Below are 57,671 nucleotides of genomic sequence, written 5' to 3'. Positions count from 1 at the left end.
TCGTCGGCCGGGTCGGGCCGTTCCGGGGCGGCGTCGGGCACCGCGGACGCCAACCGGGTCTGCTGGTCGGCCGGGACCAGGATCAGGTACCCGATCATCGGCGGCCTGCCGGGCAGGGTGGGAAGGGCGTTCGGGGGAGCGGGCAGCCAGGTGGTCCCCGGCGGCAGCAGGGCCGTGACGTCCTGGCCCAGGAGCCCTGCCCCGGAGGCCTGCGGCAGGGGCCACTCCTCGTCCCGGTCGACGGCACGCAGTCGGTGGCGTGCCGGTGCCGCGGCGGGCGCGGGGCCGGGAGAGGCGGCGACGGAGGAGAAAGAACGGGTGTTCGCCATGTGAGGTCAGCTCTTTCGCGCGAGAGGTCGTCGGTTGTGTCGACGGCCGCGAGTTCTTGGTCGCGGAGCGGTCGAGGGACGTACGTCGTGCGCGCTGGCCGAAGGCCGGGGGTGTACGGCTTTAAAGGGCCCGCGCGTTCATCGCGCGACAACACACCCGGTCGAAGTCGTGGTGCTGACGGGAGGGCCAGAAGGGCTCGAGGTCATGACGACCCGTCGCGGTGTACTTCCGGAAGCCTGCCATGCCTCCATTGAAGCAGACACCGGACCGGGACAGGAGGGTCCTCTCACTGGTCGGACGCGGACATGGCTCGAAGACGCCGCCGTACGGTCCGCCGCGGGACCGGGCGGTCCGGCCGGGGCCGTCGCCGGGTGACCGCCGGGCCCGGCACGCGCGAGGGGGCGTCCACCGTGACGGTGGACGCCCCCTCGGGGAGAAGCGGTGGATCAGACCTGGCCGGCCTTCTCCAGGGCGGAGCAGCAGGTGTCGACGATCAGCCGCGTCACGACGTACGGGTCGACGTTGGCGTTGGGGCGGCGGTCCTCGATGTAGCCCTTGCCGTCCTTCTCGACCTGCCACGGGATGCGCACCGAGGCGCCGCGGTTGGAGACGCCGTACGAGTACTCGTTCCACGGGGCGGTCTCGTGCAGACCGGTCAGGCGGTCGTCGATGCCGGCGCCGTAGTTCTTGACGTGGTCCATCGGCTTGGAGCCCTCGCCGAGCGACTCGCACGCGGTGATGATCGCGTCGTAGCCCTCGCGCATCGCCTTCGTGGAGAAGTTGGTGTGCGCGCCGGCGCCGTTCCAGTCGCCCTTCACCGGCTTCGGGTCCAGCGTCGCGGAGACGCCGAAGTCCTCGGCGGTGCGGTAGAGCAGCCAACGGGCCACCCACAGCTGGTCGGAGACCTCCAGCGGCGAGAGCGGGCCGACCTGGAACTCCCACTGGCCGGGCATGACCTCGGCGTTGATGCCGGAGATGCCGAGTCCCGCCTTGAGGCAGTTCTCGAGGTGCGCCTCGACGACGTCACGGCCGAAGATCTCGTCCGAGCCGACACCGCAGTAGTAGCCGCCCTGCGCGGCGGGGAAGCCCCCCTCGGGGAAGCCCAGCGGGCGGGCGCCCTTGAAGAAGGTGTACTCCTGCTCGATGCCGAAGATCGACTCCTGGGCGGCGAACTTCCCGGCCACCTCGCTGAGCGCGGCACGCGTGTTGGACTCGTGCGGCGTCATGTCGATGTTGAGGACCTCGCACATGACGAGGACGTCGTCGCCCCCGCGGATCGGGTCCGGGTAGACGGCGACCGGCTTGAGCACGCGGTCGGAGGCGTGGCCCTCGGCCTGGTTCGTGGAGGACCCGTCGAAGCCCCAGATCGGCAGCTCCGAACCCTTGGCGTCGTCGGTCAGGATCTTCGTCTTCGAACGGAGCTTGGCCGTCGGCTCGGTGCCGTCGATCCAGATGTACTCAGCCTTGAAGGTCACGGGACACATCCTTCGGGGTGGGTCTCTACGCGCAATGCGGGTGCTGCGGCGCTGCGGCACTGGGGCGCCGCGGATGCCCGGCAGCCTGCCAACAGGCGATTTCCCGATCATTGCCCGAATGTGAACCCCGTGTTACCTGGTACCCCTGTGTCGCGACTCACTCGCCGTGAGCGTTCGCGCGCCCCGCGCCCGCGTCCCGGACGCCGGATTCCGCCCGGCCGTCGCACCGGCTCCGGACCCTCGTATGCGATGGGTTTCGGGGCCTGCCGGCCGGAGGGAGTGGGCGGGTCCTCGGCGGCCGGGGCCGGGTACGCCGTCTGTTCCTCCTCGGCCGGCGTCCCCTTCCGCACGGCCGAGACGGCGTTCCCCGCCCCGGCGGCCCGCCGTGCCGGCGGTGGTCCCGGTGGACGGGCCGACCGGCTTCCTGTCCGGTCGGCCCGCCGGTCCTTCGGCACCCGGGGGAGTGCGCGCGGTCAGCCCACCTTCTCGATGAGGGCCCTGCGGATCAGGAACTTGCCGGGCTCGCGGACCTGCTCGAACGCCGCGTTGTTCAGGAGCGCGCAGCTTCCGGAGACCGAGGTGACCTCGACCGTGGTGGACTTGTTGTTGTCCAGGTTGGTGACCTTCAGCTTCGTGCCGGCGGGGAACTGGTTGCTGGACGCGGCCGGGGCGCCCGCCTCGCCCGAGAGGGTCACCGTGGAGCCGTTGCAGACCTGCTGACCGGTGGCGGCGCCACCACCGCCCGCACCCGCGGCGGGGGCGGACGCGCTCTGGGAGGGCTGCTGGGCGGGCGGCGCCTGGGAGGCCTGCGAACCCGCGCCCGCGCCGGCTCCCGCGCCCGCGCCCGCGCCGGCACCCGCTCCGACGTTCGCGTTCGACTCGCCGACCTGGCAGCCGGAGGCCTCCTGCTGCACCTTGATCTGCGCGATCACGGCCTCGCGGTTGGCGATCCGGGCCTGCGACTGGGCGTCCGGGTTGGTCCGCTGTCCCTCGATGAACGTCTCGTTGTTGCCCAGCGCGGTGGCGAGCCCGTCGCAGACCACGGAGGACTTCGCCGTGGCGGGCGCCGCGTTCGAAGTGGCTGCCAGGGCGAAGGCCCCGCCGCCGGCCACGGCCGCCGCGCTCACCAGCAGCGCGATCTTCTTCTTCGTGCCGAGAGTTCTCCTGCGTGACATGTACCGGCTCCTGTCCCCGGCCGCCCCTGTCAGCGGCCGTACACCGGTATGTACGAGATACCGAACGGAGTTGCTCAGTTGTTCGCACGAGTCACCCGAGTAACGTGAATCACACTGCTGGGAAAGGGAGTTCGGCCCCCGCCGTCACGGTTCTCGTGCGATGCGATGCGATGCGAAGCGACGCGCCTGCGACTGCGGCCCCGGGTGCGACCGCAACTGCGACCGCGCGTGCGGCCGGGCGGTCGGGGCGGCGTCGCGTCCCTACCTCCCCAGGGCGTCCCGTACGGCCTCCTCGGTGCGCGCGACGACGGCGGTCCCGTCCTGCGCGGTGATGATGGGGCGCTGGATGAGTCGCGGGTGGCCGGCCAGCGCCGCGATCCACCGGTCGCGCGAGGCCGCGCTCCTGGCCCAGTCCGCGAGACCCAACTCGGCGGCCTCGGGCTCCTGGGTGCGGGTGATGTCCCAGGGCTCCAGGCCGAGCCGCTCCAGCACCTCCCGGATCTCGGCCTCGCCGGGCACGTCCTCCAGGTAGCGGCGGACGGTGTACTCGGCACCCGCCCCGTCGAGCAGGTCGATGGCGCTGCGGCACTTCGAACAGGCCGGATTGATCCAGATCTCCATGCCGCCACGGTACGCGAGACATCGTGCCGCACACCCGTCACGGAGGGACTCAAAGGCCCCCTGGCCAGGGGCGATTGTCAGTGGGCGACGGTAGAATAGAAGCAGTGTTCGAGGGTGCCGCCGGAGCCGCCGGACGGTTTCCCGACCGCGACAGGAGGATGCCTGTGCCCGCTGCCGCACTCAGTCCGCTGCCCACCCAGTCCACCTCCAAGAGGGCCGTCCAGCTCGACCTGCCGTACCAGCCGGTCGAGAAGAGCCCGCTGCCCGCGGGGCGTCCCCGCGAGTGGTACATCACGCACAACCGCCGCCTCAAGGCGATGCGGCTCGCCATCGCGCTCCTCGACTCCGGCGTCCACGTGCCCAACCAGGCGCGCAACGAGAAGATCCGCAGCACGGCCCGGCTCGTCGGGATCCACCCGCCGTCGGACACCACGTGCCACATGGTCCGGGCCCTGATGAGGTACTCCCGCTGAACCAGGCGGCCGGGTGCCGCCCGCCCCGGTGGGCGGGCGGCCACGGCCGTCCGGCCCGTACGGGCCGACTGCGGACGGGATCTGACGGACCATCACGTCATGGGGCCGCCAACTCCCTTTCCAGCGGCGTACGGAAGCGGGGCGTGACCCTGGTCGCGCCCACCCAGTCGCGCAGCCGGGACGCCTCCGCCCCGATCGCCTCACGTGCCTCGCGGCCCGCACCCGCGGTGTCCAGCAGGCGCCAGGCGATGTCACCGTCCGGACGCTGGGCCCACCCGCCGACGATCCGGCCGTCCCACCACACGGTCGGACCGATGTTCCCGCTGCGGTCGAAGAGCGCCGGCCGCAGCTCCTCGGGGCAGTACCAGTCCCGCTGCCGCCACCCCATGGCCGTCGGATCGAGGGCGGGCAGCAGCGCCGCCCAGGGCGCGGCCGGCCCGACGGGCTCCGCCGCGCCGGGGAGGACGTACGCCGTCCCCTCGTCCACCGACACGGGCACGGCTCCCACCGCTTTCAGCGCGGCCCGTACGTCGCTCACCTTCCACCCGGTCCACCACTTCAGGTCGGCCTCCGTGGCCGGACCGCAGGCGGCCAGCCACCCGCCCGTCAGCTCCGCCTGCGCCTCGGCGACCGGCCGCTCGGCGGCGGGGGGCGCCGGCGCCCACCGGAACTGCGTCGACGTCCACGACCCCAGAGGACGGCCGCGCACCACCCGCCCCTCGGCCCCGAGCACCCGCAGCAGCCGTGAGGAGACGGTGTGCGTCCCCTCGTAGCTCTTCCCCGCCGCGTACACGAACTGCTCCTTCAACCTGGGCTCGTCGCGGGCCAGTTCGGCCGCGGTCGCCTCGCCGCGCAGGGCCAGCGCGGCGAGCGCCGACGCCTCCACCTCGGCGAGCCAACGGGCGTCGGGAGCCCCTGCCCCGGCCATGTCCTTGATCAGCGAGGCCCGTTCGCGCGCGGCGACGGCGACCCCGGTGGACGCGTGCACGACCGGGACGAGCGCGGTCGGGAACACGAACACGGTGTGCCGCATACCGTGCATCCGCACCAGCGACCGGTCCTCGTAGAGGGCGCGTTCCAGCCGCGCCACGGTCTCCGAGGCGTCCGAGAGCCGTGCCCCCACGGCGAGGAAGACGCTCGCGGGGTCCGAGCCGTGCAGCGCCACCAGGGAGTCCGCGACCTCCTCGGGGGTGCGCGCCCGCGAGGGTCCGGCCAGCCGCTGCCCGACGCCGAGCCGTGTCCGCCGCTCGGCCGCTCCGATGTACCGCTGGCTCCCGCTCACGTCCGCATCCCCTGTCCCGCCGGTCCGGTGCGCCCATTCTGCGCGCTCCGGCGCGGATCGCGTCGACGGTTCGACGCACCGCCCCGCCGCCCCTCGGTGTGCGCGGTGCCCCGGTCCGGCCGGAGCGGGGCCGGGACCGGCGCTCCGACCGGGACCGCCGTTCGGAGGGGTCGCCGCCGACCGGGACCGTCGCCGACCAGGGGCGTCGCCGACCGGGACCGTCGCCAGCAGGATCGTTGCCGGACGGGGGCGCCGACCGTGCGGCGGGGGTCCGCGGTACCCCGGCGCGGCTTGCAGTCGCGGTGCCATGGGATCGCGGTGATCCTGGCAGTGGAGCGTGGTCGGCGTCGCACGGGCGTCGTGCGTCGTTCACCTCGCTGTACAGGAAGGTGGCGGCCATGGCGACGATGCCGAACGAGACACGCAGAGGGAGCGGGGAGCCGGGCGGCGGCGAGAGACTCAGCGGCGCGTCCGTGTTCGCCGGGTCCGTGATGATGCTCAGCGGTCCGCTCAGCATCCTCATGGGCGCATCCGGTATCGCACGGGACAACCTGTTCGCCGCGTCCCAGTACGCCTACCGGTTCGATCTGACTGCCTGGGGCTGGATCCACATCGCGGTGGGACTGGCACTCGTCGTCGCCGGCATGGGCGTGGTGACGAACCGGAGCTGGGGTCGAGGGGTCGGCGCGGTGGCGGCGGGGGTCAGCCTGATCACCCAGTTCATGTTCGTCCCGTACTACCCGCTGTGGGCCATCCCCGTGATGACACTCGACCTCCTGATCATCTTCGCGCTCACGAGGGCCCACGGCGGAACCGACGGCGGTTGGTGACACCCCCGGCCCGGCGTCCTCCCCGGCTCCGGTCCCGCGCACGCCACCGCGGACCGGCGCCCGGACGCGGAAAAGGCCGTCGGCCGTGCCCTCCCGAGGGGGAGGAGCACGGCCGACGGCCCACACGCGGCCCGGGCGGGCGGAAACCCGCTCCGGTCCGGGTCGATGTCGGACGGTGATGTCCGACGGTGATGTCACACGTCGTAGTAGAGCTCGAACTCGTGCGGGTGCGGACGCAGCTGGAGCGGCGCGATCTCGTTCGTGCGCTTGTAGTCGATCCACGTCTCGATCAGGTCGGACGTGAAGACGTCGCCCGCGAGCAGGAACTCGTGGTCGGCCTCCAGGCGGTCGAGGACGGCCGGGAGCGAGGTCGGGACCTGCGCGACACCGGCGTGCTCCTCGGGAGCCAGCTCGTAGAGGTCCTTGTCGATCGGCTCGGCCGGCTCGATCTTGTTCTTGACGCCGTCCAGGCCGGCCATCAGCAGGGCGGAGAACGCCAGGTACGGGTTGCCGGAGGAGTCGGGCGCGCGGAACTCGACGCGCTTGGCCTTCGGGTTCGAGCCCGTGATCGGGATACGCATGGCCGCGGAGCGGTTGCGCTGCGAGTACACCAGGTTGACCGGGGCCTCGAAGCCGGGCACCAGGCGGTGGTACGAGTTCACCGTCGGGTTGGTGAACGCGAGCAGCGACGGGGCGTGCTTGAGGATGCCGCCGATGTAGTAGCGGGCCATGTCCGACAGGCCCGCGTATCCGGCCTCGTCGTAGAACAGCGGGGAGCCGCCGCTCCACAGCGACTGGTGGACGTGCATGCCCGAGCCGTTGTCGCCGAAGATCGGCTTCGGCATGAAGGTCGCGGTCTTGCCGTTGCGCCAGGCGACGTTCTTCACGATGTACTTGAAGAGCTGGAGGTCGTCGGCCGCGGCGAGCAGCGTGTTGAACTTGTAGTTGATCTCGGCCTGGCCGGCGGTGCCCACCTCGTGGTGCTGGCGCTCGACCTGGAGGCCGGACTTGGCCAGCTCCAGGGAGATCTCGGCACGGAGGTCGGCGAAGTGGTCGACCGGCGGGGTCGGGAAGTAGCCGCCCTTGTAGCGGACCTTGTAACCGCGGTTGTCCTCGACGGCACCGGTGTTCCAGGCGCCCGCCTCGGAGTCGATGTGGTAGAAGGACTCGTTCTCGGCGGTCTTGAAGCGCACGCTGTCGAAAACGTAGAACTCGGCCTCGGGACCGAAGTACGCGGTGTCGGCGATACCGGTCGACGCGAGGTAGGCCTCGGCCTTCTTGGCCACGTTGCGCGGGTCGCGGGAGTACTGCTCGCCCGTGATCGGGTCGTGGATGAAGAAGTTGATGTTGACCGTCTTGTCGCGGCGGAAGGGGTCGACGCGCGCGGTGGACAGGTCGGCGCGGAGCGCCATGTCGGACTCGTGGATGGCCTGGAAGCCGCGGATGGAGGAGCCGTCGAACGCGAGCTCCTCCGCCGGGTCGAAGGCCTCGGCCGGGATCGTGAAGTGCTGCATCACGCCCGGCAGGTCGCAGAAGCGGACGTCGACGAACTTGACGTCCTCGTCCGCGATGTACTTCTTGGCCTCGTCGGCGTTCTGGAACATCCAGCTCCTCCTACTCCCGACCATGTCCGACCGGGGTGGTAGTTCGTTCGTGCGGCCAGTGCGGTGGCACACGCTGACCCCGACCATAGGGACGGGTGATTTCTCTCGCGTGACCCATTTGTTTCGCCCAAGTTAACCGGACGGGGTCCGTTGTACCCCACCTGTCCGCATGCCAAAACGGGCGCAGTACCGTGTGTGGGTGGACAACAGGGATGCAATCGGATCGTGGCTCTCCGGCCCCCGCGCGGCCGCCGAGGAAGCCGGTGCCGACTTCGGATACCGGGGCGAGCAGCTGGGTCTGCCCGAGTCGGGCCCGGGGTCGATCGCACGTCCCGGCCGCCGGCTCGGCGCCCTGGCCGTCGACTGGGGCCTGTGCCTCTTGATCGCATACGGCCTGATCACCGACGGCTACGGGCAGGCGACCGGGAACTGGGCGCTGCTCGTCTTCTTCGCGATGGGCGTGCTGACCGTGGGTACGCTCGGCTTCACTCCGGGCAAGCGGTTGTTCGGGCTGAGGGTCGTCGCCCTGGACAGCGGCACGGTCAACCCGCTGCGCGTCCTGCTGCGTACGGCCCTGCTGTGCCTCGGCCTGCCCGCCCTGATCTGGGACCGCGACGGACGGGGCCTGCACGACCGGCTGGCCCGCACGGTCGAGGTCAGGCTCTGACGGACCCGTACACCGCCGGGTCCTGACTCACGGTCCTGACTCCGGTGGAGTCGGGCCGCCCGGCACGGCGGTACGGCCGGGGCGGCCGGTACGGAGGCCGACAGGCGCGGCGCGACGCCGACGCGTCGGGGACGGCGGGTACCGCCGCGCCGAGGACGACGGAGGCCGACAGGTGATGACAGGTGACGACAGGTACGGCGAAGGGGCGGGAACCGACCGGTTCCCGCCCCTTCGCCGTGTACGGCCCCCCGCACGTACGGGTGCCCCGGAACCGTGGTTCCGGGGCACCCGTAGCAGTTCTCGTCCCGTCGCGGGCTAGCGCATCTTGCCGCCGCGGGGCATCCGCATGCCCTTCGGCATCGGGCCCTTGGGGAGCGGCATGTTCGACATCAGGTCGCCCAGCGCGCGCAGTCGGTCGTTGGTCGCCGTGACCTGCGGGCCGGACAGCACCCGCGGGAGCTTGAGCATCGTCGTGCGGAGCTTCTTCAGCTCCACCTGGCCCTCGCCCGTGCCGACCATGACGTCGTGCACCGGCACGTCCGCCACGATGCGGGCCATCTTCTTCTTCTCGGCGGCCAGCAGGCTCTTCACCCGGTTCGGGTTGCCCTCGGCCACCAGGACGATGCCGGCCTTGCCGACGGCCCGGTGGACCACGTCCTGGCTGCGGTTCATCGCCACGGCCGGAGTGGTCGTCCAGCCGCGCCCGATGTTGTCGAGCACCGCCGCGGCAGCGCCCGGCTGGCCCTCCATCTGCCCGAAGGCGGCACGCTCGGCCCGTCGCCCGAAGACGATCGCCGACGCGAGGAAGGCGAGCAGGAGGCCGAGAATGCCGAGATAGACAGGGTGGCCGATCCAGAAGCCGATCGCGAGGAAGACACCAAGGGTGACGATTCCGACAGCCGCGAGCACAAGACCGATCATCGAGTCGGCCTTGCGGGTCATCTTGTAAGTCAGAGCGATCTGCTTGAGTCGCCCGGGGTTCGCAGCGTCCGCTGCGGGTTCCTTCCTCGCCATGTCGTGAAGTCTACGTGGCGTGGGAAGTGCCGACGACGGCGGTGCCCGGTCGATCTTGGCCGGAGGTCCCGGCGCGGGTGGCCGTTTCAGCGCCGGGCGACGAGGGACTGCTCCAGGACCTGCTGCGCCTCGACCCTGTCCTTGGCGCGGCGGCGGTCCTCCAGGACGGACGTCCAGGCGTTGCGGCGGGCGGTGCGCTGGCCGCTGCTCATGAGCAGCGACTCGACGGCACGGAGTGCATCGGTGAACGACGGAATCGCGGTGGCGCGTACGGGCGCGGCCTGCATGGTGGAGGTTCCCCCTCGGGACGTTGGCGCTGGACGGGGTGCGACGTGGCGTAGGACCAGGGTCACTGAATGGTGTTACCAGGGCGTGACCGACCGGTCAAACGCGAATGAAACCTCGGTGCGGGGGCGGAGAACCGGAACGCGGCCCCGGCGCCGCCCCGAACTGGGGGGACTGCCGGGGCCGCGTGTTATCGGCCAGTACCTGCGGGTAGTCGCTTGTGCGCGGATTCACACGATTGCCGTGGCACCGCGTGCCACCGGCGGACCGGGTCCCGTGCACGGGTGGCCCTGCCGCCGATGGGTTCAGACGGCCTGCGAGGCGACGTACGCGCCGCGCTTCTCGACGGCCATCTGGTAGAGGCGGCCGGCGCGGTACGAGGAGCGGACCAGCGGACCGGACATGACACCGGAGAAGCCGATCTGGTCGGCCTCGTCCTTCAGCTCGACGAACTCGTGCGGCTTCACCCAGCGCTCCACCGGGTGGTGGCGCACGGAGGGGCGCAGGTACTGCGTGATCGTGACCAGTTCGCAGCCCGCGTCGTGCAGCTGGCGCAGCGCCTCACTGACCTCCTCGCGGGTCTCGCCCATGCCGAGGATGAGGTTCGACTTCGTGACCAGACCGTAGTCCCGGGCCTCGGTGATGACCTTCAGCGAGCGCTCGTAGCGGAAGCCGGGGCGGATCCGCTTGAAGATCCGGGGGACGGTCTCGACGTTGTGCGCGAAGACCTCCGGGCGCGAGGAGAAGACCTCGGCGAGCTGGGCCGGCTCGGCGTTGAAGTCCGGGGCGAGGAGCTCGACCTTGGTGCGGCCCGCCTCGCGCTGCGCCGTCTGCGCGTGGATCTGGCGGACCGTCTCCGCGTAGAGCCAGGCACCGCCGTCCGCCAGGTCGTCGCGCGCGACGCCGGTGATGGTGGCGTAGTTGAGGTCCATCGTGACCACGGACTCGCCCACGCGGCGCGGCTCGTCCCGGTCGAGGGCCTCGGGCTTGCCCGTGTCGATCTGGCAGAAGTCGCAACGCCTCGTGCACTGGTCGCCACCGATGAGGAACGTGGCCTCGCGGTCCTCCCAGCACTCGTAGATGTTGGGACAGCCGGCTTCCTGGCAGACGGTGTGCAGGCCCTCGCTCTTCACGAGGTTCTGCATCTTCGTGTACTCGGGGCCCATTTTCGCCCGGGTCTTGATCCACTCGGGCTTGCGCTCGATGGGGGTCTGGGCGTTCCGGACCTCCAGGCGCAGCATCTTGCGTCCGTCGGGTGCGACTGCGGACACATCGGCTCCCTGTAGCTTCGATTCTTCGGCGTACACCAGGGTACGCCCGTGCGGTTCTCGGCCCCCGCGGTGGGCAACCTTCGGGACGAGGGGTCCATTCCCGGGGGTGCCGGGCTCCGGGATCTCCGGCGCGGGGCGGTCTGCTTCGGTGGGACGGTCGGGCCGACGGCCCGAGCGGTACGGGGCGGGTGGCGCGGCCCGGACGGGGACGTGCCCCGCGGCGGCTACGCCGGGGTCCCCGCCACCTCCCGCGGCTTCAGGTCGGCGTCCTGCAGGACGTCACGCAGATGCCGTTCGGCCACGGGCAGCACCTCCGCGATCGTGAGGTCGCGGCCCAGCTCGTGGGCGAGCGAGGTGACGCCGGCGTCGCGGATGCCGCAGGGGATGATCTTGTCGAAGCTGGATGTGTCGGGATTCACGTTGAGCGCGAAGCCGTGCATCGTGACGCCCTTGGCGACCCGGACGCCCATCGCGCAGATCTTGCGGTCCTCGCGGCGCTGGCCGGCGTTGGAGGGCGCGTACTCGGGTCCGTCGAGCCGCGGGTCGAACTCGTCGTCCGTGAGGCGCGGGTCGAAGTCCAGGGACAGCCCGCCGAGGGCGGTCCGCCGCTCCACCGGGTCGCCGAGGACCCAGACCCCGGCCCGGCCCTCCACCCGGCTGGTCGCCACCCCGAACTCGGCGCAGACCCGGATCATTGCCTCCTCCAGGCGGCGGAGGTGGGCGACGACGTCCACGGGGCGCGGGAGCTTCTGGATCGGGTAGCCGACGAGCTGACCCGGACCGTGCCAGGTGATCTTGCCGCCCCGGTCCACGTCGACGACCGGGGTGCCGTCCAGGGGCCGTTCGTTGTCGGCCGTGCGCCGGCCCGCCGTGTAGACCGGCGGATGCTCCAGGAGCAGACAGGTGTCGGGCACCTCGTCCTGGAAGCGGGCCGCGTGCACGCGGCGCTGCTCGTCCCAGGCCGCCTGGTACTCGACGGCGTCCGCACCGAAACCCATGCGGACGAACCGCAGATCACTCACGGCAAGCGCCTCCCTAGAAGCTCGTAAGGCTCGTAACGGCCCCACGCCACTGTACGTCCGGCCGGTGACCGTCAGCCCTGGAGGTAATCCTCACACGATCGGATGAATACCCCCGGAAGTGTGTGATCAGGTGCTTACGGACCGCTACATTCGCGCCGTTCACGAGGCTTCAAGGGCTGCTCCCGTACGGCGGCCGACCTCGCCACGGCCTGCCCGGACAGGCCCCCAGCCCGGAAGGCAGGAGTCCGCACCGCAGATGACGGAACGACCCGCGCAGCGCACCCCCAACCGTCAACTCGCCGCACTCATCGCAGAAGCGGGGTTCTCCAACGCGGGGCTCGCGCGTCGAGTGGACCAGCTCGGCCTCGAACACGGACTCGATCTCAGATACGACAAGACATCGGTGACCCGGTGGCTGCGCGGCCAGCAGCCCCGGGGCACCACGCCCGCGCTGATCGCCGAGGTCTTCACGCGGCGCCTCGGCCGCCGGCTCACCGCCCAGGACCTCGGCCTCGACGCCTGCGCGCCCGTCTACGCGGGCCTGGAGTTCGCCGCCACGCCCGAGGAGGCCGTCGACATCGTCGGCGGGCTGTGGCGCAAGGACTCGGGCAGCCACGCCGAGCTGCGCAAGATCGCGTTCACCCCGGCCGGCCTGGTGGTGCCCAGCCGGGACTGGCTCATCGGGCGCGCCGACGACCGGGTGGCCCGCGCCGAGCCCGGGCCCGTACGGGTGCCCGTCCAGGGCAGACCGGCCGTGCCCCGGCAGCGGACGCAGGCCGAGCGCGGCACCGGCCAGCGGGTCAGCGCGGGCGACATCGCGGCGCTGCGCTCGGTCGGCGAGCTGTTCCGGGCCCTCGACAACGCCTACGGAGGGGGCCACGCACGGCAGGCCCTGGTGCGCTACCTGGAGCACGAGCTGGAGCCCATGCTCCGCGGCACGTACGGCGAGCAGGCCGGGCGCCGGCTGTTCGCGGCGGCGGCCGACCTGACCCGGCTGGCCGGCTGGACCTCGTACGACATCGCCGCGCACGGGCTGGCCCAGCGCTACTTCGTCCAGGCGCTGCGGCTGTCGCAGGCGGCGGGCGACCGGGCCTACGGCTCGTACGTCCTCGTGACCATGAGCCGGCAGGCGGTCTACCTGGGGCACGGCCGGGAGGCGGTGCAACTGGCCCGGGTCGCCCAGCAGGGCGTGGGCTCCTCCGCGCCGCCGGTCGTCCAGGCGCTGCTGTACGCGGTCGAGGCGCGGGGCCACGGCGTGCTGGGCGAGGTACGGGCCGCCACGGCCTCCCTGGTGCGGGCCGAACGCGCCCTGGAGACGGCACGGCCGGGCGACGAGGTGCCGTACTGGGCGAGGTTCTTCGACGACGCGCAGCTCGCCGACGAGTTCGGGCACTGCCACCGCGACCTCCAGCAGTTCCGCGCCGCCGCGCAGCACGCCGAGCGCTCCCTCCAGCTCCGCGCCCCCGGGTACGCCCGCAGCCGGCTGTTCTGCCGCGTCGTGCTGGCCTCCGCGCGGCTCGGTCTCGGCGAACTGGACCAGGCCTGCCAGCTCGGCGCCGAAGCGGCGACCCAGGCGGCGGAGATGCGCTCGGTCCGGGCCGTGGAGTACGTACGCGACTTCGAGCGGCGGCTTGAGCCCTACCGGGACGCGGCGCCGGTGCGCGGGTACCGGGACAAGGTGGCGGCGCTCGGCTGAGGGCGGCCGGGGAGGGCGGGCACCGCGACCCCGGTGGCCGGTGGTCGGTGCTCGGTGGCCGGTGGCCGGTGGTCGGCCGGCGAAGCGGCGGCGGACGGCGGGTGACCGCGGCCCGCGCTCGCGGTCGGTGCCCGTGCCGGACGCGCGGGTGCGGGTCCGGCACACCGGGGCCCGCCCTCGCACCGAGGGTGCCGTGGCTGCCCCTGCCGCGGGCGGCGCGGCGCCGTGCGTCCGGCCGGGTGGTGCGGCCGGCTTTCGGGAAGGGGCGGAGGTCCTGCCCCGCGACGGGACCTCCACCCCTGGTCCACGGGGCGGCCGGGGCGGCTACGCGGCCGTCGGGGCCCGTAACGGAGTGGCCGCGGACACCGACCCGGCCCCCAGGTCGCGCAGCAGGGCCGCCGCCGCCCGGTGTCCCGAGTGCAGGGCGCCCTGGACCGTGCCGGTGTCCCGGTGGTCGCCGCAGACGTACAGGCCGGCCAGCAGCCGTACCGGGCGGCGCACGTCGTGCGGCGGAGGCATCGCCGGGACGGCCTGCGGCGTGTGGTGCGCCGCCAGCAGCTCCCAGCGGTGCGTGGAGGTGCCGTAGAGCGCCGCCAGATGGGCGCGGACGGTCCGGTCCGCGTCGGCGGGCGGCGGCCCGAGGACCGTGGACGAGATCAGCGCCCGGCCCGCGGGAGCGCGGGTCGGGTCGACCCGGCTGACGACCGCGGTGTGGGCCACCGGACCGCGGCGGTCCGCGTCCAGCAGCAGCGCGGCCTCCCGCAGGGGGGCCTCGTCGGAGGTGTGGTGGAAGACCGTCACGGGGTGGAAGCGCGGCACCCGGAGCCCGGGCAGGAGTTCGGCCGCGGCACTCGCACCGGTCGCCACCAGGACGGAACGGCACCGGAACTCCCCGTGCTCGGCCGTCGTCACGGACGTCGTGGACACGGACGTCACGCGCACCCCGGTACGGACCGCGCCGGCCGGCAGCGCCCCGGCGAGCAGTTCGGGCAGGGCGTCGGCGCCGCCCTCCGGGACGCACAGGCGGCCGGAGGCGAAGGCGCGCAGGGCGAGGTCCGCGACCCGGCTGGACGTCGTCAGGTCCGGGTCGCAGAGCAGCGCCGCCAGCAGGGGGCGGAGGAAGCCCTCGACCGTGCGTGCAGGCATCCCGCGTGCCGCCAGCGCCTGCCCCGCCGGCCGCTCGGGCCGCGCGAGCAGCCGCTCCACGGGAACGGCCGCCGTCCGTCCGAGGGCCGCGGCGAGGCGCGCCTGGTCGAGTGCGCCGCCCAGCGGCGGGAACGCCCGGGACACGGCGGGCGCCGCCGCCTGCGGTGCCTGCCGGGCGCGCCGAGGGGGGCTCACGAGGGCGCGCGCCGCGTCGAGTGCGCCCCTTGCGCCCCCCGCGCTCGCGGGCTCGCCCGCACGGTGCATCCGGCCGTCGGCGTGGACGAGGACACCCGGGGCGAAGGTGCGCAGCACCAGGCCGTCCAGGCCCGGGGTCATCCGCAGTTCGGGATACGACGTGGAGAGGAACCGGCCGACGTGGTCGAGGCGGAAGCCGTCGACCTTCTCGGTCGTCGCACGGCCCCCCACGCACGGGGCGGCCTCCAGGACCACGGTCGACACTCCTGCGCTGTTCAGCCGTTGGGCAGCCGAGAGTCCCGAGACCCCGGCCCCCACGATGACGACGTCCGCCTGATACGCGGGCTCAAGCACGTGCCCCTCCTCGAGGTCGCGCGGCTGCTGGGGGCGTCATGCCCCCAACGGGCTTCCGGAATACCCGAGTTCGGGATGAGGGTAGGCCCGGGGAGGGTCCGCGGAAGTCGCGCATGGGCAGGGCACGGTCGCACGCCGGTCGCATGCGCTCCCGCCGCCGGTCGGGGACTGTGCCCGTGTCAACTGCCCCTGCCCGCAAGGCCGGTCCGTGCACCGGTCCGCGCGCCGCCCGCCTGCGGCGCCGCCGGGCACGGCTCGGGGCGCCACCCCCGGGGAGGCGGGGCGGCGCCCGCGCGGGCCGACCGGGGAGCGGGGGAGAGCGGGAGGGGGTGGGAGTCCGGAGAGCGGGAGGGGAGCGGGAGGGGGAGCGGCGCCTACGCGAGTGCTGCCCGGATCGCCTCGTCGATGCCCGGGAAGGCGAACGTGAAGCCCGAGTCCAACAGCCTTGTGGGCACCACCCGTTGACTGCCCAGCACCTCCTGGGCCAGCTCGCCGAGCGCCGCCTTCAGGACCGGCGCGGGCACCGCGAACACGGTGGGCCGGTGCAGCACGCGCCCCATCGCGGCGGTGACCTCCCGGTTGGTGCGCGGTTCCGGAGCCGTCAGGTTGAAGGGCCCCGACAGCGACTCGGAGTCGAGCAGGTGCCGCAGCGCCGCCACGTGGTCGTGCAGCGCGATGTGGCTCCAGAACTGCCTGCCGTCCCCCAACTGCCCGCCGAGCCCTGCCCGGAAGAGCGGGAAGAGCCGCCCCCAGGCACCGCCCCGCGCGGCCACGACCAGGCCGGTGCGCGCGAGCACCGTGCGGATGCCCGCCTCCTCGGCCGCCGCCGTGGCCTCCTCCCACTCCACGCACACCGAGGGCAGGAAGCCGTCCCCCGGAGGGGCGTCCTCGTCCACCGCCCGCGCGCCGGTGTCCCCGTAGAAGCCGATCGCGCTCCCGTTCAGGAAGACCCGCGGCGGCCGGTCCAGCGAGGCGGCGGCCTCCGCGAGCGCGGCCGTGCCCAGCACCCGGCTGTCCCGGATCGCGCGCTTGTGGGCGTCCGTCCACCTGCGGTCGCCGATCCCGGCCCCCGCGAGGTTCACCACCGCGTCGCAGCCGACCAGGCCCGCCGCGTCGACGTGCTGCCGTGCCGGGTCCCACTCGACCTCGTCCTTCGCCCGGGGCGCGCGCCGCACCAGTCGCACCACCTCGTGCCCGTCCGAGGTCAGTGAGCGCACCAGCGCCGAGCCGATCAGGCCGGACGCGCCGGCCACGGCGATTCGCGAAGCATCCATGCCCCCATCCTGCGCCACCGCTCCCGCGACACGGAGCCCGCACGCGGCGCGCCACCCGTACGCGGCACAGGCGTCCGAGGCACGGGCGGGGCTTCCGCACGGGGTGGGCGGCACCGGGGCCCCGTCGGCCCCGGGCGCCCCGGCCGTAGGGTGGCCTCCATGCCCGAGCCGCTCATACGCACCGCCCGGTCCGGCGACGAAGAGGCGCTGGGCCTCCTCGACCGTGCCGCGTGGTCCCCCCTGCACGCAGTCCGTCCCCGCGACGAGCCGCCGTACGAGCCCTTCTTCAACGAGCGTTTCGGCCCGCGCGACCACCTGGTCGCGGAGAGCGGGGGGCGCCTCGTCGGCTACATACGGATCGGCTTCCCCACCCCGCTCGCCTCCAACGCCCACGTACGGCAGATACAGGGGCTCGCCGTCGCCGCCGGGGCGCGCCGGCACGGCGTGGGCCGGGCACTGGTCCGCGCCGCCGTCGAGGAGGCCCGCCGCCAGGGCGCACGCCGGATCACGCTGCGCGTCCTCGGCCACAACGAACCGGCCCGCGCGCTCTACGCGTCGGAGGGCTTCGCGGTCGAGGGGATACAGCCCGGCGAATTCCACCTCGACGGGCGGTACGTGGACGACGTCCTGATGGGCCGCGGTCTCTGAGACGGATGGCGCGGTCGCGCCCGGCCCGGCCTCAGGAGTTGATGAGGTCGCCCGTGTCCACCGGGGTCGAGGCCCGCGCCGCGCGCCGGGCGTCCCCGGCGACCTCGTCGACGGTCAGGACGTAACCCGTCTCGTCGTCGCTGGTGGAGCGGGCGAAGACCACTCCGTACACCTTGCCGTCGGTGGTCAGCAGGGGGCCGCCCGAGTTGCCGGGCCGGACCGTGGAGCGGACCGAGTGGATCTCGCGGGTGACCGGGCCGGTGCCGTAGATGTTCTGCCCCCTGGCCTTGATCGTGCTGGCGACGGTGGCCGCCTGGAGGTCCAGGCCGCCGTCCTGCGGGTAGCCCGCGACCACGGCCGCGTCGCCGCGGGTCGCGCTGTCGTCGAACTTCAGCACCGGGGCCTTCAGACCGGGCACGTCCAGCACGGCCACGTCCTTCTCCGGGTCGAACAGGACGACCTTCGCCTCGTACGCCCGGCCCGTGCCGCCCACCCGCACGGTCGGGTCGTCGATGCCCGCCACGACATGGGCGTTGGTCATCACGTGCTCGGAGGCGTACACGAAGCCGCTGCCCTCGCGTCCCTGGGTGCCCACGGCGCCCTCCACCTTCACGGTCGAGCGCTGCGCGGCCCGGGTCGCGGCAGAGGTGACGCTGTCCCCGGACGGCTTGGCGACCGAGGCCGCCGGCTCGTTCTCGAACGGGTTGAAGACCTGCGGGAAACCCGCCTCCGTGAGCGCCGACGTGGCCCGGGAGAACCACGCGGGCGTGGTCGCCGGCATGACGTCCTGCACCGCGCCGAGCAGCGCCGAGTTGCGGATCGACGAGGTGACCACGGGCGAGGCCGACGCGCCGAGGACACTCGCCGCGACCCAGGCCACCAGCAGCACCGAGACCGTGTTCGCCGCGGCCCCGCCCGCCCCGTCGACCATCCGCAGCGAGCCCGATCCGCGGTCCAGCCCCTGCCGCAGCCGCAGGGCCAGCCGCCCCGCCAGTTCGTGCCCCAGCGCGGCGGGCAGCAGCACCGTCAGGACCGCAGTGACCGTGGCGGCGGGCGACCCCGCCGCCACCAGGTCCATCACCAGGGGCAGCGCCCACACTCCTACGACGGCCCCGCCCACGAAGCCGGCGAGGGAGACGCAGCCGGCCACCAGGCCGCGCCGGTAGCCGGACGCCGCGTAGCCGAGGATGACCAGCAGCAGCAGGATGTCGAGCAGGTCCACGGAGCTCCCTTTCCCTTGGGCCCCTCAGTACGTGCCGGGCCCGCCCGGTGATCAGGCGGAGCCCGTGCGGGACCGGACATCGGGCACACGTGCATGGACCTGTAGAAACGTCCCGGACCGGGACGTTGGTTCCACCGGGTGGCACAGCACACGTCGCGGACCGCCGGAGTGTCCCCGAGAGTGGATCACATGTGTGCCCATCGAACCCCGCTCGCAGCACGTGTCCGGGGCGCGCTGCGCCGGGCCCGGGGGCGGTCGCGGGGCCGGCATCGGGGCGTGCGGGAAGGCGCCGCCCGGACAGGGGGCGCGGGCGGGCCCCAGGCCGCCCCGGCCCCCCAGGCCGCGTCAGCCCCGCAAGCCCCGCAGGCCACACAGACCGCACAGGCCCCCCGGGGGAGCCGCTCGCGCGTCACCCGTCGCACCTTCCCGCCCCGCCCCGTACGCGTCGTCCTCGCCTGTCTGCCGGGGCTCGCGGCGGTCACGGCGCTGGTCCTGTGCGCCGTCGGGATCGACCGGACACCGGGTGACGCCGGACGGCCCGTCGCGGCCAGGGCGGCCGTCGGGCACACGGCCGCCCGCCCCGAGATCGTGCCCAGGGAGCGCTGGCTCGGCGACGCCGCCTTCCGCCGCCCGCCCGTCCGGTACGCCGGACGCGTGTCCGCCGTGTTCGTCCACCACACCGACTCGCCGAACGGCTACGACTGCGCCGACACGCCCCGGATCATCCAGTCCCTCTACACCGGGCAGGCGGGCGCGAGGCACTGGGACGACATCGGCTACAACTTCCTCGTCGACCGCTGCGGAACCGTCTACGAGGGCCGGGCGGGCGGCGTCGACCGGGCCGTCGTCGGCGCCCACACGCAGGGGTTCAACGTCGGCACCGCGGGCATCGCCGCGATCGGCACCTTCACCGAGGGAGTGCCGGTGCCCAAGGCGATGACCGACGCCGTCGCGGCCGTCGCCGCGTGGAAACTGGGCCTCACCGACACGGACCCCCGCGCCCGCGTCAACCTCGTCTCCACCAACAGCCTGAGCAGGTACCGCGCGGGCACCCGGGCCACCTTCACGGCCGTCTCCGGCCACTCCGACGGCTACTCGACCGAGTGCCCGGGAGCGGCGCTCACGGCCCGGCTGCCCGAGATCAGGCAGCGCGCCGCGCACCTCCAGGGCAGGCGCTAGTCCGCGAAGCGCTCCCAGAGCTGGGGGAGGCGCTAGTCGGCGAAGCGCTCCCAGAGCTGGGGGAGGCGCTCGGCCAGCAGGACCTGGTTCTCCAGGTCGAGCGGGGTGCCCAGCGGCTCCCGCGGGGCGGCCGGAATACCCAGGTCGGGGGCGACCGTTCCGGTGAGCTGCTCGTAGGCCTCGTCCGCCGCGTAGCCCAGCTCCTCGCCGTCCCCGTCGACCTCGTCGTCGAAGTCCCGGAGCAGCTCGGCCAGCCGGTCGGGCTCGTGCACACCGCCCTCGTACACGTCGCGCCCCTGGCCGATCAGCCAGCAGCGGAAGTAGTCGAAGGCGTCGTCGCTGGCCCCGTCGAGCAGGATCCAGGCGGCGCCCCACAGGTCCCAGGTGTACGCGCGGTTGTACCGGGCCTCGAAGTGACGGGCGAAGTCCAGCACCATGTCCGGGTCCAGCAGGAGGAGCCGTTCGACGAGCAGGTCGGCCTGCTCCTCGGCGTCGCCCCCGGCGGCCACACGGGCCGCGTCCACCAGCTCCCAGAACTCCGTCTCGTCCATCACGGGACAAGCATCGGGCCTGCGCCCGGCCCGCGCACCCGGGGACGGACAGATCGTTATGCACGCACATGCCCCGCGGAAAGTCCGACAGCAGATGTCGGTATTCGGCGCGATGCTCGGTGCATGGAGACAGCAGAGGAATCAGTACGGGCCACCGCGCAGCCGCTCAAGGGGAGGATCGCCCTGGTCGCGGGCGCCACCCGGGGTGCCGGCCGCGCCATGGCGGTGGAGCTGGGGCGCGCGGGCGCCACGGTGTACGTGACGGGACGTACGACCCGCGACCGTGTCAGCGAGGTCGGCCGGGCCACGGAGACGATCGAGGAGACGGCCGAACTGGTCGACGAGGCCGCCGGTGCCGCCGGCCGGGGGATCGCCGTGCCGACCGACCACCTGGAGCCCGAGCAGGTACGGGCGCTCGTCGACCGCGTCGACCGGGAGCAGGGGCGGCTCGACATCCTCGTCAACGACCTCTGGGGCGGGGACGTCCACCTCGACTGGTCGGCGGGCGGTCAGCCCGCCATGTGGGAGATGGACCTCGACAAGGGGCTGCGCATCATGCGCCTCGGCATCGAGTCGCACATCGTCACCAGCCACTTCGCGCTCCCGCTCCTCGTCCGCAACCCGGGCGGGCTCCTCGTCGAGGTCACCGACGGCACGGAGGAGTACAACCGCCGCTACCGCAGGCCGTTCTTCTACGACCTCGCCAAGACGACCCCGATCCGCATGGCGTACGGCCTCGGCGAGGAACTCGCCGAGCACGGCTGCACGGCGGTCTGCCTCACCCCCGGCTGGCTGCGCTCGGAGGCGATGCTCGACACGGCGTTCCACGTGACCGAGGAGAACTGGCGTGAGGCCTGCGCCCAGGCGCCGCACTTCGCCATCTCCGAGACGCCCACGTACGTCGGGCGGACCCTGGTGGCGCTCGCCGCCGACCCCGGGCTCGCGCGCTGGAACGGGCGCTCGCTGTCCAGCGGTGGGCTCGCCCGGGAGTACGGCGTCACGGACGTCGACGGGTCGGCGCCGGACGCGTGGCGCTACATGACCGAGGTGGATCAGGACGGGCCCGCGGACGTCACGGGCTACCGGTAGCGGTCGGCCCCCCGTCCGGCGTGCCGGGCTCGTCCTGCCCGTAGTAGGCGGCCGTCCGGGCCGCGGCGTCCGCGAAGCGCCGCCGGAGGTCGGCGGGCTCGATCACCTCGACCTCGGGGCCGAGCGCCATGAGCTGGGTGTACGCGACGTCGTCCGACTCGACCGGCAGGCTCACGGTCACCCGGCCCGCCCCGTCCGGCGGGCCGGCCTCGGCCAGCGCCTCCTGCGCGGCGAGCGGGTCGACGGCGTGCCGCAGCGCGCGTGCGCCGGCCCCGGTCAGCCGCACCACGACGGTGGACCGCAGGATCGAGCGCGCGAACTGCGCCGCGCGTTCCGCCCAGAACGCCGGCAGGTCGAACGAGGCGTCGCGGCCGAAGCGGTCGGCGCCGGGCTCGGCGGCGGTGAAGCGGTCGATGCGGTAGACGCGGAACGATCCGGCGTCCGGTACGCGGGCGCACAGGTACCAGACGCCTGCCTTCAGCACGAGCCCGTACGGCTCCAGCTCGCGCTCGACGCCGGTGTCCTGGCGCCGGTAGCGCGCGGTGATCCGGCGGTCGTCCCACACGGCCTCGGCGACCGCCGGCAGCAGTTCGGGGGTCTTCGGCTCGGTGAACCAGCCGGGCGCGTCGAGGTGGAAGCGCTGCGCCGCGGTGTGCGAGGCGTCGCGCAGGGAGGGCAGCAGCGCGGCCGACACCTTGAGGCGGGCGGCGGAGGCGGCGTCCTCCAGCCCCATCTCGCGCAGGGCGCCCGGTACGCCGGACAGGAACAGTGCCTCGGCCTCACCGCGCGCGAGTCCGGTGAGCCGGGTCCGGTAGCCGCCGATCAGCCGGTACCCGCCGGTCCGGCCCCGGTCGGCGTACACCGGAACGCCCGCCTCGGAGAGGGCCTGGGCGTCGCGGGTGATGGTCCGCTCGGACACCTCCAGCTCGCGGGCCAGCTCGGCCGCGGTCATCGAGGGCCGGGACTGGAGCAGCAGCACCATCCTGATCAGCCGTGCAGCACGCATGAACACATGATGCCGCCCCGACCCCGCCGCGAGGCCGGCACCCTCTGGGCGGCGCGGGGAACGGCGGGGGTGCGGGAGGTGCGGGCTGCCGTCACGACCTTGCCGGGAGGGCAGCGCCCTTCCGGGCGGCGCGGGGAACGGCGCGACCGGCCGCGACGGACCCGCGGACGCGGACGAGCCGGCCCCGACCCCCGACGCACCCGCACACAGGAACCCGCCGCGCCGGGAAACGCGAAGGGGCCCGACGGCACACACCGTCGGACCCCGGAACGCGACGGACCTACAGCCCGTACCGCTCCCGCGCTTCCTTGACCGCGGAGGCCTTCACCTCACCACGCCGCGCGAGCTGCGCCAACGCCGCCACGACGATCGACTGCGCGTCGACACCGAAGTGCCGGCGGGCGGCCGCCCGGGTGTCGGAGAGGCCGAAGCCGTCCGCGCCCAGCGACGAGTAGTCCTGCTCGACCCACTGCGCGATCTGGTCGGGAACCTGGCGCATGTAGTCCGACACCGCGAGCACGGGACCCTCGGCACCCTGCAGCGCCCGGCGCACGAACGGCACCCGCTCCTCGCCGCGCAGCAGCGCCGCGTCGGCCTCCAGCGCGTCCCGGCGCAGCTCGGTCCAGGAGGTCGCGGACCACACGTCGGCGGCCACGCCCCACTCCTCGGCCAGCAGCTTCTGCGCCTCCAGCGTCCAGTGGATCGCCGTGCCCGAGCCGAGCAGCTGGATGCGCGGAGCGTTCGCCGCGGCCACGTTCAGGCCCGCCGACTCCGCCGTGTTGAAGCGGTACAGGCCCTTGACGATGCCCTCGTCGGTACCGGGGCCCGAGGGCTTCGCCGGCTGCGGCATCGGCTCGTTGTAGACGGTGAGGTAGTAGAAGACGTCCTGGTCCTCGCCCGGGGCCGCCTCGCCGTACATCCGGCGCAGGCCCTCCTTCACGATCGCCGCGACCTCGTAGGCGAACGCCGGGTCGTACGACAGGGCGGCCGGGTTCGTCGCAGCGATGACCGGCGAGTGCCCGTCCGCGTGCTGGAGCCCCTCGCCCGTCAGCGTCGTACGGCCGGCCGTGGCGCCGACGAGGAAGCCGCGGCCGAGCTGGTCGCCGAGCTGCCACATCTGGTCGGCCGTGCGCTGCCAGCCGAACATCGAGTAGAAGATGTAGAACGGGATCATCGGCTCGCCGTGCGTGCTGTACGCGGTCGACGCGGCGATGAAGTCCGCCATGGAACCGGCCTCGGTGATCCCCTCGTTGAGGATCTGGCCGTCCTTGGCCTCCTTGTAGTACATGAGCTGGTCGCGGTCGACCGGCTCGTACGTCTGGCCCTTCGGCGAGTAGATGCCGAGGGACGGGAAGAGGCTCTCCATGCCGAAGGTGCGCGCCTCGTCGGGGACGATCGGCACCCAGCGCCTGCCGGACTGCTTGTCGCGGACCAGGTCCTTGACCAGCCGTACGAAGGCCATGGTCGTCGCCACGTTCTGCGAGCCGGAGCCCTTGTCGAACGCCGCGAACGCCTTGTCGGCGGGGGCGGGCAGCGGAGCCACGGCGTGCGTGCGGCGGGCCGGGGCCGGACCGCCGAGGGCCGCGCGGCGCTCCTGGAGGTAGCGCACCTCGGGGGAGTCGGCGCCGGGGTGGCCGTAGGGCACCACACCGTCGACGAACCGGCTGTCGGGGATGGGCAGTTCGAGCAGGTCGCGCATCTGCTTGAACTCGTCCGTGGACAGCTTCTTCATCTGGTGGTTGGCGTTCTTCGACGCGAAGCCCGCGCCGAGGGTGTGGCCCTTGACGGTCTGCGCGAGGATCACCGTCGGCGCGCCCTTGTGCGACAGGGCCGCCTTGTACGCCGCGTACACCTTGCGGGCCTCGTGGCCGCCGCGCGAGAGCTGGAAGCACTCGATGATCTTGTCGTCGCTGAGCAGCTTCGCCATCTCGACGAGCGCCGGGTCGGCACCGAAGAAGTCCTGGCGGATGTAGGCGGCGTCGCGGGTCTGGTACGTCTGCACCTGCGCGTCGGGCACCTGGCGCAGGCGGCGCACGAGGGCGCCCGTGGTGTCGAGCCGGAACAGCTCGTCCCAGGCGTTGCCCCACAGCGACTTCACGACGTTCCAGCCGGCGCCGCGGAACTGGGCCTCCAGCTCCTGCACGATCTTGAAGTTCGCGCGCACCGGGCCGTCGAGGCGCTGCAGGTTGCAGTTGATGACGAAGGTCAGGTTGTCGAGGCCCTCGCGGGAGGCGAGCGCGAGTGCCGCGGTCGACTCCGGCTCGTCCATCTCGCCGTCACCGAGGAACGCCCACACGTGGGACGCCGAGACGTCCTTGATGCTGCGGTTGGTGAGGTAGCGGTTGAAGCGGGCCTGGTAGATCGCCGACAGCGGGCCGAGGCCCATGGAGACGGTCGGGAACTCCCAGAGCCAGGGCAGCCGGCGCGGGTGCGGGTACGACGGGAGGCCGTTGCCGCCCGACTCCTGGCGGAAGTTGTCGAGGTGCGTCTCGCCGAGGCGGCCGTCGAGGAAGGCGCGGGCGTAGATGCCGGGGGAGGCGTGGCCCTGGATGTAGAGCTGGTCGCCGGACCCGTCACCCTCCTTGCCCTTGAAGAAGTGGTTGAAGCCCGTCTCGTAGAGCCAGGCCGCGGAGGCGAAGGTGGCGATGTGGCCGCCGACGCCGTGCTTCGCGCCGCGGGTCACCATCGCGGCCGCGTTCCAGCGGTTCCACGCGGTGATCCTGCGCTCCATCGCCTCGTCGCCGTCCACGGCGGGCTCGGCGGCGGTCGGGATGGTGTTGACGTAGTCGGTCTCAAGCAGCTTGGGCAGCGCGAGCCCGCCCGCCTCGGCCCGCTCCAGGGTGCGGCGCATCAGGTACGCGGCACGGTGCGGCCCGGCCGCCTGGGTGACGGCGTCCAGGGAGGCCTGCCATTCGGCGGTCTCCTCGGGGTCGCGGTCCGGGAGCTGGTCGAGCTCGCTCGGCTGGATTGCGGTGGGGTCGGTCATTGCGCCGCCTTCCGGATGCGGAGGGGGGTTCCCTCATCGGTAAGGGGTTGGGGGTGCCCTTGGTCTTCGGCAGGACAGGGCGGCGGGCTCGGGTGGAGCCCGACGGTGACTGTAACTCCCTGATCGATGATCGATCAAAGGTTCCCAGGGTAAAACCTCTCGATCCGGCGAAAGTCGGCACGCGGTGCCTCGGCGACAGGCACCCGGTGCCTGGTTTTCGCAGGTGGGAGGACGTTTGAGCGGGGTGCCGCTCCGCTGTTCGCGGGCTAGGAGGGTTCGCTTCCGGTACGCGGCGCGCACCCCAGCACATGCGCCTTCACGAGCTCCGCGATCAGCGGGTCGCGCCTGCGGAACGCCTCCACGAGCGCCTCGTGCTCCTCCGCGTACGACTGCTGGACCGTGCCCAGCCAGCGGATCGACAGGGCCGTGAAGACCTCGATGCCCAGGCCCTCCCACGTGTGCAGCAGCACCGAGTTCCCCGCGGCGCGCACCAGCTCGCGGTGGAAGGCGACCGTGTGCCGCACCTGGCCGGTGCCGTCGGCCTTGCGGTCGGCCTCGTACAGGGCCGTCACGTGCGGCTCCAGGGCCGAGCAGTCGGCGGCCAGCCGCTCGGCCGCCAGCTCGGCCGCGATGGCCTCCAGACCGGCCCTGACGGGATAGCTCTCCTCCAGGTCGGCCGCGGTGAGGTTCCGTACCCGCACGCCCTTGTTGGGGGCGGACTCGATCAGGCGCAGGGACTCCAGTTCCCGCAGCGCCTCCCGCACCGGCGTCTGGCTGACCTCCAGCTCGGTGGCGATCCGCCGCTCCACGATCCGCTCGCCCGGCTTCCAGCGGCCGCTCACGATCCCCTCCACGATGTGCTCGCGGATCTGCTCGCGGAGCGAGTGGACGACGGGCGCGGTCATGAGGGCTCCTTAGGCCGGGGCCGCTCCGGCCCCAGGGCGTTGACGTCTAGACAATACGGCCGGGCCCTGCGTGAGGAGAGGTGGACGGGGGCGCTTTCGCGCAGGTGAGACGAGACTTACACGTCGGCGGAGCACCACGCGCCGTCAAGTCCCGTACCGGGGACGGCGCGTCGTCGCGCGGCCGGTGGTGCCGCGGGTGCCGGCCGGCGCTCCGGGGGAGCCCGGCGGTCGCCCGCGGCGGGTCCGGACACGACCGCGCCCCCCGTCCCTCGGAGGGGACGGGGGGCGCGGCAGGCGTGGCTTACAGGCCGAGCTCGACCTCGAACTCGCCGGCCTCCAGGATCGCCTTGACCGCCGTCAGGTAGCGGGCGGCGTCGGCGCCGTCCACCAGACGGTGGTCGTAGGAGAGCGTCAGGTACGTCATGTCGCGGATGCCGATGACGCTGCCCTCCTCCGTCTCGATGACGGCCGGACGCTTGACCGTGGCGCCGATGCCGAGGATCGCGACCTGGTTCGGCGGCACGATGATCGTGTCGAAGAGCGCGCCGCGCGAGCCGGTGTTGCTGATGGTGAAGGTCGCGCCGGACAGCTCGTCCGGAGTGATCTTGTTGGCCCGCACCTTGCCCGCCAGATCGGCGGTGGCCTTGGCGATGCCGGCGATGTTCAGGCCGCCCGCACCCTTGATGACCGGGGTCATCAGGCCCTTCTCGGAGTCCACCGCGATACCGACGTTCTCGGTGTCGAAGTAGCTGATCGTGCCCTCTTCGACGTTGATCCGGGCGTTGACGACCGGGTGGGCCTTCAGCGCCTGGGCCGCCGCCTTCACGAAGAACGGCATCGGGGAGAGCTTGACGCCCTCGCGGGCCGCGAAGGAGTCCTTCGCCCGCGCGCGGAGCCTCATCAGGCGGGTGATGTCGACCTCGACCACCGAGGACAGCTGGGCCTGCTCGTGCAGGGCCTTCACCATGTTGTCGCCGATGACCTTGCGGATGCGGGGCATCTTCACGGTCTGGCCGCGCAGCGGGGAGGCCTCCAGGGTCGGAGCCTTCTTCGCGGTGCTCGGCGCTGCGGCCGGGGCCGGCGCGGCGGCGGCCGCCTTCGCGGCCTCGGCGGCGGCGAGGACGTCCTGCTTGCGGATGCGGCCGCCGACGCCGGTGCCCTTGACGGCGGACAGCTCGACGCCGTTCTCGGCGGCCAGCTTGCGCACCAGCGGGGTCACGTAGGCGCCGTCGTCACCGGAGGTCGCGGCGGGAGCCGGGGCCGGGGCGACGGGGGCCGGAGCGGGCGCCGGAGCCGGAGCGGGCGCCGGGGGCGCCTGCGGGGCTGGGGCGGCCGGAGCGGCCGGGGCCGCGGCCTGCGGAGCGGGCTGAGCCGGAGCCGGAGCCGGAGCCGGAGCCGGAGCGGGCGCCGGGGGCGCCTGCGGGGCCTCGGGGGCCGCGGCCGGAGCCGCGCCGGGCGCACCGATGACGGCGAGCTTCGCGCCGACCTCGGCGGTCCCGTCCTCGGGGACCACGATCTCCAGCAGCACGCCCGAGGTGGGAGCCGGGATCTCGGTGTCGACCTTGTCCGTGGAGACCTCGAGCAGCGGCTCGTCGGCCTCGACGCTGTCGCCGACCTCCTTGAGCCAGCGGGTCACGGTGCCCTCGGTGACCGACTCGCCCAGTGCGGGCAGTACGACGTCGGTGCCCTCGGCGGAGCCGCCGGAGGACGCCTCGGCGGCCGGAGCCGGCGCGGGTGCGGCGGCCTCGGCGGCCGGAGCGGCCTGCGGAGCGGGCTCGGGAGCCGCGGCGGGCTCGGGCTCGGGCTCGGCGGCGGGGGCCGCCGCGGCGGGCGCCCCGGAGCCGTCGTCGATGACGGCCAGCTCGGCGCCGACCTCGACGGTCTCGTCCTCGGCGACCTTGATGGAGGCGAGCACGCCCGCGGCCGGGGAGGGGATCTCGGTGTCGACCTTGTCCGTGGAGACCTCGAGCAGCGGCTCGTCGGCCTCGACACGCTCGCCCTCGGCCTTCAGCCAGCGAGTGACAGTGCCCTCGGTGACGCTCTCGCCGAGCGCCGGAAGGGTTACGGAAACCGCCATGGTTTCGGTTGCTCCTTACGAATTGCGGAAGTCTGTGTCGTCGCGCCCGAGGGCTGTCAGTCGTGCGAGTGGAGCGGCTTGCCGGCCAGGGCCAGGTGGGCCTCGCCGAGCGCCTCGTTCTGCGTCGGGTGCGCGTGGATGAGCTGCGCGACCTCGGCGGGCAGCGCCTCCCAGTTGTAGATCAACTGGGCCTCGCCGACCTGCTCGCCCATGCGGTCGCCGACCATGTGGACGCCGACCACGGCACCGTCCTTGACCTGGACGAGCTTGATCTCGCCCGCGGTCTTGAGGATCTTGCTCTTGCCGTTGCCCGCGAGGTTGTACTTCAGAGCGACGACCTTGTCCGCACCGTAGATCTCCTTGGCCTTGGCCTCGGTGATGCCGACGGAGGCGACCTCGGGGTGGCAGTACGTCACCCGCGGCACGCCGTCGTAGTCGATCGGAACGGTCTTGAGTCCGGCGAGACGCTCCGCAACCAGGATGCCCTCGGCGAAGCCGACGTGCGCGAGCTGGAGCGTCGGAACCAGGTCGCCGACGGCGGACACCGTCGGCACGTTCGTGCGCATGTACTCGTCGACGAGGACGTAGCCGCGGTCCGTCGCGACGCCCTGCTCCTCGTAGCCGAGACCCGCGGAGACCGGGCCGCGGCCGATGGCGACCAGGAGGACCTCGGCCTCGAAGGTCTTGCCGTCGGCCAGGCTCACGCGGACGCCGTCCTGCGTGTACTCGGCCTTCTCGAAGAACGTGCCGAGGTTGAACTTGATGCCGCGCTTGCGGAAGGCGCGCTCAAGAAGCTTGGAGCTGTTCTCGTCCTCGACGGGCACGAGGTGCTTGAGGCCCTCGATCACCGTGACGTCCGTCCCGAAGGACTTCCACGCGGAGGCGAACTCGACGCCGATGACGCCGCCGCCCAGGATGATGGCGGACTTCGGGACGCGGTCCAGCGTCAGCGCGTGGTCCGAGGAGATGATGCGGTCGCCGTCGATGTCCAGACCCGGCAGCGACTTCGGCACGGAGCCCGTCGCGAGGAGCACGTGACGGCCCTGGACACGCTGCCCGCCGACGTCCACGGAGGTCGGGGACGACAGACGGCCCTCGCCCTCGATGTACGTCACCTTGCGGGAGGCCACCAGACCCTGGAGGCCCTTGTACAGGCCGCTGATGACGTCGTCCTTGTACTTGTGGACGGCGTTGATGTCGATGCCCTGGAAGGTCGTCAGGACGCCGAACTGCCCGGCCTCGCGTGCCTGGTCGGCGATCTCGCCGGCGTGCAGCAGGGCCTTCGTGGGAATGCAGCCGTTGTGCAGGCAGGTGCCGCCGAGCTTGTTCTTCTCGATCAGGGCGACGTCCAGGCCCAGCTGCGCCCCGCGCAGCGCCGCGGCGTACCCGCCGCTGCCACCGCCGAGGATCACTAGGTCGAAAACGGTGCTGGCGTCGTTCGCCACGTCACGTCCTCCATGCATGTGCGCCGTACGCCGGGCACCCATGTCCCTTGCGGGTGGTTGACCGGTCGGTCGGCTGGTGTCCGGCCGCTCTTGTCTTGCTTCGGCCCTGTGGTGGGGCCCTGTCCTGCCGAGGACCCATCTTCGCACTTGTCGGCGGCAGGCGGGACGCCGGGCCGGGGTGAGGGGCGTCTGATCGATCACAGGACGGGCCGCCGGTACGGCCCCGGGAGTCGCCCGGGGCCGTACCGCGCGGGTCAGCCCAGGTCGCCCGCGGCCGTCACCTCGGCCAGCCGGACCAGGGTGCGCACGGCGGATCCCGTACCGCCCTTGGGGGTGTAGCCGAAGGGGCCCTGCTCGTTGAAGGCCGGGCCCGCGATGTCGAGGTGCGCCCAGGTGATGCCCTCGCCGACGAACTCCTTCAGGAAGAGGCCGGCTACCAGTCCGCCGCCGTAGCGCTCGCCCATGTTGGCGATGTCGGCGGTGGGGGAGTCCATGCCCTTCCTGAGGTGGTCGGGCAGCGGCATCGGCCACGAGTCCTCGCCGACCTCGCCGGCCGCCTCGTGGAGCGAGGCGCGGAACGCGTCGTCGTTGGACATGACACCGAAGGTGCGGTTGCCGAGCGCCAGCATCATGGCGCCCGTCAGCGTCGCCACGTCGACGATCGCGTCGGGCTGCTCCTCGGAGGCCTTGGCGAGCGCGTCGGCGAGGACGAGCCGGCCCTCGGCGTCGGTGTTGAGGACCTCGACGGTCTTGCCGCTGTACATGCGCAGCACGTCACCGGGGCGGGTGGCGGAGCCCGACGGCATGTTCTCGGCGAGCGCGAGCCAGCCGGTGACGTCGACCTCCAGGCCGAGGCGCGCGGCGGTGACCACGGCGGCGAAGACCGCGGCGGCGCCGGCCATGTCGCACTTCATCGTCTCGTTGTGCCCGGCGGGCTTGAGCGAGATGCCGCCCGAGTCGTACGTGATGCCCTTGCCGACGAACGCCAGGTGCTTCTTCGCCTTGGACGAGGTGTACGACAGCTTCACCAGGCGGGGCGCGGACGCGGAACCCGCGCCGACGCCGAGGATGCCGCCGTAGCCGCCCTTGGCCAGCGCCTTCTCGTCGAGCACCTGCACCTTGATGCCGTGCTCCTTGGCCGCGGCCTGCGCGACGGCCGCGAAGGACTCCGGGTTCAGGTCGTTCGGCGGCGTGTTGACGAGGTCGCGGGCGCGGTTCAGCTCCTCCGACACGGCGGTGGCGCGCTCGACGGCCGCCTTGTACGCCTTGTCGCGGGGCTTGGTGCCGAGCAGCGCGATCTCCGCGACGGGCGCCTTGCCGTTCTTGGCGTCCTTGCCGTTCTCCTTGTAGGCCTCGAAGGCGTACGCGCCGAGCAGCGCGCCCTCGCCGAGGGCGCCCGCGTCGGCCGCGTCGGCGATCGGCAGCGCGAACGCGGCCTTCTTGACGCCGGACAGGGAGCGGGCGGCGGCACCGGCCGCGCGGCGCAGGGTCTCCGCGGAGAAGGAACCGCCCTCCGCGGGCAGGGCACCGAGACCGACCGCCAGCACGAGAGGAGCCTTGAAGCCGGCCGGAGCCGGCAGCTTCGTCACCTCGCCCTCGCCGCCCGAGGCGCCGAGGGTCTTCAGAACGCCGGCGAGCCTGCCGTCGTACGCCTTGTCCACGGCCTCCGCGCCCGGCGCGACGACCAGGCCCCCGGACGTGGAGGCAGTGTCCTTGGCGACACCGACGACGATCGCGTCGGCCCGCAGACCGGGCGCCGCGGCGGTGCTGAGAGTGAGAGCAGTCACGGTGGTGAAATCTCGCTTCCATTGAGTTGCTGTGGCCGAGACGGGGTTGGTCGGCCGGGGGATGGGGCTCCGGGCACGAGCCTACGCGCGGTGCCGCCATTCGCTCATTCCGGCGGTCGATCCGCCGCGCGTGGTGGCCCGGAGGCCCGCCGTCCGGCGCTCCCCGGCGCCTCCGCGGGCCCGCGGACGCCCGGGCCGCGGGCGGGTCCTCGGTTGAGCGACCCGGCGCGCGCCGGGTCGCTCAACCGAGGACCAGGACGACCAGCGCGGCGGTCGCGGCGGTCTCGGCCAGCGCGCCGAACACGTCGCCGGTGACGCCTCCGAGGCGCCGGAGGCAGTGCGCGAGCAGAAGGTGCGCCGCACCGCAGGCGGCGAGCACGGCCAGCGCGGCCGAGAGCGGGCCGTACGTGCCCAGCAGGGTGCCGGCGGCCGCGGCCGCGCCCGTGACGGCGGCCGCCGTGAGCAGTGCGGCCCGTACGGGAACCGTCCCCGCGACCGCCGCGCCCAGGCCCTCGGGGCGGGCCGGCGGGACCCCCGTGCGCGCGGCGAGGGTGAGCGCGAGCCGTGCGGCGGTCGCGGAGACGACGGCGGCGAGGGCGCCCCGGGTCCAGGAGGCCCCGTAGGCCTCGGCGAGTGCCGCCACTTGGGCGAGCAGGACGAAGAGCAGGGTGACGACCCCGAACGGGCCGATGTCCGACCGCTTCATGACGGCCAGCGCCTCCTCGGCGGGCCTGCCGCTGCCCAGTCCGTCGGCCGTGTCGGCGAGGCCGTCGAGGTGCAGGCCGCGGGTGAGGACGGCGGGCACCGCGGCGGTGGCCGCGGCGGCGAGCAGCGGTCCCGCGCCCAGCACCAGCAGGAGCAGACCGGTGGCGGCGGCGAGCAGACCCACGACCAGACCGGCGACGGGTGCGCAGAGCATTCCGGCCCGGGCCGCGTCGCGGTCCCAGCGGGTCACGCCGACGGGCAGCACGGTCAGGGTGCCGAAGGCGAAGCGGAGGCCGTCGGGGAGCGGGGTTCTGGGCATCGGCGCAGGCTACCCGGCTGCCTGGAGGGCGCCGTCGGCGGTCGCGGCTTAAGTTCGCGGCATGGGTGATTGGTGGACACGGAACATCGTCGAGCCGGGCAAGGTGCCGCTGCTGCTGGCGCTCACCTCCTTCGTGCTGACCTTCGTGATCACCCGGGTGGTCGTCCGGATGATCCGCGCGGGCAAGGGCCCGTTCGGCAACGTCGAGGCCGGCGGTGTGCACATCCACCACGTCGTGCCCGGGGTCGTCCTGACCGTGCTCGGCGGATTCGGCGCGGTCGCCAGCGGGCGGCACGGGTTCGGCTCGGCCGTGTTCGCGGTGGTCTTCGGCATCGGCGCGGGGCTGGTGCTGGACGAGTTCGCGCTGATCCTGCACCTGGACGACGTCTACTGGAGCGAGGAGGGCCGCAAGAGCGTCGAGGTCGTGGTCCTCACGGCGGCCCTGGTGGGCCTGATGCTCAGCGGATTCCTGCCGTTCGGCGTCAACGACCTCTCCGACGACGAACTGCAGGACCGCGGGGGCGTCATCGTGAGCATCGCGGTGAACTTCGCCTTCGCGCTGGTCGCGCTGAGCAAGGGCAAGGCGCGGATGGCGCTGTTCGGCGTGGTCGTCCCGCTGGTCGCCCTCGTCGGCGCGATCCGCCTCGCCCGGCCCGCCTCCGCCTGGGCCAGGCGCTTCTACCGCCGGCGCCCGCGTGCCCGCGCCCGGGCCACGCTGCGCGCCTACCACCACGACCGGCGCTGGGACGGGCCCCGCCGCAGGATGCAGGACCTGATCGGCGGCAAGCCCGACCCGGAGCCCGCCCGGTCCCTGCCCGGGGGCCGCTGAGCCCGTACGGGGGCCTTGCGCACGGGTGGGTGCACCCGGGCGGGGGTTCTCAGCGGCGCGGTCCGAGCCGGCCGCGGTGCAGCCACTTCGGCAGGCCCGGCGCCTCCAGGAAGCCCTCGGCGCGGGCCGCCGCGAGTCCGAGGCGCGGCAGGTCGCCGCTCTTCTCGAAGAGCAGGAACCGCGGCTCCCAGATGGGCCGGTACTTGGCGTTGGCGCGGTACAGCGACTCGATCTGCCACCAGCGGGAGAAGAAGCTCAGGACGGAGCGCCACAGCCGCAGCACCGGGCCCGCCCCGAGGCGCGAGCCGCGCTCGAAGACCGAACGGAACATCGCGAAGTTGAGCGAGACCTGGGTGACCCCGATCGACGGGGCCCGCTGGAGGAGTTCGATGACCATGAACTCCATGAGCCCGTTCTCGGCGTCCCTGTCCCGCCGCATGAGGTCGAGCGAGAGCCCGTGCGGCCCCCACGGGACGAAGGACAGAACGGCTCTCAACGCGCCTTCCCCGTCGGTGCATTCGAGCATGACGCACTGCCCGTCGGCCGGATCGCCGAGCCGTCCGAGCGCCATGCTGAAGCCCCGTTCGGTCGCGCCGTCCCGCCAGTCGTCCGCCCGCCCGACGAGGTACGCCATCTCGTCGGCCGGGATGTCCTCGTGCCGCCGGATCCGCACCTCGTACCCCGCGCGCCGCACCCGGTTGAAGGCCTGGCGCACGGTCCGCATCGCACGCCCCTCGAGGGTGAACTCGGCGGTCTCGACGATCGCCTCGTCCCCGAGTTCCAGGGCGTCCAGGCCGTGGCGCGCGTAGACCGTCCCGGCCTCCTCGCTCGCGCCCATCACCGCCGGGATCCAGCCGTGCACACGGGCCTCTGCCAGCCATGGCTCGATGGCGCCGGGCCAGGCCTCGGGGTCGCCCAGGGGGTCGCCGGAGGCCAGGGAGACCCCGCCGACGACGCGGTAGGCGACGGCGGCCTTGCCGGTCGGGGACCACACCAGGCTCTTCTCGCGGCGCAGCGCGAAGTAGCCGAGGGAGTCGCGTTCGCCGTTCCGGTCGAGCAGGACCCGCAGCCGCGCCTCGTCGTCCTCCGTCAGCGGGTCGACGGCGCGGCGGGAGCGGAAGGCCGCGTAGAACACGCCGAGCACCAGCAGGGTGCTGAGCACGTTGATGGTGACGTTCACCCAGTTGGGAGACGTGATGCCGGGGAAATTGGAGTCGTCGGCGGCGACCGAGATCAGGCGGAGGGTGCCGTAGCGCCAGCGGTCGGTGAAGGTCGAACCGCCGTCGTGGGCCTCGTTCGTGACGGTCACCAGGAGCGCGGCCAGCAGCGAGCAGACCAGCAGGCCGCCCACCGCGACGACCGCGGCCAGCTTCGGGTTCGAGCGGTCGCCCTTCGCGTAGAACTCGCGGTGGCCGACGACCAGGGCCGCAACGAACGCGGCCGTCAGACCGAGCGAGATCCAGTTCTGCGGGTACCGCCTGATGTCGGCGAAGGCCATGGCGAAGGCGAACAGGACCAGGAACAGTCCGCCGAGCACGAGGTTGAGGATCCAGGCGGCCCGCTTGCGCCGCCGCATGGTGATCGCCAGGAACATCGTGAACGCCCCGGACGCGAAGCCCGCGGTCAGCAGGTACGGCGTGAAGTAGTCGTCCGTGTTGTGCCGCCGCAGGTCCTGCCCCAGCGAGACCCACACGGCACTCAGGAAGTTGATGAACGTGACCACGCGGAGGTACCAGACGGCGAACGCGGCGGCCCGCCGCGAGGCCGGGGTGGACGGGCGGTCGCGGCCACCGGCGCCGTCCCGCTTCGACTCCGACTCGGCGCTGACTTGGGCAGATCCCATGAAAAGGGATCATATGGGGCGCGGCTGGGCGGCGGTGCGTTCCGGCGGGGGCGGGCCGGTACGGGGAGTCGCGGGGCGGATGGAGGGTTGGGTGCCTGGCTCCTGGCGAGTGGCGAGTGGCGAGTGGCGAGTGGCGCGAGGGTGCGGGGCCGGCCGGGGCGGGAGTCGGGGCGGGGGGCCTGCCCTGACGGTCAGGGGGAGGCGGCGGCAGCGACCCCGCTCCTGGCGGCGGGTCCTGCCCCGTCGGGTGGCGACGTGCCCCGGCGGGTGGCGACGTGCCCCGGAGGGGCTCGCCGGGCTCCTCGGGGGGGCGCCGCGCCGTCCGATCCTGGCGGGTCCTGATGGTCCGGTCCCTGACGGGTCGTGCCCGGGTCCCTGCCCTGGTCGGGCCCGTGTCCGGGGCGGGCCCCCGCCCTGCCGGGCCGTGCCCGCTTCGGCGTCCGTACCGCCTGCCGCCGCGCCCGCCGCCGCGCCACTCGCGACCGCCCGACCCGATGCCGTACCGCCCGTGCCGTACCACCGGCGGCGGCTTCGTCCGCCGCGCCTTGCCGCCGGGCCGCCGGTCTCCGACCCGCCCGCTCACCGCCCGCTTGCCTCCCGGTCCGCCGCCTCCGGAGCGGCTGCCCCCGTCCCGGCCGCTGCGGGGCCGGCCGCCGCCTCGGCCGAGCCCGGCCCGACCGCCTCGGAGCCGGCCGTCCCGGCGCCGTCCGTCCCCGCTGTGCCCGCGTCGGGTTCGCCCGCCTCGGACTCGACCACCCCCGCGGTGCCGGTGGCGGCGACCGCCTCGGACTCGACCGCCTCCGGGTCGGACGTCCCCGGGTCGGCTGCCCCCGCGGTGGCGGTGGCCGCCTCGGGGTCGGGCGTCCCCGCGGTGGCCGCCTCCGGCCCGGGGGCCTCCGGCAGTTCCGCCGCGAGGGCCGCCGCCGCCTGGACCAGCGGCAGCGCGAGCAGCGCGCCCGTGCCCTCGCCGACCGTCACGCCGTGGTCGAGCAGCGGTTCCAGGGCCATCCGGTCGAACGCCTTGGCCTGGGCCGGCTCGCCGCTGCTCTGCCCGGCGACCCACCAGTCCGGCGCGCGGAAGGCGATCCGCTGCCCCACCAGGGCACAGGCCGCCGAGACGACGCCGTCGAGGATGACCGGCGTCTTGCGCACCGCGCTCTGGAGCAGGAAGCCGGTGATCGCGGCGAGGTCCGCCCCGCCGACGGCCGCGAGCAACTGCAACTGGTCGCCGAGCACGGGCCGGGCCCGCCGCAGCGCGTCCCGCACGGCGGCGCACTTGCGCATCCACGCGAGGTCGTCGATGGGGAGGCCGCCCCGGCCGGTGACGACGGACGCGTCGGTCCCGCACAGCGCCGCGATCAGTACGGCGGCGGCCGTCGTGCCGCCCACACTCAGGTCCCCGAGCACGACGAGGTCCGTGCCGGAGTCCGCCTCCTCGTCCGCCACGGCGACGCCCGCGCGGAACGCGGCCTCCGCCTCGTCGAGGGACAGCGCGTCCTCCACGTCGATGCGCCCCGAGCCGCGCCGCACCCGGTGCCGTACGACCTCGGCGGGCAGGGTGTCCGGCTCGCAGTCGAGCGCCATGTCCACGACCCGCACCGGCAGGCCGAGCCGACGGGCGAGCACGGAGACGGGGCTCGCCCCGTCGAGCACGGACCGCACCAGCCTGTCCGCGCTCCGCGCGGGCCGGGCCGACACTCCCAGCCCGGCCACCCCGTGGTCGCCCGCGAACAGCACCACGCGCGGACGCTCGATCGCCCGCACCGGCACGGCCGACTGCGCGGCGGCCAGCCACTCACCGAGTTCGTCGAGGCGGCCCAGGGAGCCGGGCGGCACGGACCGCCGCTCGCGGCGCGCCTCCGCGTCACGGCGTACTCCGCCGTCGGGGCGCTCGATCAGATCGGTGAAGTCGTCGAGATTAAGCGAGCTCATTCGCCGAACAGTACCGGCAGTGATCCGGCCCGGGTCCTGACGGTCGGACCCCGCCCGGAAAGCCCTTTCCCGGACCGTTCCGCCCGGTGCCGCGAGCCGCTCCAGCCGCGCCCCGGTGTGCAGTGGATTGTCATACCGGTTTGTATGGGGTGGTAACCGTTCATATCAGGCTGTAAAGGGTCGTAGCGCGTTCGGACCGGCAGGAGCAGACAGACCATGCCCCCCACACCCCCCACCACCCAGGCCGTCGCCCGGCGCCGCGCCGCGTACCTCAGCGAACTCGCCCGGGGCACCGACCGCTTCCACGAACCGCGCAGACCCGACTGCCCCTGGTGCGGCTCCCGGCGGCTGCGCACCCGGCTGCGCACCCCGGACCTGCTCCAGCACAAGCCCGGCACCTTCGTCGTCGACGAGTGCGAGGACTGCGCCCACGCGTTCCAGAACCCCCGGCTCACCGCGGAGGGACTGGCCTTCTACTACCGGGACTTCCACGAGGGCCAGGACGCGCGGGCGGAGAACGAGACCTTCGCGGAGCGGATCCTGCGGGCCAGGGCCGGCCGCCGGCGCCACGAGGCGGCGGCCCGCTCCATGCTCCCGTTCCCCGAACCCGAGAGCTGGCTGGACGTCGGCACCGGCCACGGCCACTTCCCGGCGGCGGCCAAGGAGGTGCACACGTACACGTCCTTCGACGGGCTGGACGCCACCTCGCGCGTGGACGGGGCGCGGGCCGCGGGCCGGGTCGAGGAGGCGCACCGCGGCAGGCTGCCCGAACTGGCGGGGCGGCTGCGCGCCCGCTACGACGTGGTCAGCATGTTCCACCACCTGGAGCACAGTCCCGACCCGCGCGAGGAACTGCGCGCCGCCCTCACCGTGCTGCGCCCCGGCGGCCATCTGCTCGTCGAAGTCCCGGACCCGGACTGCGCGTTCGGCGCGCTGCTCGGCAAGTGGTGGGTGTCGTACTGCCAGCCGCAGCACCTGCACCTGATGCCTCTGCGCAACCTGCTCGGCGAACTCGACGAGCTGGGCTGCACGGTCGTCTCCACCGACCGCCGCGAACCGCACGTCCCCTACGACCTGACCGGCGCGCTCGCGCTCGCGATCGGCAACCGGCTGCCGGGCGGCGACGAACCTTGGCGCCCCGCCCCGCCGAGCGACCTGCAGCGCACCCTCCGCACGGCCCTCACCCGGGCCACCACCCCGCTGCTCGCCTCGGCGATCGTCCTGGACCACGCCCTGGCCCCGGTCCTGCGCCGCACGCGCTTCTCGAACGCCTACCGGATCATCGCCCGCAGGAACGCCCGCACCCCGACCCGCTGACCCCGACTCCCTGACCCCGACTCCCTGACCCCGACCCGCTGACCCCGACTCTCTGACCCCGACCCACTGATCCCGACTTTCTGCCGGCCGCTTGAACCAGCCCTCGACCCCGGCCCCCGATCCCGGTCCCCGACGACCGGGACGCCGAGACCCCGGCCCTCCGGCCGCGGACCCCCTGAGCCCCCGGCCCGGGACCCCGCCGCCGGCCCGGTACCGCCGCTCCCGGCCTCCGGCCGCGGCGGACCCCCCGGACGTGCCGGACCCTCCCCGCCGTGCGGGCGGCGGGGAGGGTCCGGCACCCTCGGTCGCAGCCGTCGGCCGACGGCTGCGACCGAGGGTGCCGGACGTCAGCCCTTGAGGGTGAGCGCCTGCCCCGCCACCACCAGCAGTACCTGCTCGCACTCGGCCGCGAACGCCGCGTTGAGGCGGCCCAGTTCGTCGCGGTACCGGCGGCCGGACGGAGTGGCGGGCACGATGCCGGAGCCGACCTCGTTCGAGACGGCGACCACCGTGCGGCGGGACTCGCGGACGGCGGCGGCCAGCTCCCGGACGCGGCTGCGCAGCGCGCGTTCGCCGCCGCCCGCCCACTCGTCGTCGTCCCACGCGTCCACGGCGTCCATCGCGTCCGTCAGCCACAGGGACAGGCAGTCCACGAGCAGCGGCGGGCCGTCCTCCTTCAGCAGGGGAACGAGGTCGCAGGTCTCGTCCGTGCGCCAGGAGCCGGGACGCCGCTCCCGGTGGGTGTGCACCCGGGCGGCCCACTCGCCGTCGCCGCCGCGCGTCCCGCCGGTCGCCACGTACAGCACGTCCGGGAAGCCCTCCAGGCGCCGCTCCGCCTCCACCGACTTCCCCGAGCGCGCCCCGCCGAGCACCAGCGTCCTGCGCGGTACGTCGGGCACGTCCTCGTACACCCCGACGGTCAGCGTCGTGCCGTCGGGGACCGCCCGCGCGCCCCAGGCGGCCAGCCTGCGCCGCAGCTCCCGGCCCGGCGGCACGTCGTGGTCGAGGTGCGCCGCGATCAGGTCGGTCGTGGGACCGACGGCCCCGGCGGCCCGCAGCCGGGCCACCGCGTCCGGGCGTCCCACGATGTCGGCGACCACCATGTCGTAGCGCTCAGAGGCCTCTTCGAGTCCCGCGGGCGCCGCGCCCGGCGGCAGGTACAGCAGCCGCTGCCCGTCGGGTCCCGTGACGGCGTATCCGGTGCCCGGCGCGTCCATCGGCACGGCCCGCACCCGATGGCCCGTCAGCAGGGCCAGTTCCCGCCCGTCCGGCACCCTGCCGGGCTGCGGGAGCCCGGCAGGCACCTCGACGGCGGGCCCGTCGTGCGGGTGCGAGAGCAGGACCTGGCGCACCCCGCCCAGGGAGTGCCCGGCACGGGCCGCGGCGAAGGCGGCCCCGGGCGTGAGGTCGAGGAGCAGCGAGCCGTCCACCAGCAGGGCGGTGGCCGCCCGCGCGTCGGGGCCCAGCGCCACGGCACAGGCCGCGCAGGGGCAGTCGGGACGGGGCAGCCCCGCGGGAGTACCGGTACCGAGCAGAGTGACTTCCACGGAAACGATTTTCCCGTGCCGGAGGACGTACTGCGCGACGGCGTACCGCAAAAGTGCGCGACGCGTGCCGTCCGCGGCCCCGGAGGCGGCCGCTCCGGCTCCGCCGGCCGGTCCCCGCGGGGTGCCCCGAGGGCGCGGTCCGGAGCCGGCGGGAGCGCCGGGCGCGACGCGTGCCCGGGCCACCGTGCTTCTCGACCTGCACCGTTGAACACCGGACGGTCGGCGGAACGCCTAGGCTTCGGCCAGAGGCCCGATCTTGCTCGGTAGTTTTTGGGAGGCTGACATGACGGCATGGACGTGGCGGTTCGAGAAGGCCGACGGGACGGAGGTCCAGCCCTCGGTCCAGCCCGAGGAGTTCACGACCCAGGGCGACGCGGAGTCCTGGCTCGGCGAGCACTGGAAGGAGCTGGCCGAGGGGGGAGCCGACCAGGTCCGGCTCTTCGAGGACGCCACCGAGATCTACGGCCCGATGAGCCTGCACGCCGAGGTCTCGTAAGCCCTCCCGGTCCGTACGCGAGGGGCCGCGCCGGTCGACCGGCGCGGCCCCTCGCGCCGTCCTCGGCACCCGTCCCCCCCGGCCACGACCCGCGCGGACGCCGGACCCGGCCACGACCCGCGCGGGCGCCGGACCCGGGGGCGGCCCGTCAGGCGCCGGGCGGCCGGGTCAGCCGCGGACGCCGCACAGGTGCAGCAGCGCCGCCACCCCGCGGTAGGGGTCGGTCCGCCCGGCCCGCTCCTCGGCGGCCAGCAGGACCTCCACGTCGTCCGGCACCTCGGCGTCGTCCGGGGCGGTGTCCGTGAAGACCCGCACCCCGTACCAGGCGTGCAGCGGCGCCCCGATCCCGGCGAGCGTGCCGGTGAGCGCGTCGAGCCGGTCGGCCCGGACGTCCAGCCCCAGCCTGTTCGTGTACGCGGTGCAGTCGAAGGAGGCCAGCGCGCCGGCCCAGTCGCCGCCCAGCCCCGGCCGCATGGCCAGCGCGTCGGCGTTCCGTACCAGCAGCGACAGCAGCCCGCCGGGTGCCAGCATGCGGGCCAGCCCCGCCACCAGGGCGTCGGGCTCCTCGACGTACATGAGCACGCCATGACAGAGCACGAGGTCGAAGCTCCCCGGCAGGAAGTGCACGCCGGTGTCACGCCCGTCGCCCTCGACGAGCCGCATCCGGCCGCGGATGCCCTCGGGCTCGGCGGCCAGGGCCTCCCGCGCCACGGCGAGCATCGTGGAGTCCTGCTCGACCCCGGTCACCTGGTGTCCGGCCCGGGCCAGCCGCAGCGCCTGCGTCCCCTGGCCCATGCCTACGTCGAGCACCCGCAGGCGCTGTCCCACCGGGAAGCGCCCGGCTATCTGCTCGTCGAGCTGCCGGGCGACGAGCTCCTGGCGTACGACATCGCGCAGCGCGCCCAGCTTGCTCAGCCAGGCATCCGCCGCACCCCCCGAGAAGGACGCCGCGCTCAGGGCCGCTCTCCGCGCTTCACCTGCGGCTTCGGCAGCCGGAGGCGACGCAACTGGAGGCTGCGCATCAGGGCGTACGCGACCGCGCCGCGCCTGGGCTCGTCGGGGTAACGGATGCCGATCTGCTTCCGCAGGCGGATCGCGATGCCGATCGAGTCGACCACGATCAGCACGATCACGAAGAGCCACAGCAGCAGCGCGATGTTCTGGAGCCTGGGAATCCGGACCATGCTCAGGACGAGGATGATCACGGCCAGCGGCAGGAAGAACTCGGCGATGCAGAACCGCGAGTCGACGAAGTCGCGCGCGAGCCGCCGCACCGGGCCCTTGTCCCTGGCGGGCAGATAGCGCTCGTCACCACTGGCCAGGGCCTGGCGCTGCCTCTCCATCTGGCCACGGCGTTCGTCGCGCTGCCGCTTGGCGGCCTCCTTGCGCGTCGTCGGCGTATTGGCCACGCTGCGGCGCTGGGACTGGGCCTCACTCCGCTTGGGCGTGGGCCGACCCTTGGGGGCCTGCGGGTGGCGGGTCTGAGTGGAGTCGGTCACCGGCGCCTTGTCGGCGCGGGCCTTCTCTTCCTTGGCACGGCTACGGAACACAAAACCCAAGGGTAATGGGTGCGGAGGCATGGACGGCTGCCGAGGTGGGAACGATCCGGCAACACCGCTCGTCTGTAGGGGCACGGAGGAGCCGAAAAGAGGGATCCGGCCCGTGGTTCCCCGGTCGACCCCGGGACGAACCCCGGGAGTCATCTACTCCCTACGCCGGAGCGGGGCCGTTCGCAGTCGTCCTTGGGGATGAGCGCATCCGTCCCCGAACAGTGCGGTAATGGATGCAGGGCCCGTACTGTGGGTTCTGTTGCAGTACCTGGAGCTGGAGTCCGTCAGAAGGGGGCGCGCGAAGCCCATGAGCGGTGTCATGAAGCGTATGGGAATGATCTTCCGCGCGAAGGCGAACAAGGCCCTTGACCGGGCCGAGGACCCGCGCGAAACCCTCGACTACTCGTACCAGAAGCAGCTCGAACTGCTGCAGAAGGTCCGCCGGGGTGTCGCCGACGTGGCGACCTCCCGCAAGCGCCTGGAACTGCAGCTGAACCAGCTCCAGGGCCAGTCCTCCAAGCTGGAGGACCAGGGCCGCAAGGCGCTCGCGCTCGGCCGTGAGGACCTGGCCCGGGAGGCGTTGTCCCGCCGGGCCGCCCTCCAGCAGCAGGTCACCGACCTGGAGACGCAGCACCAGACCCTCCAGGGCGAGGAGGAGAAGCTGACCCTCGCCGCCCAGCGCCTCCAGGCCAAGGTCGACGCCTTCCGCACGAAGAAGGAGACGATCAAGGCCACGTACACGGCCGCCCAGGCGCAGACCCGGATCGGCGAGGCCTTCTCCGGCATCTCCGAGGAGATGGGCGACGTCGGCATGGCCATCCAGCGGGCCGAGGACAAGACCGCGCAGCTCCAGGCCCGTGCCGGTGCCATCGACGAACTGCTCGCCTCGGGTGCGCTCGACGACCACTCGGGACTGGCGAAGGACGACATCCAGAGCGAGCTGGACCGGCTGTCCGGCGGTACGGACGTCGAGCTGGAGCTCCAGAGGATGAAGGCCGAACTGGCCGGCGGTTCCTCCCAGCAGGCGATCGAGGGCTCCAAGGACGAGCCCCGGACCACGCAGCCGCAGGACACTCCGCGCTTCGACAAGCAGTAGTCCCACGCCTAGGAGGGCGTCATGATCGTACGGATCATGGGGGAGGGACAGGTGAGGCTGGACGACGGCCACCTCGCCGGACTGAACAAGCTGGACGACGAACTCCTCACGGAGATGCGGTCCGGCGACGAGGAGGGCTTCCGGCGCACGCTGGGAGCGCTCCTCGACGCGGTGCGCAGCCTCGGCGTCCCGCTCCCGGACGACTCGCTCGAACCCTCCGGACTGATCCTGCCGTCGCCCGACGCGACCCTGGAAGAGGTCCGGGAGATGCTCGAGGACGACGGGCTCATCCCCGGCTGAGTCCCGGCGCCCCCGGACCCCTCCGGCCCTCCGCCGGGGCCACGTCCGGCGGGCGCCCACCGGCGCCCCGGCCCCCTCGGACGCCCCCTTCGGAAGATCCGCGCCGGGCGCGCGACGGGAGGGCCGGCCGTCCGCCGGTTCCACCTCCCGCCCGGGCCCCGTACGGTGAACAACCGTGAGCACACTGGATCGCGTACGGGACCACCTGCGGGCCCACCCGCTCGTGGTGGACGGAGCCCTCGCGGCGGCCGTCCTCGCGTGCATGGTCGCCGCCTCCTTCGCCGAGCCCCACGGCCACAGCGACACCACCTGGGGAACCCGCACGCCGGACGCCGGCGGCCTCGTCCTGATGGTGCTGGCCGCGGCGGCCCTCGTCCTGCGCCGCCGCAACCCCATGGGCGTCCTCGCCGTGACGGGCGCGCTGTCCGTCGCCGAGTCCGTCACCGGCGACCCGAGGGCCCCCGTCGCGATGTCCGCCGTCGTGGCCCTGTACACCGTGGCCTCGACCACCGACCGGCCCACCACCTGGCGCGTCGGCCTGCTCACCATGACGCTCCTCACCGGCATCGCGATGCTCGCCGGCCCCCAGCCCTGGTACGCGCAGGAGAACCTCGGCATCTTCGCCTGGACGGGCATGGCCGCCGCCGCGGGTGACGCGGTCCGCAGCCGGCGCGCCTTCGTCGACGCCATCAGGGAGCGCGCCGAGCGCGCCGAGCGCACCCGCGAGGAGGAGGCCAGGCGCCGCGTCGCCGAGGAGCGCCTGCGCATCGCACGCGACCTGCACGACGTCGTCGCGCACCACATCGCCCTGGTCAACGTGCAGGCCGGGGTCGCCGCGCACGTCATGGACAAGCGCCCGGACCAGGCCAAGGAGGCCCTCGCGCACGTCCGCGAGGCCAGCCGCTCCGCACTGGGCGAACTGCGTGCCACGGTCGGCCTGCTCAGGCAGTCGGGCGACCCCGAGGCCCCCACCGAACCGGCTCCCGGCCTGCACCGCCTCGACGAACTGGCCGGCACCTTCCGCAGCGCCGGGCTCCCCGTCGAGGTGGCCCGCAGCGACCAGGGCACCAGCCTGCCCGCCGCCGTCGACCTGGCCGCGTACCGGATCATCCAGGAGGCGCTCACCAACGTGCGCAAGCACGCGGGGTCCGGGGCGAGGGCCGAGGTCAGCGTCGTGCGCGTGGGCACCGACGTGGAGATCAGCGTCCTGGACGACGGGCCGGGCGACGACGCCCCTGCCCGCCCGGAGGAGAACGGCGGGCACGGGCTCCTCGGCATGCGCGAGCGGGTCTCCGCGCTCGGCGGCACCTGCACCGCGGGACCCCGATACGGAGGCGGCTTCCGGGTCCATGCGATCCTGCCTCTCAAGAGCCGCACCGGAAGCACGGCCTCCATGGCCGCAACCGGCTCCGGTCGCGCGGTGGCCACGGCCGCCGAGCCCAGCAGCGCGGCGGCCGTGCCCAAGGCATCCACGGGGGACCCCGCATGACCATCCGCGTCCTGCTCGCAGACGACCAGGCACTGCTGCGCAGCGCGTTCCGCGTGCTGGTCGACTCCGAGCCCGACATGGAGGTCGTCGGCGAGGCCGCGGACGGCGCGGAGGCGGTCCGCCTCGCCCGCGAGGAGCGCGCCGACGTCGTCCTGATGGACATCCGCATGCCCGGTACGGACGGTCTCGCCGCGACCCGGCTCATCAGCGCCGACCCGGGCCTCGCGCACGTGCGCGTCGTGATGCTGACGACCTTCGAGGTCGACGAGTACGTCGTGCAGTCGCTGCGGGCCGGTGCCTCGGGCTTCCTCGGCAAGGGCTCCGAGCCGGACGAGCTCCTCAACGCCATCCGGGTCGCCGCGGGCGGCGAGGCTCTGCTGTCACCGGCGGCGACCAAGGGCCTGATCGCCAGGTTCCTCGCGCAGGGCGACGGCGCCGACGAGGACCGGGACCCCTCCCGCGCCGAGCGGCTGGAGGCGCTGACCGTGCGTGAGCGCGAAGTCCTCGTCCAGGTCGCCGGCGGGCACTCGAACGACGAGATCGCCGAACGCCTGGAGGTCAGCCCGCTGACCGTGAAGACCCACGTCAACCGGGCCATGGCCAAACTCGGGGCCCGCGACCGGGCCCAGCTCGTCGTGATCGCCTACGAGTCCGGACTGGTACGACCGAGGGTGGAGTGAGCTCCACCCGTACGTACTGCGGTCGCGGTATGCCCCGCATAAGGAAACGGGACCTGGGGGCGACGGTCGGGGCCGTTCCCATGGCTCAGAGTGATACACGAACGCTCACATGAGCCCGTTCCGCCGCTCAGGCCCCATTCCGTCATTCCGCTTCGTCCCGCCCCTTCGCTCCACAGCGTCGAACCACAGAAGAGAGACCCGACACCCATGTCCTGGCTGTCCAGATTCAGCCTCGCGCAACGGGCCCTGATAGGGCTGATGTCGATCATCGCCGTCGCCTTCGGGGCGATCGCGATCCCGCAGCTCAAGCAGCAGCTGCTGCCGACCATCGAACTGCCCATGGTGTCGGTCCTCGCGCCGTACCAGGGCGCGTCCCCGGACGTGGTCGAGAAGCAGGTCGTCGAACCCGTCGAGGACGCGCTCGAAGCGGTCGACGGGATCACGGGCGTCACCTCCACGGCCAGCGAGGGCAACGCCCTGATCATGGCCTCGTTCGACTACGGCAACGGCACCGACCGGATCGTCGCCGACGTCCAGCAGGCCGTGAACCGCGCCCGCGCGCAGCTTCCCGACGACGTGGACCCGCAGGTCGTCGCGGGTTCCACCGACGACATCCCGACCGTGGTCCTCGCCGTGACCTCCGACAAGGACCAGCAGGCCCTCGCGGACCAGCTCGACCGGTCGGTCGTCCCCGCGCTGAAGGACATCGACGGCGTCGGCCAGGTCACGATCGACGGCGTGCAGGACGTCGAGGTCTCGGTCACGCCCGACGACAAGAAGCTCGCCAAGGCGCGCCTGACCACCGCCGCGCTCGGCCAGGCCCTCCGGGCCGGCGGCGCGACCGTCCCGGCCGGCTCCTTCGACGAGGGCGGCAGCAACCGCACCGTCCAGGTCGGCGGCGGCTTCACCTCGCTGGAGCAGATCGAGGACCTGATGGTCACCGGCGGGCCCGGCGGCGGCAAGCCGGTGCGCCTCGGTGACGTGGCCACCGTCGAGGAGACGCTCGCCGCGACGCAGTCCATCACCCGCACGAACGGCAGCCCCAGCCTCGCCGTCGCCGTCACGATGGACCACGACGGCAGCGCCGTCGCGGTCTCGGAAGCGGTCCAGGACAAGCTTCCCGGCCTGCGCGAGGACCTGGGTTCGGGCGCCGAGCTGACGGTCGTCAGCGACCAGGGCCCGGCGGTCTCCAAGTCCATCAACGGACTCACCACCGAGGGCGCCCTGGGTCTGCTCTTCGCGGTCCTGGTGATCCTGGTCTTCCTGGCGTCGGTCCGCTCGACGCTGGTCACCGCGGTCTCCATTCCGCTCTCGGTCGTCCTCGCGCTGATCGTGCTGTGGGTCCGGGACGAGTCGCTCAACATCCTGACCCTGGGCGCCCTGACCATCGCCATCGGCCGGGTCGTCGACGACTCGATCGTGGTGCTGGAGAACATCAAGCGGCACCTCGGCTACGGCGAGGAGCGCCAGGAGGCGATCCTCAAGGCCGTACGCGAGGTCGCGGGCGCCGTGACCTCCTCGACGCTCACCACGGTCGCCGTCTTCCTGCCGATCGGTCTGACCGGCGGCATGGTCGGCGAGCTGTTCGGCTCGTTCTCGCTGACGGTCACGGCGGCCCTGCTGGCCTCGCTGCTCGTCTCGCTGACGGTCGTCCCGGTGCTCTCGTACTGGTTCCTGCGTGCCCCCAAGGACGTACGCGGCGCCGACCCGGAGGAGGCCCGCCGCAGGGCCGAGGAGAAGGAGGAGCGCAGCCGCCTCCAGCGCTTCTACGTGCCGGTGCTGCGCTTCGCGACCCGTCGCAGGCTCACCAGTGTGCTCATCGCGGTGGCCGTGCTGCTCGGCACGTTCGGCATGGCGCCCCTGCTGAAGACGAACTTCTTCGACCAGGGCGAGCAGGAGATCCTCACCGTCAAGCAGGAGTTGAAGCCCGGCACCAGCCTGGCGGCGACCGACGCTTCGGCGAAGAGGATCGAGAAGATGCTCGACGGCGTCAAGGGCGTCGAGGACTACCAGGTCACCGTCGGCTCCTCCGGCTTCCTGGCCGCGTTCGGCGGCGGTACGGACACCAACCAGGCGTCCTACACGGTCACTGTCGCGGACTCGGCGTCGTTCGACGACGTCCAGGACGGCATCGAGGAGGGGCTCGGCAAGCTCTCCGGAGTCGGTACGACCACGGTCGCGGCCGGTGACGGCTTCGGCAGCCAGGACCTGAGCGTCGTGGTGAAGGCCGCCGACGCCGACGTGCTCCGCAAGGCCTCGGAGGAGGTCCGGGACGCGGTCGCCGGACTCGACGACGTCACGGACGTCACGAGCAACCTGGCGCAGTCCGTGCCGCGGATCTCGGTGAAGGCCAACGACAAGGCGGCCGCCGCCGGATTCGACGACGCCACCCTCGGCGCGGCCGTGGCCCAGGCGGTGCGCGGCACCACCAGCGGCAAGGCGATCCTGGACGACACCGAGCGCAACGTGGTCATCAAGTCGGCGAAGCCGGCCGAGACCCTGTCCCAGCTGCGGAGCCTGAAGCTCGGGCCCGTGAAGCTCGGTGACATCGCGACGGTGAAGCTGGTCGACGGCCCCGTGTCGATGACCCGCATCGACGGGCAGCGCGCCGCGACCATCTCGGCCAAGCCGACGGGCGACAACACGGGGGCGGTCAGCGCCGCCCTCACCGCGAAGCTCGACACGCTGAAGCTGCCGGCCGGTGCCACGGCCGCCATCGGCGGTGTGTCCGAGGACCAGGACGACGCGTTCGCCTCCCTGGGCCTCGCGATGCTGGCGGCGATCGCGATCGTCTTCATGCTGCTGGTCGCGACCTTCCGGTCCCTGATCCAGCCGCTGATCCTGCTCGTCTCGATCCCGTTCGCGGCGACGGGCGCGATCGGGCTGCTGGTGCTGACGGGAACGCCGATGGGCGTGCCGTCGATGATCGGCATGCTGATGCTCATCGGCATCGTCGTCACCAACGCGATCGTGCTGATCGACCTGATCAACCAGTACCGCGCACAGGGCTACGGCATCGTCGAAGCCGTGGTGGAGGGCGGCAGGCACCGTCTGCGCCCGATCCTGATGACGGCGCTGGCCACGATCTTCGCGCTGCTGCCGATGGCGCTGGGCATCACCGGCGAGGGCGGCTTCATCGCCCAGCCGCTGGCAGTGGTGGTGATCGGCGGTCTGATCACGTCGACGCTGCTGACCCTGCTCCTGGTGCCGACGCTCTACGCGATGGTCGAGCTCCGCAAGGAGCGCCGGGCGAAGAAGAAGGCGGCGAAGCGGGAGAAGAAGGCCGGGGTGCCGGACCAGGCCTCCGGCGCGGACGCCGACTCCGGGGACCCGGAACCGGCGAAGGTCTGACCGACGGGGACGCGGCCGCCCGGGGCACCGGGCGGCCGCGTCCCGAACGGCCAGGCGGGCCGCACGTCGCGGCTGCCCGGCCGCCCGAGGTCCCGTACGTGAATGGGGCGCCCCTCACCAGGAGGGGCGCCCCATTCACGTACGCGGAGAGACGCGTGACCGGCGGCCGCGGCCCCTTGCGCAAGGGGCCGCGGGCGGGCTGCGGGACTACGGAAGGGCGAGCATCCGCTCCAGCGCCAGCTTCGCGAACTGCTCGGTCTCCCGGTCCACCTCGATGCGGTTCACCAGCTTGCCCTCGGCCAGGGACTCCAGGGTCCAGACGAGGTGCGGGAGGTCGATGCGGTTCATGGTCGAGCAGAAGCAGACCGTCTTGTCGAGGAAGACGATCTCCTTGCCCTCGGGGGCGAAACGGTTCGCCAGCCTGCGGACGAGGTTCAGCTCCGTGCCGATGGCCCACTTCGAACCGGCCGGGGCCGCCTCCAGGGCCTTGATGATGTACTCCGTGGAACCCACCTGGTCCGCCGCCGCGACGACCTCGTGCCGGCACTCGGGGTGGACGAGGACGTTGACGCCCGGGATGCGCTCGCGCACGTCGTTCACCGAGTCCAGGCTGAAGCGGCCGTGGACCGAGCAGTGGCCCCGCCACAGGATCATCTTCGCGTCGCGCAGCTGCTCGGGGGTGAGCCCGCCGTTCGGCTTGTGGGGGTTGTAGAGGACGCAGTCCTCCAGCGTCATCCCCATGTCGCGGACCGCGGTGTTGCGGCCGAGGTGCTGGTCGGGGAGGAACAGGACCTTCTCGCCCTGCTCGAACGCCCACTCCAGCGCCTTCCGGGCGTTGGAGGACGTGCAGATCGTGCCGCCGTGCTTGCCCGTGAACGCCTTGATGTCGGCGGACGAGTTCATGTAGGACACCGGCACGACCTGGTCGGCCACCCCGGCCTCGGTCAGCACGTCCCAGCACTCGGCGACCTGCTCGGCGGTGGCCATGTCGGCCATCGAGCATCCGGCGGCCAGGTCCGGCAGGACCACCTTCTGGTCGTCGGAGGTCAGGATGTCCGCCGACTCGGCCATGAAGTGCACACCGCAGAAGACGATGTACTCGGCCTCGGGGCGCGCGGCTGCGTCGCGGGCCAGCTTGAAGGAGTCGCCCGTGACGTCCGCGAACTGGATGACCTCGTCGCGCTGGTAGTGGTGGCCGAGGACGAAGACCTTGTCCCCGAGCTTCTCCTTGGCCGCGCGGGCGCGCTCCACCAGGTCCGGGTCGGACGGCGAGGGCAGGTCACCGGGGCACTCGACGCCGCGTTCGCTCCGCGGGTCGGCCTCGCGGCCGAGGAGCAGCAGGGCGAGGGGCGTCGGCTGTACGTCGAGTTCCTGGGTCTGGGCGGTGGTCACGACACGCACCCTTTCTGTTTCTGCGGCTCGCTTGGATCGACTGGAACGACCAAGCGGAACAAGTCTTTTCGTCGAAATGACGCTATCTATCATAACCGCTTCACGTCACTTTGACGATGGCCATAGTGTCCATGTGACGTGAATCCCGCGGCCCCGGCCGGCACCCCGCCCCGGGCCCACGAGGTGCCCGCCGGGGGTTGTCCACAGGACGTTTTCCGCTTTCCGGCGTGTGTGCGAGCATGAAGGGAGAGAAGCCAAAGACACACGCTCGGCCCGGAATGAATCCGCGGCCCCGCCGGTTGCAACCGTCGGCAAGCAGTCTCCGTACAACCCGGGAGAGAAGCAGATGTCCGTATCGGACGAGACCACCACCGTGAGCGACGGCATCCTCCTGTCGGACGCCGCCGCGGCCAAGGTCAAGGGCCTGCTGGAGCAGGAGGGCCGCGACGACCTGGCGCTGCGCGTCGCCGTCCAGCCCGGCGGCTGCTCGGGCCTGCGGTACCAGCTCTTCTTCGACGAGCGCTCGCTCGACGGTGACGTCGTCAAGGACTTCGGCGGTGTGAAGGTCGTCACGGACCGCATGAGCGCTCCGTACCTGGGCGGCGCCTCCATCGACTTCGTCGACACCATCGAGAAGCAGGGCTTCACGATCGACAACCCGAACGCGACGGGCTCCTGCGCCTGCGGCGACTCCTTCAGCTAGGCGGCCCGGTCCGCGCGGCGGCAGGCCCACGGCCGCCGCGCGCACGGACGACCCGCTCGCACGAAAGGCGGCGCCCCCTCCAACGGGGCGCCGCCTTTCGCGTGCCGTGAGCCACCTGGGCCGCGTGGGCCGCGTGGACCCCCGCGGGTCCCGGCCGCCGCCCGTGCCGCGTTCGCGGCCGGGCGGTCCTCCCGTCAGCGCGCGGACGGGGTGGCGGGCTCCGGCAGGTCCTTCTCGTCCGGCACCGCGTGGCCGTCCGTGCCGGCCACCTTCCGGTCGCCGAGCGGTTCGTCGAGCCGGATCGTCTCGTGGAAGACCTTGGCCATCAGGATGCAGACCTCGCCCTCCCAGGGCTTCGCGATCACCCGGACCTCCACCGTTCCGCCGCCCTCGTCGGCCGAGGCGGAGTAGTCGCTGCACACCCCGCCGGTGAAGCGCACGGTCAGCTCCCTGCCGTCGGCGCTGTAGCCCTCGACCCGGACGTCGTGCTCCTTGTTCCCGTCCCGCCCGCTCGGCCGGGGTGTCGCGGACGTGCCGCCCCCGGGTGCCTCGGCCAGGTACTTCGGGTCGACGGCGGGATGCGCGACGACCGAGTTCTCGGTGGCCCCGGCGGGCCGTACCTCGAAGAGCCACGACGGCACCAGCGCCTGCCGCCCGTCCACCTGGTGCGCGGCCAGCCCGAACACGGCTCCCTCGACGGGTACCGACGCGGGCCGGGGTGCGGCGGTCGCCGTCCCGGACGCCCCGCAGGGCGACTGCTCCCCGTCCTCCAGCGGCACGGGGCTCGCGCAGCCCCCGATCCCGCCGCGTGCGCCACCGCCGCCGGACCGGTTCAGCAGGTCGAGCGCCTCGCGGGCGCCGACGACGGGGTACGTGTCCCCCTTCACCGGTGCCTTCAACTGGCCGCTGCCGCCGACGACCTGGCCGTCGGGGGCGATCTGGACGCCGGTCGCCCAGCCGTACGTCGGCAGGCCGCCGAACCGCGGCTGCGCGTCCACCACGCGCACCGAGCCGATGAGCGCGCTCGCGTCGAGCTTCGCGTCGTCCTGGCCCACCGCCCTCAGGACGGTGGCCGCGGCCTTCTTCGCCCGCGCCTCGCCGACCGGGTCGGCCCCGGACTTCCCGGTGGGCCTGTCCTCGCAGACCGTGGTGCTCCGGCAGTCGTCGGTGCGGGGCGCGAAGCGGTTGAACGTCCAGGAGCCGGGCGCCTCCCCGGACACCCGCAGGCCGGGCCCGAAGCCGTCCTTGGTGGCACCGACCTTCCAGGCGCCGCCCTCCTTCTTCGGCGTGCCCTCCACGCCCAGGGCCTTCGCCAGCCGCTTCACCTCGGCCGCCGTGACCTCGCCCCTCGCGTGCCGTACGGCCGCCGAGGACGGTCCGGCGGGGAGCTTGCCGTCGGCCCGGTAGAACACGCCGTTCGGATCGGGCTCGCCGGGCGCGATGCCGTTCGTGCCACCCGTGCCGCCCCCGGTGCCGCCGTCCAGGACGAGGGGTTCGGGCGTGCCGTCGCCGCCGGGCGCGGCGGAGCCGTTCCCGCCGTCACCGCCGCCGCCGGCGGTCGTGGCGTAGTAGGCGCCGCCGCCTCCGGCGAGCAGCACCGCGGCCGCGACCGAGACGACGGCCAGCGGCGAGCGCCGTCGGCGCGGCCTGTCCTCGTCGGCGGCCTCGGCCGCGTCGTTGCCGGGTCGCTCGGTGTCCACCGCATCGCTCCTTCTGCCGCCCGCGGTCCCGCGGGGCCCGCGCCACGACCGGGGTCGGGGCGCGGCGGGGTCGTATCCCGCATCCCCTCTACGGGGGACAGCCATGGGACGCGGCGGGGGAGCGCACGGTTCCCTGCCGGGCGCCGTTCGCGTGCGGAACCCGCGCGGTCGCGGTCCCGCGCGCGTCAGTCGCCGTAGTCGGACATGGCGTCGAGCAGCCGGGCTGACTTCGGCGGCACGGTCACTCCGTGGATGAGGGACGGGGAGACGGGGAGCGGGGTGATCCGGGCGGGGGCCGTCCAGTGCGGGGCCATGCGGGCGCAGTCGCCCCTGAGTGCCGCGAGATCGCCGTCGAGGTCGCGCGGGGCGCCGCCATGGATCTTGAGGTTCGTCATACCGGAACCGTAAGCACCGGAAGGCTCACGAAAAAAGCCCTACTATCGGGTAGTTTTGCCTGCTCGAAGTCGGGTGGAGTCAACACTCGCCGCCCGCCGGGACCCGGTAGCGTGAACTGTCAATCCCCCTCCTCGCAGGAGTGTGTCCTAGCCGTGCGTATCGCAGTCTCCGGCTCCATCGCCACCGACCACCTCATGACCTTCCCCGGCCGCTTCGCCGACCAGCTGGTCGCGGACCAGCTGCACACGGTCTCCCTCTCCTTCCTGGTCGACAATCTGGACGTGCGCCGGGGCGGCGTGGGCGCGAACATCGCCTTCGGCATGGGCCAGCTCGGCTCCTCGCCCGTCCTGGTCGGAGCCGCCGGCTCCGACTTCGACGAGTACCGCGCCTGGCTGGAGCGGCACGGCGTCGACACCGCGTCCGTGCGGATCTCCGACGTCCTGCACACCGCGCGCTTCGTCTGCACCACGGACGCCGACCACAACCAGATCGGCTCCTTCTACACCGGCGCGATGAGCGAGGCCCGCCTCATCGAGCTCAAGGCGGTCGCCGACCGTGTGGGCGGCCTCGACCTCGTCCTGATCGGCGCGGACGACCCGGAGGCGATGCTGCGCCACACCGAGGAGTGCCGCAGCCGCTCGATCCCGTTCGCCGCCGACTTCTCGCAGCAGATCGCGCGGATGAACGGCGAGGAGATCGGCACGCTCCTCGACGGGGCGACCTACCTCTTCTCCAACGAGTACGAGAAGGGGCTCATCGAGTCCAAGACCGGCTGGAGCGACGCCGAGATCCTCTCGAAGGTCGGCCACCGCGTGACGACCCTCGGATCGCGCGGGGTGCGCATCGAGGGCGTCGGCGTGGACCCGATCGAGGTCGGCGTGCCCGAGGAGGAGGCGAAGGTGGACCCGACGGGTGTCGGTGACGCCTTCCGGGCCGGCTTCCTGTCCGGTCTGGCCTGGGGCGTCGGGCACGAGCGCGCCGCGCAGGTCGGCTGCATGCTCGCGACCCTCGTCATCGAGACCAAGGGCACGCAGGAGTACCAGCTGAGCCGCTCGCACTTCCTGGACCGGTTCACCAAGGCGTACGGGGACGACGCGGCCGTCGAGGTCCGGCGCCACCTGCCGTAGTCCGGCGCTACGGAGCGAGCCGGCGGACCACGTAGGCCGTTCCCCGGTCCGCCGGCTCCTCTCCCACGTACTCCTGGCCCCGCATCTCGCACCACGCCGGGATGTCCAGGCGGGCCGCCTCGTCGTCCGACAGGACGCGGACCGTGCCGCCGACCGGCACGTCGTCGATCACCTTGGCGAGTTCGATCACCGGGATCGGGCAGCGCCTGCCGAGGGTGTCGACGACCAGGTCGTCGCCCAGGACGGACACCGGGGAGGCGGGCCCCGCCGAGCCCAGCTTCTCCCGGACCGCCGCCACCGTACGGGGCAGGACCTCCAGGAAGCGGTCCACCTCCTCGGCGGGAGTGCCCAGGGGCAGGGACACCCGGACGTTGCCCTCGCTCAGCACGCCCATCGCCTTCAGGACATGGCTGGGCGTCAGCGTGCTGCTGGTGCAGGACGAGCCGGACGACACCGAGAAGTCGGCACGGTCCAGCTCGTGCAGCAGTGTCTCCCCGTCGACATGGAGACAGGAGAAGGTGAGGAGATGGGGGAGCCGGTGCACCGGGTCGCCCACCACCTGCACGTCCGGGACCAGTTCGGGCACCCTGGCCCGGATCAGGTCCGTCAGCTCCCGCAGCCGGGCAGACTCGGCCGCGGCCTGCGCCCGTACGGCACGCAGGGCCGCCGCGGCCGCCACGATCCCGGGGATGTTCTCGAAACCGGGAGCACGGCCCGACTCCCGTTCGTCGGTGGGGCCTTGGGGCGCGTACCGCACTCCCTTCCGCACGGCGAGCAGCCCCACCCCGGCCGGCCCGCCCCATTTGTGGGCGCTGCCCGTCAGCAGTGACCAGCCGGCCTGCACCGGCCCCCAGGGCAGCGACTGGGCCGCGTCCACCAGGAGGGGCACTCCCGCCGCGCGGCACGCGTCGGCCACGGCGGCCACCGGCTGCTCGGTGCCCACCTCGTGGTTGGCGGACTGGAGGCAGGCGAGAGCGGTGTCGGGGCGCAGGGCCTCGGCGTAGGCGGCGGGAGAGACCGCGCCCGAGCGCAGAACGGGCACTTCGGACACGGTTCCGCCGTCGGCGAGGTGCGCCTGCGCCGAATGGAGTACCGAAGAATGTTCGACCGCCGACACGATCAGGTGGCGTCCGACGCGACGGCGCCCTGCCAGGGCGCCCGCCGTCGCCGCGTGCACGGCCCGGGTGCCCGACGAGGTGAAGACCAGTTCGTCGGGGCGGCAGCCCACGGCCTCGGCGGCCGCCTCGCGCGCGGCGTCCAGCAGCAGCCGGGCCCTGCGCCCCTCGCGGTAGAGGCGGGCGGGATCGGCCCAGCCCTCGTCCAGGGAGGCCTGCAGGGCCTGGCGGGCCACGGGATGGAGGGGGGCGGAGGATGCGGCGTCGAAGTAGGACACCCCGCCACGCTAACGCTCCGTCGGGGCGGGACCCCACGGGCGGTCGGCCGCCCGCCGGGTGCCGGCCGGCGGGCCGGGGCGCCCGGCTCCCCGCCCCCGGTGCGGACCGGGCGCCCTAGGGCCCGTCAGAAGTGGGCCGGAGTCGCCCATTCCACCCCTTCGGGGTGTCCGGCGGCGCGTTGGGGACCCTCCCCGCGCGACCCCAAAAAGCGTCCAGTAGGGTTTGGTCCGCATAAACATCCAAACCCCTGCCCGACGCAGGGCGGCGACCGACCAGCGAGAAGGCCGCAGCCAACAGCGCGGGCGAGACTCTCGGGAAGGCGCTACGTGAGTCCCAACGGCTCCGACCGCTCGCCGCGGCGCCCGATGCGGCGGAAGCTGCTGCAGGCATTGACTGCGGGCCTGGTCCTGGCGACAGCCACCGGTTGCTCGTACAACTGGGAAGACTTCCCCCGCCTTGGTATGCCCACTCCGACCACGGAAGAGGCTCCGCGGATCCTCTCCCTGTGGCAGGGGTCCTGGGCGGCCGCGCTCGCCACCGGCGTGCTGGTATGGGGCCTGATCCTGTGGAGCACCATGTACCACAGGCGCAGCCGCACCAAGGTCGAGGTGCCTCCGCAGACCCGGTACAACATGCCGATCGAGGCGTTGTACACCGTGGTCCCGCTCATCATCGTCTCGGTGCTCTTCTACTTCACGGCTCGTGACGAGTCGAAGATCCTCAGCCTCGACGAGAAGCCCGATGTGACGGTCAACGTCGTCGGCTTCCAGTGGAGCTGGGGCTTCAACTACGTCGAGGACGTCCCCGGTTCGTCCGGGAACGCCAAGACGGACCCCAACCTGGCGGCCATCCCGGACCGGTTCAAGGCCGAGTTCCCGGCCAACGCCGGCGGTGTCTACGACGTCGGCACGCCCGGCACGACGAACCCCCAGACGGGCAACCCCGGTCCGACCCTCTGGCTCCCCAAGGGCAAGACGGTCCGCTTCGTCCTCACTTCGCGTGACGTCATCCACTCCTTCTGGGTGGTGCCGTTCCTCATGAAGCAGGACGTCATTCCGGGCCACACCAACGCCTTCCAGGTGACCCCCAACAAGGAGGGCACCTTCCTGGGCAAGTGCGCCGAGCTCTGCGGCGTCGACCACTCCCGGATGCTCTTCAACGTGAAGGTCGTCTCTCCCGAGCGCTACGAGGCCCACCTCAAGGAGCTCGCCGAGAAGGGTCAGACCGGTTACGTCCCGGCCGGCATCGAGCAGACGGACCACGAGAAGAACCGGGAGACGAACAACCTGTGAGCATCCTCAACGAACCTCAGGGTGCCGCCGCGGCTGAAGACTCGTACGAGAACGAGTTGCCGGTGCGGCGCAAGCAGCCCGGCAACGTCGTGGTCAAGTGGCTCACCACCACGGACCACAAGACCATCGGCACGCTCTACCTGGTCACGTCGTTCGCGTTCTTCTGCATCGGCGGCGTCATGGCGCTCTTCATGCGCGCCGAACTGGCCCGTCCCGGCACGCAGTTCATGTCGAACGAGCAGTTCAACCAGGCGTTCACGATGCACGGCACGATCATGCTGCTGATGTTCGCGACGCCGCTGTTCGCCGGTTTCACCAACTGGATCATGCCGTTGCAGATCGGTGCGCCGGATGTGGCGTTCCCGCGGCTGAACATGTTCGCGTACTGGCTGTACCTGTTCGGGTCGCTGATCGCGGTGGGTGGTTTCCTCACGCCGCAGGGTGCGGCGGACTTCGGTTGGTTCGCGTACAGCCCGTTGTCGGACGCGGTGCGTTCGCCGGGTATCGGCGCGGACATGTGGATCATGGGTCTGGCGTTCTCGGGTTTCGGCACGATCCTGGGCGCGGTCAACTTCATCACGACGATCATCTGCATGCGGGCTCC

48 protein-coding genes and 1 pseudogene (1 of these 49 running past the window's edge) are annotated in these 57,671 nt (G+C 73.0%); 19 read left to right on the top strand and 30 right to left on the bottom strand.

The features are described 5' to 3' along the window. From IE265_RS18300 to IE265_RS18285, 4 genes are all read right to left on the bottom strand, one after another. On the bottom strand, positions 1-329 hold the 5' portion of the coding sequence (locus IE265_RS18300) for a winged helix-turn-helix domain-containing protein (RefSeq protein WP_190036672.1). The gene continues 292 nt to the left of window position 1, outside the view; the window shows 329 of its 621 coding nt (coding positions 1-329); it begins with the start codon at positions 327-329; its stop codon lies beyond the left edge, outside the window. A gap of 447 nt (positions 330-776) precedes the next feature. Further along, positions 777-1,805 carry a glutamine synthetase gene (glnII, locus tag IE265_RS18295; RefSeq protein WP_190036671.1) on the bottom strand — a complete coding sequence of 343 codons (1,029 nt, stop codon included), beginning with the start codon at positions 1,803-1,805 and terminating at the stop codon, positions 777-779. 473 nt (positions 1,806-2,278) lie between these two features. Next, positions 2,279-2,980 (bottom strand): SCO2207 family protein, encoded by a 702-nt coding sequence (locus tag IE265_RS18290; protein ID WP_190036670.1) that lies wholly within the window; start codon positions 2,978-2,980, stop codon positions 2,279-2,281. 261 nt (positions 2,981-3,241) lie between these two features. Continuing rightward, complete coding sequence (locus tag IE265_RS18285) at positions 3,242-3,601, bottom strand: arsenate reductase family protein (protein ID WP_190036669.1); 360 nt, start codon at positions 3,599-3,601, stop codon at positions 3,242-3,244. Between the two features lie 164 nt (positions 3,602-3,765). Here IE265_RS18285 and IE265_RS18280 point away from each other — a divergent pair, with 164 nt between their 5' ends. Beyond that, positions 3,766-4,074, top strand: a complete 309-nt coding sequence (locus IE265_RS18280) for a hypothetical protein (protein WP_190036668.1) — start codon at positions 3,766-3,768, stop codon at positions 4,072-4,074. 97 nt (positions 4,075-4,171) lie between these two features. Here IE265_RS18280 and IE265_RS18275 read toward each other — a convergent pair whose 3' ends face one another. Further along, positions 4,172-5,356, bottom strand: coding sequence for a winged helix DNA-binding domain-containing protein (locus IE265_RS18275; protein ID WP_229916263.1), 1,185 nt, complete (start codon positions 5,354-5,356; stop codon positions 4,172-4,174). A gap of 398 nt (positions 5,357-5,754) precedes the next feature. On the opposite strand from IE265_RS18275, the gene IE265_RS18270 reads away from it, so the two are divergent. Next, positions 5,755-6,186 (top strand): DUF7144 family membrane protein, encoded by a 432-nt coding sequence (locus IE265_RS18270; RefSeq protein ID WP_229916261.1) that lies wholly within the window; start codon positions 5,755-5,757, stop codon positions 6,184-6,186. Positions 6,187-6,380: 194 nt separating this feature from the next. On the opposite strand, the gene glnA is transcribed toward IE265_RS18270, so the two are convergent. Beyond that, positions 6,381-7,790, bottom strand: a complete 1,410-nt coding sequence (gene glnA, locus IE265_RS18265; RefSeq protein WP_190036666.1) for a type I glutamate--ammonia ligase — start codon at positions 7,788-7,790, stop codon at positions 6,381-6,383. Positions 7,791-7,989: 199 nt separating this feature from the next. On the opposite strand from glnA, the gene IE265_RS18260 reads away from it, so the two are divergent. Beyond that, positions 7,990-8,457, top strand: a complete 468-nt coding sequence (locus tag IE265_RS18260) for an RDD family protein (protein ID WP_190036665.1) — start codon at positions 7,990-7,992, stop codon at positions 8,455-8,457. A gap of 315 nt (positions 8,458-8,772) precedes the next feature. Here the strand turns inward: IE265_RS18260 and IE265_RS18255 are convergent, their stop codons facing one another. The 4 genes from IE265_RS18255 to lipB all read right to left on the bottom strand — a co-directional run bounded on the left by IE265_RS18255 (position 8,773) and on the right by lipB (position 12,094). After that, positions 8,773-9,471: a DUF4191 domain-containing protein gene (locus IE265_RS18255; protein ID WP_190036664.1), complete on the bottom strand. Its 699-nt coding sequence runs from the start codon at positions 9,469-9,471 to the stop codon at positions 8,773-8,775. A gap of 86 nt (positions 9,472-9,557) precedes the next feature. Next, positions 9,558-9,758, bottom strand: coding sequence for an SCO2195 family GlnR-regulated protein (locus tag IE265_RS18250; RefSeq protein WP_190036663.1), 201 nt, complete (start codon positions 9,756-9,758; stop codon positions 9,558-9,560). 303 nt (positions 9,759-10,061) lie between these two features. After that, positions 10,062-11,027, bottom strand: a complete 966-nt coding sequence (gene lipA / locus IE265_RS18245) for a lipoyl synthase (protein ID WP_190036662.1) — start codon at positions 11,025-11,027, stop codon at positions 10,062-10,064. A gap of 224 nt (positions 11,028-11,251) precedes the next feature. Continuing rightward, entirely contained in the window at positions 11,252-12,094 is an 843-nt protein-coding gene (gene lipB / locus IE265_RS18240) for a lipoyl(octanoyl) transferase LipB (protein WP_268255800.1), read from the bottom strand. 211 nt (positions 12,095-12,305) lie between these two features. On the opposite strand from lipB, the gene IE265_RS18235 reads away from it, so the two are divergent. Further along, complete coding sequence (locus IE265_RS18235) at positions 12,306-13,745, top strand: NsdA family TPR-like regulatory protein (protein ID WP_190036660.1); 1,440 nt, start codon at positions 12,306-12,308, stop codon at positions 13,743-13,745. A gap of 324 nt (positions 13,746-14,069) precedes the next feature. On the opposite strand, the gene IE265_RS18230 is transcribed toward IE265_RS18235, so the two are convergent. Together IE265_RS18230 and IE265_RS18225 are read right to left on the bottom strand one after the other, a co-directional pair. Continuing rightward, positions 14,070-15,440 (bottom strand): NAD(P)/FAD-dependent oxidoreductase, encoded by a 1,371-nt coding sequence (locus IE265_RS18230; RefSeq protein ID WP_190036659.1) that lies wholly within the window; start codon positions 15,438-15,440, stop codon positions 14,070-14,072. A 374-nt stretch (positions 15,441-15,814) separates the two neighbouring features. Then, positions 15,815-16,714 carry a TIGR01777 family oxidoreductase gene (locus IE265_RS18225; protein ID WP_190036658.1) on the bottom strand — a complete coding sequence of 300 codons (900 nt, stop codon included), beginning with the start codon at positions 16,712-16,714 and terminating at the stop codon, positions 15,815-15,817. A 159-nt stretch (positions 16,715-16,873) separates the two neighbouring features. Here IE265_RS18225 and IE265_RS18220 point away from each other — a divergent pair, with 159 nt between their 5' ends. Next, entirely contained in the window at positions 16,874-17,362 is a 489-nt protein-coding gene (locus IE265_RS18220) for a GNAT family N-acetyltransferase (RefSeq protein WP_190036657.1), read from the top strand. 31 nt (positions 17,363-17,393) lie between these two features. On the opposite strand, the gene IE265_RS18215 is transcribed toward IE265_RS18220, so the two are convergent. After that, positions 17,394-18,584, bottom strand: coding sequence for a MarP family serine protease (locus IE265_RS18215; protein WP_190036656.1), 1,191 nt, complete (start codon positions 18,582-18,584; stop codon positions 17,394-17,396). Between the two features lie 459 nt (positions 18,585-19,043). Between IE265_RS18215 and IE265_RS18210 the strand changes: the two genes are divergently transcribed. Beyond that, the gene (locus IE265_RS18210; protein ID WP_229916280.1) at positions 19,044-19,763 is read left to right on the top strand and encodes a peptidoglycan recognition protein family protein; all 720 of its coding nucleotides are present in this window, start codon (positions 19,044-19,046) and stop codon (positions 19,761-19,763) included. Between the two features lie 32 nt (positions 19,764-19,795). Here IE265_RS18210 and IE265_RS18205 read toward each other — a convergent pair whose 3' ends face one another. Continuing rightward, positions 19,796-20,314, bottom strand: coding sequence for a DUF4240 domain-containing protein (locus tag IE265_RS18205; RefSeq protein ID WP_190036791.1), 519 nt, complete (start codon positions 20,312-20,314; stop codon positions 19,796-19,798). Between the two features lie 123 nt (positions 20,315-20,437). On the opposite strand from IE265_RS18205, the gene IE265_RS18200 reads away from it, so the two are divergent. Further along, a complete protein-coding gene (locus IE265_RS18200; protein WP_190036654.1) occupies positions 20,438-21,403 on the top strand; it encodes an SDR family oxidoreductase in 966 nt (321 codons plus the stop codon). On the opposite strand, the gene IE265_RS18195 is transcribed toward IE265_RS18200, so the two are convergent. The 7 genes from IE265_RS18195 to IE265_RS18165 form a co-directional block, all read right to left on the bottom strand. Further along, positions 21,387-22,409, bottom strand: coding sequence for a helix-turn-helix transcriptional regulator (locus IE265_RS18195; protein ID WP_190036653.1), 1,023 nt, complete (start codon positions 22,407-22,409; stop codon positions 21,387-21,389). The two genes, IE265_RS18200 and IE265_RS18195, sit on opposite strands and share 17 nt — an antisense overlap. Before the next feature lie 280 nt (positions 22,410-22,689). Next, complete coding sequence (gene aceE / locus IE265_RS18190; protein WP_190036652.1) at positions 22,690-25,395, bottom strand: pyruvate dehydrogenase (acetyl-transferring), homodimeric type; 2,706 nt, start codon at positions 25,393-25,395, stop codon at positions 22,690-22,692. A gap of 266 nt (positions 25,396-25,661) precedes the next feature. Then, a complete protein-coding gene (locus IE265_RS18185; protein ID WP_190036651.1) occupies positions 25,662-26,300 on the bottom strand; it encodes a GntR family transcriptional regulator in 639 nt (212 codons plus the stop codon). Between the two features lie 301 nt (positions 26,301-26,601). After that, positions 26,602-28,377, bottom strand: a complete 1,776-nt coding sequence (gene sucB / locus IE265_RS18180) for a 2-oxoglutarate dehydrogenase, E2 component, dihydrolipoamide succinyltransferase (protein ID WP_190036650.1) — start codon at positions 28,375-28,377, stop codon at positions 26,602-26,604. A gap of 56 nt (positions 28,378-28,433) precedes the next feature. Continuing rightward, positions 28,434-29,822, bottom strand: a complete 1,389-nt coding sequence (gene lpdA, locus IE265_RS18175) for a dihydrolipoyl dehydrogenase (RefSeq protein ID WP_190036649.1) — start codon at positions 29,820-29,822, stop codon at positions 28,434-28,436. A 254-nt stretch (positions 29,823-30,076) separates the two neighbouring features. Next, positions 30,077-31,609, bottom strand: coding sequence for a leucyl aminopeptidase (locus tag IE265_RS18170; RefSeq protein WP_190036648.1), 1,533 nt, complete (start codon positions 31,607-31,609; stop codon positions 30,077-30,079). Between the two features lie 241 nt (positions 31,610-31,850). Further along, positions 31,851-32,633 (bottom strand): adenosylcobinamide-GDP ribazoletransferase, encoded by a 783-nt coding sequence (locus IE265_RS18165; RefSeq protein ID WP_190036647.1) that lies wholly within the window; start codon positions 32,631-32,633, stop codon positions 31,851-31,853. A gap of 61 nt (positions 32,634-32,694) precedes the next feature. Here IE265_RS18165 and IE265_RS18160 point away from each other — a divergent pair, with 61 nt between their 5' ends. After that, on the top strand, positions 32,695-33,462 hold the full coding sequence (locus IE265_RS18160) for a hypothetical protein (RefSeq protein WP_190036646.1): 768 nt from the start codon (positions 32,695-32,697) through the stop codon (positions 33,460-33,462). Positions 33,463-33,511: 49 nt separating this feature from the next. Here the strand turns inward: IE265_RS18160 and IE265_RS18155 are convergent, their stop codons facing one another. Next, on the bottom strand, positions 33,512-35,305 hold the full coding sequence (locus IE265_RS18155) for a phosphatidylglycerol lysyltransferase domain-containing protein (RefSeq protein WP_190036645.1): 1,794 nt from the start codon (positions 35,303-35,305) through the stop codon (positions 33,512-33,514). Positions 35,306-36,154: 849 nt separating this feature from the next. Continuing rightward, positions 36,155-37,237: pseudogene (gene cobT, locus IE265_RS18150) on the bottom strand (nicotinate-nucleotide--dimethylbenzimidazole phosphoribosyltransferase); the annotation flags it as partial. A 216-nt stretch (positions 37,238-37,453) separates the two neighbouring features. Between cobT and IE265_RS18145 the strand changes: the two are divergent. Continuing rightward, entirely contained in the window at positions 37,454-38,554 is a 1,101-nt protein-coding gene (locus IE265_RS18145) for a class I SAM-dependent methyltransferase (protein WP_190036644.1), read from the top strand. Positions 38,555-38,901: 347 nt separating this feature from the next. Here IE265_RS18145 and IE265_RS18140 read toward each other — a convergent pair whose 3' ends face one another. Then, a complete protein-coding gene (locus IE265_RS18140) occupies positions 38,902-40,101 on the bottom strand; it encodes a bifunctional adenosylcobinamide kinase/adenosylcobinamide-phosphate guanylyltransferase (RefSeq protein ID WP_190036643.1) in 1,200 nt (399 codons plus the stop codon). Positions 40,102-40,384: 283 nt separating this feature from the next. Here IE265_RS18140 and IE265_RS18135 point away from each other — a divergent pair, with 283 nt between their 5' ends. After that, positions 40,385-40,597 carry a hypothetical protein gene (locus IE265_RS18135; RefSeq protein WP_190036642.1) on the top strand — a complete coding sequence of 71 codons (213 nt, stop codon included), beginning with the start codon at positions 40,385-40,387 and terminating at the stop codon, positions 40,595-40,597. Positions 40,598-40,765: 168 nt separating this feature from the next. Here IE265_RS18135 and IE265_RS18130 read toward each other — a convergent pair whose 3' ends face one another. Together IE265_RS18130 and IE265_RS18125 are read right to left on the bottom strand one after the other, a co-directional pair. Next, positions 40,766-41,503, bottom strand: coding sequence for a methyltransferase domain-containing protein (locus IE265_RS18130; RefSeq protein WP_190036790.1), 738 nt, complete (start codon positions 41,501-41,503; stop codon positions 40,766-40,768). A gap of 47 nt (positions 41,504-41,550) precedes the next feature. Next, positions 41,551-42,177, bottom strand: a complete 627-nt coding sequence (locus IE265_RS18125) for a DUF3043 domain-containing protein (protein ID WP_190036641.1) — start codon at positions 42,175-42,177, stop codon at positions 41,551-41,553. A gap of 277 nt (positions 42,178-42,454) precedes the next feature. On the opposite strand from IE265_RS18125, the gene IE265_RS18120 reads away from it, so the two are divergent. From IE265_RS18120 to IE265_RS18100, 5 genes are all read left to right on the top strand, one after another. After that, positions 42,455-43,243, top strand: coding sequence for a PspA/IM30 family protein (locus tag IE265_RS18120; protein WP_190036789.1), 789 nt, complete (start codon positions 42,455-42,457; stop codon positions 43,241-43,243). A gap of 21 nt (positions 43,244-43,264) precedes the next feature. Further along, on the top strand, positions 43,265-43,543 hold the full coding sequence (pspAA, locus tag IE265_RS18115) for a PspA-associated protein PspAA (RefSeq protein ID WP_190036640.1): 279 nt from the start codon (positions 43,265-43,267) through the stop codon (positions 43,541-43,543). Between the two features lie 175 nt (positions 43,544-43,718). Beyond that, complete coding sequence (locus IE265_RS18110; RefSeq protein ID WP_190036639.1) at positions 43,719-45,032, top strand: sensor histidine kinase; 1,314 nt, start codon at positions 43,719-43,721, stop codon at positions 45,030-45,032. Beyond that, entirely contained in the window at positions 45,029-45,712 is a 684-nt protein-coding gene (locus tag IE265_RS18105) for a response regulator transcription factor (RefSeq protein WP_190036638.1), read from the top strand. Before IE265_RS18110 ends, IE265_RS18105 begins: the two co-directional genes overlap by 4 nt. A 207-nt stretch (positions 45,713-45,919) precedes the next feature. Further along, the gene (locus IE265_RS18100; RefSeq protein ID WP_190036637.1) at positions 45,920-49,063 is read left to right on the top strand and encodes an efflux RND transporter permease subunit; all 3,144 of its coding nucleotides are present in this window, start codon (positions 45,920-45,922) and stop codon (positions 49,061-49,063) included. A 207-nt stretch (positions 49,064-49,270) separates the two neighbouring features. Here the strand turns inward: IE265_RS18100 and nadA are convergent, their stop codons facing one another. Then, positions 49,271-50,455, bottom strand: coding sequence for a quinolinate synthase NadA (nadA, locus tag IE265_RS18095; protein ID WP_190036636.1), 1,185 nt, complete (start codon positions 50,453-50,455; stop codon positions 49,271-49,273). A 346-nt stretch (positions 50,456-50,801) separates the two neighbouring features. Here nadA and IE265_RS18090 point away from each other — a divergent pair, with 346 nt between their 5' ends. Then, on the top strand, positions 50,802-51,158 hold the full coding sequence (locus tag IE265_RS18090) for a HesB/IscA family protein (RefSeq protein WP_107018256.1): 357 nt from the start codon (positions 50,802-50,804) through the stop codon (positions 51,156-51,158). A gap of 194 nt (positions 51,159-51,352) precedes the next feature. Here IE265_RS18090 and IE265_RS18085 read toward each other — a convergent pair whose 3' ends face one another. Both IE265_RS18085 and IE265_RS18080 read right to left on the bottom strand, forming a co-directional pair. Next, positions 51,353-52,858, bottom strand: a complete 1,506-nt coding sequence (locus tag IE265_RS18085; RefSeq protein WP_229916260.1) for a hypothetical protein — start codon at positions 52,856-52,858, stop codon at positions 51,353-51,355. Positions 52,859-53,043: 185 nt separating this feature from the next. Further along, on the bottom strand, positions 53,044-53,253 hold the full coding sequence (locus tag IE265_RS18080) for a hypothetical protein (RefSeq protein ID WP_190036635.1): 210 nt from the start codon (positions 53,251-53,253) through the stop codon (positions 53,044-53,046). A gap of 153 nt (positions 53,254-53,406) precedes the next feature. Here IE265_RS18080 and IE265_RS18075 point away from each other — a divergent pair, with 153 nt between their 5' ends. Further along, positions 53,407-54,381, top strand: a complete 975-nt coding sequence (locus IE265_RS18075) for a carbohydrate kinase family protein (RefSeq protein WP_190036634.1) — start codon at positions 53,407-53,409, stop codon at positions 54,379-54,381. A 7-nt stretch (positions 54,382-54,388) separates the two neighbouring features. Here the strand turns inward: IE265_RS18075 and IE265_RS18070 are convergent, their stop codons facing one another. After that, on the bottom strand, positions 54,389-55,774 hold the full coding sequence (locus IE265_RS18070; protein ID WP_190036633.1) for a cysteine desulfurase/sulfurtransferase TusA family protein: 1,386 nt from the start codon (positions 55,772-55,774) through the stop codon (positions 54,389-54,391). 327 nt (positions 55,775-56,101) lie between these two features. Between IE265_RS18070 and ctaC the strand changes: the two genes are divergently transcribed. Together ctaC and IE265_RS18060 are read left to right on the top strand one after the other, a co-directional pair. Then, complete coding sequence (ctaC, locus tag IE265_RS18065) at positions 56,102-57,067, top strand: aa3-type cytochrome oxidase subunit II (protein WP_190036632.1); 966 nt, start codon at positions 56,102-56,104, stop codon at positions 57,065-57,067. Continuing rightward, on the top strand, positions 57,064-57,671 hold a 608-nt coding region (locus tag IE265_RS18060), incomplete at its 3' end, for a cytochrome c oxidase subunit I (RefSeq protein ID WP_190036631.1). The genes ctaC and IE265_RS18060, both read left to right, overlap by 4 nt.

The organism is Streptomyces fructofermentans, from assembly GCF_014651055.1.
In the GTDB taxonomy this organism is placed as follows: Bacteria; Actinomycetota; Actinomycetes; order Streptomycetales; family Streptomycetaceae; genus Streptomyces; species Streptomyces fructofermentans.
This window is presented reverse-complemented; position numbering and strand designations above follow the sequence as displayed.

Bases quoted from the DNA above. Each gene is read 5' to 3' on its own strand.
- IE265_RS18290 (WP_190036670.1), bottom strand. From the start codon at position 2,980: ATGTCACGCAGGAGAACTCTCGGCACGAAGAAGAAGATCGCGCTGCTG.
- IE265_RS18285 (WP_190036669.1), bottom strand. From the start codon at position 3,601: ATGGAGATCTGGATCAATCCGGCCTGTTCGAAGTGCCGCAGCGCCATC.
- IE265_RS18270 (WP_229916261.1), top strand. From the start codon at position 5,755: ATGGCGACGATGCCGAACGAGACACGCAGAGGGAGCGGGGAGCCGGGC.
- glnA (WP_190036666.1), bottom strand. From the start codon at position 7,790: ATGTTCCAGAACGCCGACGAGGCCAAGAAGTACATCGCGGACGAGGAC.
- IE265_RS18255 (WP_190036664.1), bottom strand. From the start codon at position 9,471: ATGGCGAGGAAGGAACCCGCAGCGGACGCTGCGAACCCCGGGCGACTC.
- IE265_RS18250 (WP_190036663.1), bottom strand. From the start codon at position 9,758: ATGCAGGCCGCGCCCGTACGCGCCACCGCGATTCCGTCGTTCACCGAT.
- IE265_RS18235 (WP_190036660.1), top strand. From the start codon at position 12,306: ATGACGGAACGACCCGCGCAGCGCACCCCCAACCGTCAACTCGCCGCA.
- IE265_RS18225 (WP_190036658.1), bottom strand. From the start codon at position 16,714: ATGGATGCTTCGCGAATCGCCGTGGCCGGCGCGTCCGGCCTGATCGGC.
- IE265_RS18220 (WP_190036657.1), top strand. From the start codon at position 16,874: ATGCCCGAGCCGCTCATACGCACCGCCCGGTCCGGCGACGAAGAGGCG.
- IE265_RS18205 (WP_190036791.1), bottom strand. From the start codon at position 20,314: ATGGACGAGACGGAGTTCTGGGAGCTGGTGGACGCGGCCCGTGTGGCC.
- IE265_RS18200 (WP_190036654.1), top strand. From the start codon at position 20,438: ATGGAGACAGCAGAGGAATCAGTACGGGCCACCGCGCAGCCGCTCAAG.
- IE265_RS18195 (WP_190036653.1), bottom strand. From the start codon at position 22,409: ATGCGTGCTGCACGGCTGATCAGGATGGTGCTGCTGCTCCAGTCCCGG.
- aceE (WP_190036652.1), bottom strand. From the start codon at position 25,395: ATGACCGACCCCACCGCAATCCAGCCGAGCGAGCTCGACCAGCTCCCG.
- IE265_RS18185 (WP_190036651.1), bottom strand. From the start codon at position 26,300: ATGACCGCGCCCGTCGTCCACTCGCTCCGCGAGCAGATCCGCGAGCAC.
- sucB (WP_190036650.1), bottom strand. From the start codon at position 28,377: ATGGCGGTTTCCGTAACCCTTCCGGCGCTCGGCGAGAGCGTCACCGAG.
- IE265_RS18165 (WP_190036647.1), bottom strand. From the start codon at position 32,633: ATGCCCAGAACCCCGCTCCCCGACGGCCTCCGCTTCGCCTTCGGCACC.
- IE265_RS18160 (WP_190036646.1), top strand. From the start codon at position 32,695: ATGGGTGATTGGTGGACACGGAACATCGTCGAGCCGGGCAAGGTGCCG.
- IE265_RS18155 (WP_190036645.1), bottom strand. From the start codon at position 35,305: ATGGGATCTGCCCAAGTCAGCGCCGAGTCGGAGTCGAAGCGGGACGGC.
- IE265_RS18145 (WP_190036644.1), top strand. From the start codon at position 37,454: ATGCCCCCCACACCCCCCACCACCCAGGCCGTCGCCCGGCGCCGCGCC.
- IE265_RS18135 (WP_190036642.1), top strand. From the start codon at position 40,385: ATGACGGCATGGACGTGGCGGTTCGAGAAGGCCGACGGGACGGAGGTC.
- IE265_RS18125 (WP_190036641.1), bottom strand. From the start codon at position 42,177: ATGCCTCCGCACCCATTACCCTTGGGTTTTGTGTTCCGTAGCCGTGCC.
- IE265_RS18120 (WP_190036789.1), top strand. From the start codon at position 42,455: ATGAGCGGTGTCATGAAGCGTATGGGAATGATCTTCCGCGCGAAGGCG.
- pspAA (WP_190036640.1), top strand. From the start codon at position 43,265: ATGATCGTACGGATCATGGGGGAGGGACAGGTGAGGCTGGACGACGGC.
- IE265_RS18105 (WP_190036638.1), top strand. From the start codon at position 45,029: ATGACCATCCGCGTCCTGCTCGCAGACGACCAGGCACTGCTGCGCAGC.
- IE265_RS18100 (WP_190036637.1), top strand. From the start codon at position 45,920: ATGTCCTGGCTGTCCAGATTCAGCCTCGCGCAACGGGCCCTGATAGGG.
- IE265_RS18090 (WP_107018256.1), top strand. From the start codon at position 50,802: ATGTCCGTATCGGACGAGACCACCACCGTGAGCGACGGCATCCTCCTG.
- IE265_RS18080 (WP_190036635.1), bottom strand. From the start codon at position 53,253: ATGACGAACCTCAAGATCCATGGCGGCGCCCCGCGCGACCTCGACGGC.